This window comes from Luteimonas soli (genome assembly GCF_042648865.1).
Classification (GTDB): Bacteria; Pseudomonadota; Gammaproteobacteria; order Xanthomonadales; family Xanthomonadaceae; genus Luteimonas; species Luteimonas soli.
This window is the reverse complement of the sequence record NZ_JBHRYA010000009.1, coordinates 109,639-167,309: the sequence shown is the minus strand read 5'-3', so window position 1 is coordinate 167,309 and position 57,671 is coordinate 109,639. Positions and strand designations below refer to the sequence as shown.

General features: G+C 70.2%; 46 protein-coding genes (1 of these 46 running past the window's edge). 32 read left to right on the top strand and 14 right to left on the bottom strand.

From position 1 onward, the window contains the following. The 3 genes from ppx to ACFONC_RS13535 all read left to right on the top strand — a co-directional run. Nucleotides 1–1,507: the 3' portion of an exopolyphosphatase gene (gene ppx / locus ACFONC_RS13545; RefSeq protein ID WP_386744931.1), read on the top strand. Its footprint begins 32 nt before the window's first position; 1,507 of the gene's 1,539 nt are visible here — the last part of the coding sequence; its start codon lies off the left edge, out of view; it ends in the stop codon at nt 1,505–1,507. A 289-nt stretch (nt 1,508–1,796) separates the two neighbouring features. Further along, the gene (locus ACFONC_RS13540; RefSeq protein WP_386744929.1) at nt 1,797–2,942 is read left to right on the top strand and encodes a glycosyltransferase family 4 protein; all 1,146 of its coding nucleotides are present in this window, start codon (nt 1,797–1,799) and stop codon (nt 2,940–2,942) included. Nucleotides 2,943–2,946: 4 nt separating this feature from the next. Then, nucleotides 2,947–3,471 carry a phosphatase PAP2 family protein gene (locus tag ACFONC_RS13535; RefSeq protein ID WP_386745164.1) on the top strand — a complete coding sequence of 175 codons (525 nt, stop codon included), beginning with the start codon at nt 2,947–2,949 and terminating at the stop codon, nt 3,469–3,471. Nucleotides 3,472–3,688: 217 nt separating this feature from the next. Here ACFONC_RS13535 and creD read toward each other — a convergent pair whose 3' ends face one another. From creD to creB, 3 genes are all read right to left on the bottom strand, one after another. Next, entirely contained in the window at nt 3,689–5,014 is a 1,326-nt protein-coding gene (gene creD / locus ACFONC_RS13530; RefSeq protein WP_386744927.1) for a cell envelope integrity protein CreD, read from the bottom strand. Between the two features lie 521 nt (nt 5,015–5,535). Then, nucleotides 5,536–6,975: a two-component system sensor histidine kinase CreC gene (gene creC, locus ACFONC_RS13525; RefSeq protein ID WP_386744925.1), complete on the bottom strand. Its 1,440-nt coding sequence runs from the start codon at nt 6,973–6,975 to the stop codon at nt 5,536–5,538. A gap of 24 nt (nt 6,976–6,999) precedes the next feature. Next, nucleotides 7,000–7,686, bottom strand: a complete 687-nt coding sequence (gene creB / locus ACFONC_RS13520) for a two-component system response regulator CreB (protein WP_386744923.1) — start codon at nt 7,684–7,686, stop codon at nt 7,000–7,002. Nucleotides 7,687–7,953: 267 nt separating this feature from the next. Between creB and ACFONC_RS13515 the strand changes: the two genes are divergently transcribed. Next, nucleotides 7,954–8,811 carry a 23S rRNA (adenine(2030)-N(6))-methyltransferase RlmJ gene (locus tag ACFONC_RS13515; protein WP_386744922.1) on the top strand — a complete coding sequence of 286 codons (858 nt, stop codon included), beginning with the start codon at nt 7,954–7,956 and terminating at the stop codon, nt 8,809–8,811. 94 nt (nt 8,812–8,905) lie between these two features. Here the strand turns inward: ACFONC_RS13515 and ACFONC_RS13510 are convergent, their stop codons facing one another. Next, nucleotides 8,906–9,835 (bottom strand): cation diffusion facilitator family transporter, encoded by a 930-nt coding sequence (locus tag ACFONC_RS13510; protein ID WP_386744920.1) that lies wholly within the window; start codon nt 9,833–9,835, stop codon nt 8,906–8,908. 130 nt (nt 9,836–9,965) lie between these two features. Here ACFONC_RS13510 and ACFONC_RS13505 point away from each other — a divergent pair, with 130 nt between their 5' ends. The 15 genes from ACFONC_RS13505 (at nt 9,966) to ACFONC_RS13435 (ending at nt 28,243) form a co-directional block, all read left to right on the top strand. Further along, complete coding sequence (locus tag ACFONC_RS13505) at nt 9,966–10,544, top strand: GNAT family N-acetyltransferase (RefSeq protein ID WP_386744918.1); 579 nt, start codon at nt 9,966–9,968, stop codon at nt 10,542–10,544. 120 nt (nt 10,545–10,664) lie between these two features. Continuing rightward, the gene (gene mfd / locus ACFONC_RS13500) at nt 10,665–14,219 is read left to right on the top strand and encodes a transcription-repair coupling factor (protein ID WP_386744916.1); all 3,555 of its coding nucleotides are present in this window, start codon (nt 10,665–10,667) and stop codon (nt 14,217–14,219) included. Between the two features lie 300 nt (nt 14,220–14,519). Beyond that, nucleotides 14,520–15,236 (top strand): UMP kinase, encoded by a 717-nt coding sequence (pyrH, locus tag ACFONC_RS13495; protein WP_386744914.1) that lies wholly within the window; start codon nt 14,520–14,522, stop codon nt 15,234–15,236. A gap of 136 nt (nt 15,237–15,372) precedes the next feature. Further along, on the top strand, nt 15,373–16,278 hold the full coding sequence (locus tag ACFONC_RS13490; protein WP_386744912.1) for a cation diffusion facilitator family transporter: 906 nt from the start codon (nt 15,373–15,375) through the stop codon (nt 16,276–16,278). A gap of 183 nt (nt 16,279–16,461) precedes the next feature. Beyond that, nucleotides 16,462–17,019 carry a ribosome recycling factor gene (frr, locus tag ACFONC_RS13485; RefSeq protein WP_386744910.1) on the top strand — a complete coding sequence of 186 codons (558 nt, stop codon included), beginning with the start codon at nt 16,462–16,464 and terminating at the stop codon, nt 17,017–17,019. 136 nt (nt 17,020–17,155) lie between these two features. Then, nucleotides 17,156–17,887 carry a polyprenyl diphosphate synthase gene (uppS, locus tag ACFONC_RS13480; RefSeq protein ID WP_386744908.1) on the top strand — a complete coding sequence of 244 codons (732 nt, stop codon included), beginning with the start codon at nt 17,156–17,158 and terminating at the stop codon, nt 17,885–17,887. Next, nucleotides 17,884–18,741: a phosphatidate cytidylyltransferase gene (locus ACFONC_RS13475; protein WP_386744906.1), complete on the top strand. Its 858-nt coding sequence runs from the start codon at nt 17,884–17,886 to the stop codon at nt 18,739–18,741. The genes uppS and ACFONC_RS13475 overlap by 4 nt, the downstream gene beginning before the upstream one ends. 16 nt (nt 18,742–18,757) lie before the next feature. Beyond that, a complete protein-coding gene (locus ACFONC_RS13470; RefSeq protein WP_386744904.1) occupies nt 18,758–19,990 on the top strand; it encodes a 1-deoxy-D-xylulose-5-phosphate reductoisomerase in 1,233 nt (410 codons plus the stop codon). Nucleotides 19,991–20,015: 25 nt separating this feature from the next. Next, nucleotides 20,016–21,380, top strand: a complete 1,365-nt coding sequence (rseP, locus tag ACFONC_RS13465) for an RIP metalloprotease RseP (protein ID WP_386744902.1) — start codon at nt 20,016–20,018, stop codon at nt 21,378–21,380. A gap of 171 nt (nt 21,381–21,551) precedes the next feature. Next, complete coding sequence (bamA, locus tag ACFONC_RS13460) at nt 21,552–23,966, top strand: outer membrane protein assembly factor BamA (RefSeq protein ID WP_386745162.1); 2,415 nt, start codon at nt 21,552–21,554, stop codon at nt 23,964–23,966. A 23-nt stretch (nt 23,967–23,989) separates the two neighbouring features. Beyond that, nucleotides 23,990–25,024 (top strand): UDP-3-O-(3-hydroxymyristoyl)glucosamine N-acyltransferase, encoded by a 1,035-nt coding sequence (lpxD, locus tag ACFONC_RS13455; protein ID WP_386744900.1) that lies wholly within the window; start codon nt 23,990–23,992, stop codon nt 25,022–25,024. Then, nucleotides 25,024–25,479 (top strand): 3-hydroxyacyl-ACP dehydratase FabZ, encoded by a 456-nt coding sequence (gene fabZ / locus ACFONC_RS13450; RefSeq protein ID WP_386744898.1) that lies wholly within the window; start codon nt 25,024–25,026, stop codon nt 25,477–25,479. The genes lpxD and fabZ overlap by 1 nt, the downstream gene beginning before the upstream one ends. Before the next feature lies 1 nt (nt 25,480). Further along, a complete protein-coding gene (gene lpxA, locus ACFONC_RS13445; RefSeq protein ID WP_386744896.1) occupies nt 25,481–26,266 on the top strand; it encodes an acyl-ACP--UDP-N-acetylglucosamine O-acyltransferase in 786 nt (261 codons plus the stop codon). Between the two features lie 7 nt (nt 26,267–26,273). Next, on the top strand, nt 26,274–27,551 hold the full coding sequence (gene lpxB / locus ACFONC_RS13440; RefSeq protein WP_386745160.1) for a lipid-A-disaccharide synthase: 1,278 nt from the start codon (nt 26,274–26,276) through the stop codon (nt 27,549–27,551). 32 nt (nt 27,552–27,583) lie between these two features. Continuing rightward, nucleotides 27,584–28,243: a ribonuclease HII gene (locus ACFONC_RS13435; RefSeq protein ID WP_386744894.1), complete on the top strand. Its 660-nt coding sequence runs from the start codon at nt 27,584–27,586 to the stop codon at nt 28,241–28,243. Here the strand turns inward: ACFONC_RS13435 and ACFONC_RS13430 are convergent. Further along, nucleotides 28,230–28,643 (bottom strand): hypothetical protein, encoded by a 414-nt coding sequence (locus ACFONC_RS13430; protein ID WP_386744892.1) that lies wholly within the window; start codon nt 28,641–28,643, stop codon nt 28,230–28,232. The genes ACFONC_RS13435 and ACFONC_RS13430 overlap by 14 nt on opposite strands. A gap of 46 nt (nt 28,644–28,689) precedes the next feature. Then, nucleotides 28,690–30,981 (bottom strand): tetratricopeptide repeat protein, encoded by a 2,292-nt coding sequence (locus tag ACFONC_RS13425; protein ID WP_386744891.1) that lies wholly within the window; start codon nt 30,979–30,981, stop codon nt 28,690–28,692. Nucleotides 30,982–31,118: 137 nt separating this feature from the next. On the opposite strand from ACFONC_RS13425, the gene ACFONC_RS13420 reads away from it, so the two are divergent. The 4 genes from ACFONC_RS13420 to ACFONC_RS13405 all read left to right on the top strand — a co-directional run bounded on the left by ACFONC_RS13420 (nt 31,119) and on the right by ACFONC_RS13405 (nt 37,060). Then, nucleotides 31,119–31,763, top strand: coding sequence for a hypothetical protein (locus ACFONC_RS13420; protein ID WP_386744889.1), 645 nt, complete (start codon nt 31,119–31,121; stop codon nt 31,761–31,763). Between the two features lie 33 nt (nt 31,764–31,796). Next, nucleotides 31,797–32,033 (top strand): hypothetical protein, encoded by a 237-nt coding sequence (locus tag ACFONC_RS13415; protein WP_386744887.1) that lies wholly within the window; start codon nt 31,797–31,799, stop codon nt 32,031–32,033. Between the two features lie 318 nt (nt 32,034–32,351). Beyond that, complete coding sequence (gene dnaE / locus ACFONC_RS13410; protein ID WP_386744885.1) at nt 32,352–35,939, top strand: DNA polymerase III subunit alpha; 3,588 nt, start codon at nt 32,352–32,354, stop codon at nt 35,937–35,939. 161 nt (nt 35,940–36,100) lie between these two features. Continuing rightward, the gene (locus tag ACFONC_RS13405) at nt 36,101–37,060 is read left to right on the top strand and encodes an acetyl-CoA carboxylase carboxyltransferase subunit alpha (RefSeq protein ID WP_386744883.1); all 960 of its coding nucleotides are present in this window, start codon (nt 36,101–36,103) and stop codon (nt 37,058–37,060) included. A 186-nt stretch (nt 37,061–37,246) separates the two neighbouring features. Here ACFONC_RS13405 and ACFONC_RS13400 read toward each other — a convergent pair whose 3' ends face one another. Continuing rightward, a complete protein-coding gene (locus ACFONC_RS13400; protein ID WP_386744881.1) occupies nt 37,247–38,308 on the bottom strand; it encodes an NADH:flavin oxidoreductase/NADH oxidase in 1,062 nt (353 codons plus the stop codon). A gap of 151 nt (nt 38,309–38,459) precedes the next feature. Between ACFONC_RS13400 and tilS the strand changes: the two genes are divergently transcribed. The 5 genes from tilS to ACFONC_RS13375 all read left to right on the top strand — a co-directional run bounded on the left by tilS (nt 38,460) and on the right by ACFONC_RS13375 (nt 44,520). After that, on the top strand, nt 38,460–39,731 hold the full coding sequence (tilS, locus tag ACFONC_RS13395; protein WP_386745158.1) for a tRNA lysidine(34) synthetase TilS: 1,272 nt from the start codon (nt 38,460–38,462) through the stop codon (nt 39,729–39,731). Between the two features lie 96 nt (nt 39,732–39,827). Beyond that, nucleotides 39,828–40,097, top strand: coding sequence for an exodeoxyribonuclease VII small subunit (locus tag ACFONC_RS13390; protein ID WP_386744879.1), 270 nt, complete (start codon nt 39,828–39,830; stop codon nt 40,095–40,097). 19 nt (nt 40,098–40,116) lie between these two features. Beyond that, complete coding sequence (locus ACFONC_RS13385) at nt 40,117–41,061, top strand: polyprenyl synthetase family protein (protein WP_386745156.1); 945 nt, start codon at nt 40,117–40,119, stop codon at nt 41,059–41,061. 157 nt (nt 41,062–41,218) lie between these two features. Then, on the top strand, nt 41,219–43,156 hold the full coding sequence (locus ACFONC_RS13380; protein WP_386744877.1) for a CHASE2 domain-containing protein: 1,938 nt from the start codon (nt 41,219–41,221) through the stop codon (nt 43,154–43,156). After that, complete coding sequence (locus tag ACFONC_RS13375; protein ID WP_386744876.1) at nt 43,153–44,520, top strand: M48 family metalloprotease; 1,368 nt, start codon at nt 43,153–43,155, stop codon at nt 44,518–44,520. Before ACFONC_RS13380 ends, ACFONC_RS13375 begins: the two co-directional genes overlap by 4 nt. A gap of 13 nt (nt 44,521–44,533) precedes the next feature. On the opposite strand, the gene ACFONC_RS13370 is transcribed toward ACFONC_RS13375, so the two are convergent. The 3 genes from ACFONC_RS13370 to pmbA all read right to left on the bottom strand — a co-directional run bounded on the left by ACFONC_RS13370 (nt 44,534) and on the right by pmbA (nt 47,181). Then, nucleotides 44,534–44,986 (bottom strand): DUF4870 domain-containing protein, encoded by a 453-nt coding sequence (locus ACFONC_RS13370; protein ID WP_386744874.1) that lies wholly within the window; start codon nt 44,984–44,986, stop codon nt 44,534–44,536. Between the two features lie 162 nt (nt 44,987–45,148). Continuing rightward, nucleotides 45,149–45,496, bottom strand: a complete 348-nt coding sequence (locus tag ACFONC_RS13365) for a DUF4870 domain-containing protein (RefSeq protein WP_386745154.1) — start codon at nt 45,494–45,496, stop codon at nt 45,149–45,151. A 317-nt stretch (nt 45,497–45,813) separates the two neighbouring features. Further along, nucleotides 45,814–47,181 carry a metalloprotease PmbA gene (gene pmbA / locus ACFONC_RS13360; protein ID WP_386744872.1) on the bottom strand — a complete coding sequence of 456 codons (1,368 nt, stop codon included), beginning with the start codon at nt 47,179–47,181 and terminating at the stop codon, nt 45,814–45,816. Nucleotides 47,182–47,219: 38 nt separating this feature from the next. Here pmbA and yjgA point away from each other — a divergent pair, with 38 nt between their 5' ends. Beyond that, nucleotides 47,220–47,765, top strand: a complete 546-nt coding sequence (gene yjgA / locus ACFONC_RS13355; protein ID WP_386744871.1) for a ribosome biogenesis factor YjgA — start codon at nt 47,220–47,222, stop codon at nt 47,763–47,765. Between the two features lie 26 nt (nt 47,766–47,791). Here yjgA and tldD read toward each other — a convergent pair whose 3' ends face one another. The 4 genes from tldD to ACFONC_RS13335 form a co-directional block, all read right to left on the bottom strand. Next, nucleotides 47,792–49,261, bottom strand: coding sequence for a metalloprotease TldD (gene tldD / locus ACFONC_RS13350; RefSeq protein WP_386744869.1), 1,470 nt, complete (start codon nt 49,259–49,261; stop codon nt 47,792–47,794). Beyond that, nucleotides 49,258–53,229, bottom strand: coding sequence for a YhdP family protein (locus ACFONC_RS13345; RefSeq protein WP_386744867.1), 3,972 nt, complete (start codon nt 53,227–53,229; stop codon nt 49,258–49,260). The genes tldD and ACFONC_RS13345 overlap by 4 nt, the downstream gene beginning before the upstream one ends. Before the next feature lie 177 nt (nt 53,230–53,406). Then, the gene (rng, locus tag ACFONC_RS13340; RefSeq protein ID WP_386744865.1) at nt 53,407–54,900 is read right to left on the bottom strand and encodes a ribonuclease G; all 1,494 of its coding nucleotides are present in this window, start codon (nt 54,898–54,900) and stop codon (nt 53,407–53,409) included. Further along, the gene (locus tag ACFONC_RS13335; protein ID WP_386744863.1) at nt 54,897–55,511 is read right to left on the bottom strand and encodes a Maf family protein; all 615 of its coding nucleotides are present in this window, start codon (nt 55,509–55,511) and stop codon (nt 54,897–54,899) included. The genes rng and ACFONC_RS13335 overlap by 4 nt, the downstream gene beginning before the upstream one ends. 123 nt (nt 55,512–55,634) lie before the next feature. Here ACFONC_RS13335 and ACFONC_RS13330 point away from each other — a divergent pair, with 123 nt between their 5' ends. The 3 genes from ACFONC_RS13330 to ACFONC_RS13320 all read left to right on the top strand — a co-directional run. After that, a complete protein-coding gene (locus ACFONC_RS13330; RefSeq protein WP_386744861.1) occupies nt 55,635–56,375 on the top strand; it encodes an SIMPL domain-containing protein in 741 nt (246 codons plus the stop codon). A gap of 346 nt (nt 56,376–56,721) precedes the next feature. After that, nucleotides 56,722–57,399: an energy transducer TonB gene (locus tag ACFONC_RS13325; RefSeq protein WP_386744859.1), complete on the top strand. Its 678-nt coding sequence runs from the start codon at nt 56,722–56,724 to the stop codon at nt 57,397–57,399. Nucleotides 57,400–57,480: 81 nt separating this feature from the next. Beyond that, the coding region (locus ACFONC_RS13320; protein ID WP_386744857.1) for a hypothetical protein at nt 57,481–57,671 on the top strand (191 nt) is incomplete at its 3' end.

Below are 57,671 nucleotides of genomic sequence, written 5' to 3'. Positions count from 1 at the left end.
CGCGGCGCCGCTGAAGGACGGCGACATGCTCGCGGCCATCGACCTGGGCTCGAACAGCTTCCACATGGTCGTCGCGCGCTACACCCTGGGGCAGCTGCGTACCGTCGACCGCCTGCGCGAGACCGTGCGCCTGGCCGAAGGCCTCGATGGCAAGGGCGGGCTGACGCTTGAAGTGCGCCAGCGCGCGTTCGAATGCCTGGCGCGGTTCGGCCAGCGCATCCGCGACATCCCGCCGCAGCGCGTGCGTGCGGTGGCGACCAACACCGTGCGCGCGCTGTCCGCACCGCAGGCGTTCCTGGTCCCCGCGGAGACCGCGCTCGGCCACGGCATCGAGATCATCGCCGGCCGCGAGGAGGCACGCCTGGTCTACCTGGGCGTGGCCCACGCGCAGCCGCCGAAGAAGGGCAACCTGCGGCTGGTGATCGACATCGGCGGCGGCTCGACCGAATGCATCATCGGCTCGGGCTTCGACGCGATCGAGCGCGAAAGCCTGCAGGTGGGCTGCGTCGCCAGCACCCGTCGCTTCTTCGGCAACGGCAAGCTGACGCGGAAGAAGTGGAACGAGGCCCTGGTGGAAGTCACGGCGGAGTTCCAGCAGTTCGCGGCCACCTACCGTGCGCTGGGCTGGCAGGAGGCGCTGGGGTCGTCGGGCACCAACAAGGCGATCGGCGAGATCTGCGCGAAGATGGGCCTGACCAAGGGCGCGGTCACCGCGCAGGCGCTGCCGCAGGTGCGCGAACAGCTGCTGCGTGCCGGCCGCATCGAGGCCATCGACCTGCCCGGCCTGTCGGACGAGCGCCGCCCGATCATCGCTGGCGGCGTGCTGGTGCTGGAAGCGGCGTTCGCCGCGCTCGGACTCGAGCGCATGGCGGTGAGCAAGGCCGCGCTGCGCGAGGGCGTGCTGCACGACATGGTCGGCAGGAGCCGCGACGAGGACCCGCGCGACGCGTCGGTGGCGGCATTGATGCAGCGTTACGGCATCGATGTCGACCAGGCGCTGCGCGTGGAGCGCACTGCGCTGCACCTGTTCGACCAGGTCGCCACGGCCTGGCAGCTGGGCCCGGACGAACGGCTCATGCTCGGCTGGGCCGCGCGCCTGCACGAGGTGGGGCTGGTGATCGCGCACAGCCAGTACCACGTGCACGGCGCCTACGTGCTGGAAAACTCCGACATCGCCGGTTTCTCGCGCCAGGAGCAGCAGTACCTGGCCGCGCTGGTGCGAACCCATCGGCGCAAGATCCCCGGCAACGCGTTCGACGCGCTGCCCGACCGCCTGCTGGCTTCGGCGCAGCGCAGCGCGGCGCTGCTGCGCATTGCGGTACTGCTGCACCGCGGCTACGACGCGCGCGAAATCCCGCGGCTCGACGCCGCGGCCGAAGGCCGCTCGCTGGCGATCGCGCTGGCGCGCCGGTGGCTCGAACCGCGCGCGCTGCTGCGCGCCGACCTCGCCGGCGAACCTTCGCTGCTGGCGCCGCTGGGCATCAGGCTGGCGTTCGAGCAGGTCTAGGCCTGCCGCCTTCTGATCGTCGCTCCTGCGGAAGCGGAACGTTTCCGGGCCCGTATGCGAGCTCCGGAGCAAGCGGGACGCCCCGAACCGAAGATCAAAAGCCGTCGGGCTCGTAGGCCCGACCTGCGCAAATCGGCTCATCCTGACGTCGGGTCCTCAAGCGGCAGGTCGGGGTTACGCCCCCGACGCGCTTTCCACTCCGGCGTGTCACCCAACCGCCACCAAACTGCAATGCGGGTTTCATTGCCCGTTGCGACCATCTCCGCATCCGCCAACCCACGGGTCAACGATGCGCTACGCGATCGTCACCGAGACCTGGCCACCCGAGGTCAATGGGGTCGCGCTGACCGTGCAGGCACTCGGACAGGGACTGCGCGCACGCGGCCACGCAGTGTCGCTGGTACGGCCGCGGCAGGTGCCCGGGCAGCTGCCGGCGGCAGGCGAAACCCTGGTGCGCGGCGCCAACCTGCCGCGCTACCCGGGCCTGAAATTCGGCCTGCCCGCCACCGCGCAGCTGCAGCAGCTGTGGCGCGACGAGCGCCCCGACGCGGTCTACGTCGCCACCGAAGGGCCGCTCGGCTGGTCGGCGCTGCGCGCGGCGCGGCGGCTCGGGATTCCCGCCGCCAGCGGCTTCCATACGCGCTTCGACCGCTACATGCGCGATTACGGCGTGGCATTCCTGCAGCCGGTGGCGCTGCGCTGGATGCGCCACTTCCACAACCTCGCCGATGCCACCCTGGTGCCGACGCGCGAGCTGCGCGGCTTCCTCCGGCAGCGCGGCTTCGAGAACGTGACCCTGCTGCCACGCGCGGTCGACACGCGCCAGTTCCATCCGGCGTTCCGCGACGAAGCCCTGCGCCAGGCCTGGGGCGTGGCCGGGGACGCGCCGGTGGCGATCCACGTCGGCCGCATCGCCGCGGAGAAGAACCTGCCGCTGGCGGTGCGGGCGTTCCGCGAACTGCAGCGGGTGCGGCCGGACGCGCGCTTCGCCTGGGTCGGCGACGGGCCAGCGCGCGGGCAGCTGCAGCGCGAACACCCGGACTTCATCTTCTGCGGCGTGCAGCGCGGCCAAGCGCTGGCGCGCCACTTCGCCAGCGCCGACCTGTTCCTGTTCCCAAGCCTGTCGGAGACGTTCGGCAACGTCACCCTCGAGGCGATGGCCAGCGGCGTGCCGACGGTGGCGTTCGACTACGGCGCCACCCACGAGCACCTGCGCGACGGATCGCACGGCGCGGCGATCGCCCCGGGCGACGAAAACGGCTTCATCGCCGCGACGCGCCACATCGGCAGCGATGCCGACCTGCGCTTCGTCATGGGCATCGCCGCACGCGACGCGGTGGCGCGCCTGCGTCCGGAAGACGTGGCCGCCGCGTTCGACGACATCCTCGCCGGCCTCGCAAGGAGCCAAGCACATGCACGCCCTGCCCCCGCGTAACCGCATGCTGGCCAGCGACGCCGGCTGGTGCCTGAAGGTCAATCGCATCGGCGCGCGTTCCGGCGCGCGGCGCGTGTTCGCCATCGTCAGCCGGCTTGGCGATGGCGTGTTCTGGTACGTACTGATGGCGGCACTGATCGCGCTCGACGGCTACGCGGGGCTGCTCGCCTCACTGCACCTGGCCGCCACCGGCACCGTCGCGCTGCTGCTGTACAAGGCACTCAAGCGCTGGACCCGGCGCCCGCGGCCGTTCGCCGCGGACGTGCGCATCCGCGCCTGGGTCGCTCCGCTGGACGAGTTCAGCTTTCCGTCCGGGCATACGCTGCATGCGGTGGCTTTCAGCCTGGTGGCCGTCGCGCACTACCCGGCGCTGGCCTGGCTGGTGCTGTCGTTCGCCGCCAGCGTGGCCGCATCGCGCGTGGTGCTGGGTTTGCACTACCCGAGCGACGTGCTGGCCGCGACGGTGATCGGCTGCGTGCTGGCAGGGTTGTCGCTGTGGCTGGTGCCGGGCGTGGGGCTATTCGGCTGAACCGCCGGCCTGTCGCGCAGCCTGTCACGCCGTAGGTCGGGGCTACGCCCCCGACGACCTTTTTGCCGCGACAACGAAACACGGCACCGATCCCGATGCGGAAGATCAAGAGCCGTCGGGGGCGTAGCCCCGACCTACGGCGGCAACGAATTGCCTGGGCGGAGCCTCGGCCACCGTGCGGCGGAAGCCGTGGCTTCCGCCGCACCGCACGCTTCCCTCAGCCGGCCTGCAACCGGTACCAGTCCACCTTGCGCGTGAGCACCATGATCGCGGCGAGGATCACGAACAGCAGCCCCGCGCCGAGCACCAGCGCGTTGTCTTCCGACACCAGCAGCCCGTAGAGCGCGGCGTACAGCGTGGCCAGCATCGTCGCGAAGCCCAGCCCGCGCAGCACGCTGTGCAGCACGGCGCAGAGGTAGAAGCCCAGCAGCCCGATGCAGGCGACGCTCGCCGACAGGTACGCCCAGCCGAACTCGATGTGCTCAGACAGGCTGACCAGCAGCAGGAAGAAGATCGCCAGCGCCAGACCCACCAGGCCGTACTGGATCGGGTGGATGCGCAGCTGCTTGATCAGTTCGAACATGAAGAAGCCGACGAAGGTCAGCGCCACGAACAGCAATCCGTACTTGGTCGCGCGGTCTGCCTGGGTGTAGACGTCCACCGGTTCGATCAGCTGTAGCGAGATGCGATCGACATCGCCGCGCACCGCTCCGCCCTTGCCGCCTTCCCGGATCTGGCGCAGGTACTGCGCCTGGGTGTTCGCGGCCAGCGCCGGCAGTTCCCAGCGCGCGCTGAAGCCGTCGTCGCGAACGTCGAGCGTGCCCGGCGACAGCGTGCCGACGAAGCTCGGATGCGGCCACGGCGAGTCGAGCTCGATGTGGTTGCTGTCCCCCAGCGGGACCACGTCCAGCGCCTCGGTTCCGGCAAGGTCGAAGTCGAAGCGGCTCTTCAGTTCCAGCCGCGTGCCCGCGCGCGGCACCGGCAGCCGCGCGTGCACGCCGTCGCCGCCCTCCTCGTCCAACCCCTGCAGCACCGGCACGTCACGCCCGTCCACCCGCAGCCGCGGCTTGCCACGCAGGCCGCGCACGTCGCCGATCGCATAGCCCAGCCGCGGCGTGCCGATGCTGCGCCCGCGCGCAGGGTCTTCGTCGGCGGGAATACGCACATCGAACTCCGCCTGCGCGTGTCCCCGCCATTCGTACACGCGCACCTCGTACAGCCCGCTGCGCCGGACCCGCGGCTCGACCGTGCCACCGACGTCCAGCGTCTTCGGGAAGAACACCCATTGCCGCTGCTCGGTCCGCTGCACGGTGTGCTCGACGCCGTACTTGTCGCGCTCGACCACGTCGACCAGCTCGCGGTACGGCACCACCAGCACCGGCCCGGCGAACGACTGCCGCCCGGCGGTGCTGCGCGCCACATTGGCCACCGCCTCTGCCCGATAGCCTTCGCGCTCGTGGATGACGCCGCGGATCATCGTCAGCGGCACCAGGATGGCCAGGGTCAATGCCAGCACCATCACTATCTTGAAACCCAGTCGCATCGTCCTTCCCCTCGTCTTGGTGAGGGCGGCACGATGCCCCCCGCGCGAGGCGAGACGATGGCGCAATGGTGAAGTGGCGGTGAAGCCGCCGCTGCTGTTGCTGTTGCTGTTGATCTTGATCTTCGGGGCCCCTCCGTAGCGGCGGAGACGGCGGATCAGACCCGAAGGGCGCCGCACATGGATGTGCGGCGTTTTCCGCGCGGGCAGGATGCCCGCTCGGAAAATCCCGCCGGCTCCGCGAACCCGGTGCGCAGCACCGGGCGCGAAGGCGGGGTGTGCTTTCTTTGCGCCAGGTTTCTTTGCACAAGCAAAGAAAGGTGGTTCGCGCCGTCACGGCGCGAAAGCTTTTGATCTTGATTTCAGCGGAGCCGGAACAGCAGGCGGGTCAAGACCCGCCCTACGATGGCTACGCAGCAACGACGACAGGATCAAGAGCAGCTCGCTGCGCTCGCGCCCTCGTCCGCCCCTCGGGCACCTTCTCCCGCCGACGGGAGAAAGGCCAACGCCAAGGATCGCGGATCCTATGAGGCCGATCCAACCGACAGTTTGATGCTCGCCACGGCGCCACCACCATCGCGGTTTGCGAGCACCGCCTCGCCGCCATGCAACTGCGCCACCTGCGCGACAAAGCACAGCCCCAGCCCGCTGCTGCGACTGCCGCCCTCAGGCCGCGGCAGCGAGTAGAAGCGTTCAAACACGCGGCCGATGGCGTAGTCCGGCACCCCCGGCCCGCGATCCGCGACGCCGATGCGAACGCCGTCGACGCCCCGCTGCACGAAGATATCGACCACGCTGCCACGCGGCGCAAAGTCGATGGCGTTGTCGAGCAGGTTGGCAACCGCCTGCCGCAGCAGGAACGTATCGCCCTCCACCACCACCGCCGGATCGACGCCGTCGCGCGCCAGCGACACCCCGGCCGCCGCGGCCTCGGTCTCCACCTGCGCCACGGCCTCGTCGACCAGCGCGGCCAGCGCCACGGGTTCGGGCTGCTCGATGCGCTGGCGGTACTCGACCGCGGCCAGCGCCAGCAGTTTGTCGATCATCTGCGCCAGCCGATCGCCCTGCGCGCGGATGGTCGCGACGAAACGCGCGCGGTCGGCCTCGGGCAGCGGCGATTCAAGCAGCTCGGCACTGCCGCGGATCGCCGACAGCGGACTCTTCAGTTCATGCGTGAGCGCGTGCACGTACTGTTCGACGTACTGCTTGCCCTCGAGCCGCTCACGCATGGTGTCCAGCGCGCGGCCAAGGTCGCCGAATTCGCCGGCGGTGCGCGGCACCTCGACGCGCTCGCCCGCCGTCACCGCCTGTGCGTAGCGCTGCAGTCGCCCGACCTGCCGCGACAACCACCACGCGGCCAGCACGCCGACCAGCAGGGCCGTGCCCAGCAGCACCAGGCCCCAGCGCAGCACCGCCTGCTGGCTGCGCTCGATGAACGGCGCGATCGCCTGGTTCGGCTTGGCCACGGTGAGCACGCCGGCGATGCGGCCACCGGCGTCGCGGATCGGCGCCGCGACGTGCATGACGGTTGAATTTTCATCGTCCGGATCGCTGCGGGTCGAGCGCGCGCCGTACTGGCCGCGCAGGGTCAGGTAGACGTCGTTCCAGCGCGAATAGTCGCGGCCGACATCGCGGCCGGCCGAGTCGAACACCACGATGCCGCGCGCATCGGTGACGTACACGCGGTAGTCGGAAGAATGCTTGCGGAAGCCCCAGATGCGCGCGTCGATGTCACGCTCGGCCAGTCCGCGCACGCGTGCGGCGAAGCGGCCGTCGTCGATGCGGCCGGCGAGGAAATCGTCGGTGGCGAGTTCGGCCAGCACGTTGGCGGTATCGGCCAGCGTGTCCTCCATCGCCTGGCGCACGCCCGGCTTGACCTCCTGCACGAACACGTTGCCCAGCAGCCACGCGGCCAGCGCGACGATGACGAAGTAGCCCAGCAGGATCCGCAGGCCGATCTTCATGCGCGCACGCCCCCGTGCACGGCGTCAGCGCCCGGCCACGTCGAGCGAATAGCCCAGGCCGCGATGGGTGCGGATCGGGTCCTCGCCGGGCGCCAGCGCATGCAGCTTGGCGCGCAGGGTCTTGACGTGGGTGTCGACGGTGCGGTCGCCGCTTTCCAGCGCATCGCCCCAGACCCTGTCCATCAGCTGCGCACGCGACAGCACCGCGCCGGGACGGGCGAGCAGCGCGGCGAGCAGGCCGTACTCGTAGCGGGTCAGGTCGAGCGCATGGCCGTGGAAGCGCACGCGCCTGCCTTCGGCATCGTGTTCGAAGGCGCCGATAGCCGATGCCGCCAGCTGCCCGGCGCCCGCCTGCACGCGCCGCAGCAGCGCGCGCACTCGCGCCACCAGCTCGCGCGGCGAGAACGGCTTGACCACGTAGTCGTCGGCGCCCAGCTCCAGGCCGAGCACGCGATCGGCCTCGGCGTCGCGCGCGGTGAGGAAGATCACCGGCAGGTCGCGTCCGCTGCGCAGCTCGCGGCACAGCGCGAAACCGCCGATGTCGGGCAGGCCGACGTCGAGGATCGCCAGGTCGTGGCGTCCTTCGCGCGCGGCCCGCAGCGCGTCCTGCCCGGTCAGGCAGTGCTGCGCGTCGAAGCCCTCGCTCCGCAGCGCGTAGAGCACGGTGTCGGCGATGGCGGCTTCGTCTTCGACAAGGAGGATGGAGGGCATGGGGGTGAGGCAGGAATTCGGGATTCGGGATTCGGGATTCGGGATTCGGTAAAGCGTAGCGCGTCGGCCCCAGTCGCCGACGATGACGAACCCGGCCGAAGGCCGCAGGAATGTAGGATGGGTAGAGCGCAGCGAAACCCATCGTCCGCCGCGTGGCGATGGTCTGGCGATGATGGGTTTCGCTGCGCTCTACCCATCCTACGGGTTTTCCCCACCGCCCCGGCGACACGCTAGGCTCCCCAGTCCCCAGTCCCCAGTCCCGGATCCATGAACTATCGCCACGCCTTCCACGCCGGCAACCATGCCGACGTCCTCAAGCACGTCGTGCTCCTGGCTCTGTGCGATGCGCTGCTGGCCAAGCCGACGCCGTGCTTTGCGCTCGACACGCACGCCGGGCGCGGGCTGTACCGGCTGGAATCGTCCTCGGCGCGACGCACGGGCGAGGCGGACGACGGCATCGGCCGGCTGCTGGCCGAGCGGCCGCGGGAGCCCGCGATCACGCGCTACCTTTCCGCCGTGGAAGCCTGCCGCAAGGCGCACGGCCACGACGCCTATCCCGGTTCGCCCTGGCTGCTGGCACACGCGCTGCGCGAACACGACCGGATCGCCTGTTGCGAGCTGCAGCCGGTGGAGGCCGCGGCCCTGCGCGCGAACTTCGCGGGCGACCGGCGCGTCGTCGTGCACGAACGCGACGGCTATGCCGCGATCCGCGCGCTGCTGCCGCCGAAGCACGGCGCCGTGCGCTACGGCCGCGGGCTGGTGCTGGTCGACCCGCCGTACGAGGCGCAGCTGGACGAATTCGACGCCGCGCTGGCCGCGCTGAAAGAGGCGCTGGCGCGCTGGCCACAGGCGACCTGCGCGCTGTGGTACCCGGTCAAGCAGCGCCGCGCGCTGCAGCCGTTCCTGCGCAAGGCGGCGAAACTGCCCGCGAAATCCGCATTGATCGCGGAACTGCTGGTACGCCCGGACGACTCGCCGCTGCGCATGAACGGCAGCGGCCTGCTGGTGCTCAACGCGCCGTGGAAGCTCGACGCGGCCCTGCAGCCGGCACTGCAGGCGCTGGGCGAAGCGTTGGGCGAAGCGGGGGCATCAACGCGCCTGGAGTGGCTGCGCGCACCGGCGTAGGTCGGGGCTACTTCCCCGACGGCTTTTCGCCCGGCACTTCGATCCATGCGCGTTCGCGGCAAAGATCAAGGGCCGTCGGGGACGTAGCCCCGACCTATGGCAGGCCGTGCCGGTCGTCGTCGGCGACGTCGGGTTCGAAGAAACTCCAGCGCACTTCGGGGAACTCCGCCTGCAGCGCTGCCTCGACGGCATTGATCTGCGCCAGCAGCGCGCCGGTGTCCGCCGTCTCGCGCATCTGCGCCTTCACCGACATCATCACTTCGTTGCCCAGCTGCAGTGTGATCAGGTTGAACACGCGCGCGATCTCCGGGCGCGACTCCAGCCATGTCCGCATCTGCGCCTGCCGCACCGGATGCACGCCCTGCCCGATCAGCATCGCCTTGACCTCGATGGCCACGAACACCGCCACCACGATCAGCAGCGCGCCGATCCCGATCGTGCCGATCGCATCCCACACCGGGTTGCCGGTCACCACCGCCAGCAGCACCGCGACGAGCGCGAACACCAGGCCCAGCAGCGCGGCCAGGTCCTCGCCGAAGATCACCACCAGCTCGGCCTGGCGGCTGCCGCGGAACCACTGCCACAGGCTGCGGTCTCCGCGCGCCTTGTTCACTTCCTGCAGGCAGGCCCGCATCGAGACGCCCTCGACGATGATGCCGAATACCAGCACCCCGGCCGCCCACCACCATTGCCTGAGCGGCTCGGGGTGCTGCAGCTTGTGGATGCCTTCGTACAGCGAAAACATGCCACCGACGGTGAACAGCATCACCGCCACCAGGAACGACCAGAAATAGATCGCCTTGCCGTAGCCCAGCGGGTAGTCGGGGGACGGCGGCCGCTTGGCCTGCTTCATCCCCAGCAGCAGCAACAGCTGGTTGCCGCAGTCGGCCAGCGAGTGCACGGTTTCGGCCAGCATCGCGCTGGAGCCGGTGAAGAACGCCGCCACGCCCTTGGCGCAGGCGATCGCGAAATTGGCGCCGAGCGCGAAGAAGATCGCGCGGGTGGAATCGCCGCTGCCTGCCATCGAACCGGTCCTTGAATTCGTCGGAACCGTGATGTTGGGGGTTCGCCGGTTGATGCGCAACGCGCGCGCCCAACACCCGTTCTTCACGGCGTCTAGGGTTTTTTAACGTCATGGATGCGATCTTTCCCGCATGAGCGCCCGCAACCGCCTTCCCCCGTGGCACGAGCAGGTCCGCCTGGCCAACGGCCGCGAAGTCCTGATCCGTCCGATCCGTGCCGATGACGCCGGGCCGCTGCGCGCATCGTTCGCGCTGCTGCAGCCCGAAGAAGTGCGCCAGCGCTTCCTGCGCCCGGTCAAGGAACTGAGCGCCGAAACGGTGCAGCGCCTGACCCAGCCACAGCCCAGGACCGAGTTCGCGCTCGTGGCGGCCGAGCCGCTGCCACCAGGCGAGGCGCTGGTCGGCGCCGTCGCGCGCGTGGCGGCCACGCCGGGTACGCGCGATGCGGAGTTCGCGATCCTCGTCAGCCGCTACGTCGCCGGCATGGGCCTGGGCCGGCACCTGATGCGCCGCCTGGTGCGCTGGGCCAAGGGCAAGAAGCTCGAACGCCTGTACGGCGACGTGCTGGAGAGCAACCAGCCGATGCTGTCGCTGGCCGGATCGCTCGGGTTCCGCCGCGAAGCGTCGGACGCGCCGGGGCTGGTCCGCGTGGTGCTGGACCTGGACGCGGACGTCGGGCAACGGGCCGTCCGGACGCGTTCACCGGGCTAGGCAGGGGCGCAGGCGGCAGGGTCTCTGGCCCGCTCCCGGGGGCTGCCGCCGCGAGCGGCTAAAATGTGCATCCCCGCGCCGGGCGCATCGCGTCCGGCGCTGTCGTCGTTGCGTGCACAGATGCCCCAGACCCCGAAAACTTCCTTCTCCGCCCCTCCCCTGCCCCGTCCCGGCCAGCAGCGCGCGTACTGGCGCCAACCCGCCAGCGCCAGCGCGCTGGCGTGGTCGATCGCCGGCGCCGCGCGCGCCCACGACGGCCCGCTGCTGGCGATCGCCCGCGACAACCACGCCGCGCACCAGCTCGAATCCGACCTGCGCACGCTGCTGGGCGACGATGCCGCGCTGCCGGTGCTGAACTTCCCGGACTGGGAAACCCTGCCCTACGACCGCTTCAGCCCGCATCCGGAAATCGTTTCGCAGCGGCTGGCCACGCTGCACCGGTTGCCGACGCTCAAGCGCGGAGCAATCGTGATCGTGCCGGTGCAGACGCTGATGCAGCGGCTGGCGCCGCTGTCGTATGTGATCGGCAACACCTTCGACATGCGCGTCGGCCAGGTCCTGGACCTGGACGCCGAGAAGCGTCGGCTGGAAGCCGCCGGCTACCGTAACGTGCCGCAGGTGTTCGACCCGGGCGACTTCGCCGTGCGTGGCGCGCTGCTGGACGTGTACCCGATGGGCGCGGACATGCCGTTCCGGGTCGAGCTGTTCGACGACGTCATCGACACCATGCGCGGCTTCGATCCGGAGACGCAGCGATCGCTGGAGAAAGTCGAGGCGGTGCAGCTGCTGCCCGGCCGCGAGGTGCCGCTGGACGACGCTTCCGCCACCCGCGCGATGGACGCGCTGCGCGAACGCTTCGACATCGACACCCGCCGCAGCGCACTGTTCCAGGACCTGAAGTCCGGCCACGCACCGGCGGGCATCGAGTACTACCTGCCGCTGTTCTTCGACCGCACCGCGACCCTGTTCGACTACCTCGGCGACGACACCTTGCCGCTGGTGGCCGTCGGCGTGGCGGAGGCGGCCGACCAGTTCTGGAAGCAGACCGGCGAGCGCCACGAGCAGCGCCGCCACGACATCGAACGCCCGCTGCTGGCGCCCGATGCGCTGTACCTGCCGCCCGACGTGCTGCGCGAACGGCTCAACGCCGGCGAGCGCATCGAGGTCTGCGGCCCGCAACACCCGCGCCACGCGCAGGCCATGGCGCTGGGCGACCAGCCGGCACCCGAACTGCCGCTGGTGGTGAAGGACGCGCAGCCGGCGGCGGCGCTGAAATCGTTCCTGGCCAGCTACCCGGGCCAGGTGTTGATTGCCGCGGACACCGCCGGGCGCCGCGAGGCGCTGCTCGAGGTGTTGCACGCCGCCGGCATTCGACCGGATGTGCTGGCATCGTTCCAGGATTTCATTGCCGGCGTTGAGCGTCGCGACAGCGTCGCTCCAACGGCGGCAGTTGATCCGTCCGCGCAGCGGATGGATAACGCGCACATCGCGGTCGCGCCGTTCGACGACGGCTTCGCGCTCGACGCCGAGGCGGCCGGCGGCGTTCCGTTCGCCATCCTCACCGAGCGCCAGCTATTCCCCGAGCGCGCCTCGCAGCCAAGGCGCCGCAAGCGCGCGGGGCGCGAGCCCGAGGCGATCATCCGCGACCTGGGCGAACTCACCGAGGGCGCGCCGATCGTGCACGAGGACCACGGCGTCGGCCGCTATCGCGGACTGGTCACGCTGGAAGCCGGCGGTCAGGCAGCGGAATACCTGGAGATCGAATACGCCAAGGGCGACCGCCTGTACGTGCCGGTCGCGCAGTTGCACCTGGTCAGCCGCTACTCAGGCGCATCGCCGGAAACCGCGCCGCTGCATTCGCTCGGCGGCGAGCAGTGGACCAAGGCCAAGCGCAAGGCGGCGGAAAAAGTCCGCGACGTCGCCGCCGAGCTGCTCGACATCCAGGCCAGGCGCCAGGCCCGCGCGGGGCTGGCGATCGACGTCGACCGGGCGATGTACGAGCCGTTCGCGGCCACGTTCCCGTTCGAGGAAACGCCCGACCAGCACGCCGCGATCGAGGCCGTGATCCGCGACCTGTCCAGCTCGCAGCCGATGGACCGCGTGGTCTGCGGCGATGTCGGCTTCGGCAAGACCGAGGTCGCGGTACGTGCGGCGTTCGTCGCCGCCACCGCCGGCAGGCAGGTCGCGGTCCTCGTGCCGACCACGCTGCTGGCCGAACAGCACTACCGCAACTTCAGCGACCGTTTTGCCGACTGGCCGATCCGGGTCGAAGTGCTGTCGCGCTTCAAGAGCAGCAAGGAAAACAAGGCCGAACTCGACCGGCTGGCGGAAGGCAAGATCGACGTCATCGTCGGCACCCACCGGCTGCTGCAGAAGGACGTGCGCTTCAAGGACCTGGGACTGGTGATCGTCGACGAGGAGCAGCGCTTCGGCGTGCGCCAGAAGGAAGCGCTGAAGGCGCTGCGTGCGAACGTGCACCTGCTCACGCTGACGGCCACGCCGATCCCGCGCACGCTCAACATGGCGATGGCCGGCCTGCGCGACCTGGCGATCATCGCCACCCCGCCGGCGCACCGGCTCGCGGTGCAGACGTTCGTGGTGCCGTGGGACGACGCGCAGCTGCGCGAGGCCTTCGAGCGCGAGCTCGCGCGCGGCGGCCAGGTGTACTTCCTGCACAACGACGTCGAAAGCATCGGCCGCATGCAGCGCCAGCTGCAGGAACTGGTGCCCGAGGCGCGCATCGGCATCGCCCACGGCCAGATGCCCGAGCGCGAACTCGAAAGGGTGATGCTCGACTTCCACAAGCAGCGCTTCAACGTGCTGCTGTGCTCGACCATCATCGAGTCGGGCATCGACATCCCCAACGCCAACACCATCATCATCAACCGCGCCGACCGCTTCGGCCTGGCGCAGCTGCACCAGCTGCGCGGCCGTGTCGGGCGCTCGCACCATCGCGCGTACGCCTACCTCGTGATCCCCGACAAGCGCTCGATCACCGCCGACGCGCGCAAGCGGCTGGACGCGATCGCCTCGATGGACGAACTCGGCGCCGGCTTCACCCTGGCCACCCACGACCTGGAGATCCGCGGCGCCGGCGAGCTCCTCGGCGAGGACCAGAGCGGGCAGATGGCCGAGGTCGGCTTCAGCCTGTATACCGAGCTGCTCGAACGCGCGGTGCGCAGCATCAAGGCTGGCAAGCTGCCGGACGACGACGCCATCCACGACCGCGGCGCCGAGGTGCTGCTGAACGTGCCGGCGCTGATCCCCGACGACTACCTGCCCGACGTGCACGCGCGACTGACCCTGTACAAGCGCATCAGCTCGGCGCGCAACGCCGAAGATCTGCGCGAACTGCAGGTGGAGATGATCGACCGCTTCGGCCTGCTGCCGGACCCGGTCAAGTACCTGTTCGCCACCGCCGAGCTGAAGCTGCAGGCCGACACGCTGGGCATCCGCAAGCTCGACCTCGGCGAGACCGGCGGGCGGCTGCAGTTCGTCGAGAAGCCCGACGTCGACCCGATGGCGGTGATCCGCCTGATCCAGGGCCAGCCGAAGCACTACCGCATGGACGGACCGGACAAGCTGCGCATCACGCTGGACCTCCCCGATGCGGCCACCCGCTTCAACGCCGCACGCGGACTGCTGGCCGCGCTGCGACCGGACGGCGCCGCGTAGGGCGGGTCTCGACCCGCCTTTGCGTATTGCGAAGGCGGCAGGGGCGAGACCCGAAGAGCGGCGGGTCAAGACCCGCCCTACGGCTCCTGCGAAGGCAGAGGGAGGCTGGGAGGGGGTGCCCACGGTTCGAACTGATCCAAAAGGCACCCCTCCCCAACCCTCCCCTGCCTTCGCAGGGGAGGGAGCAAGAGCTCGCGGCTTCCGCCACTCCTGCGGGTATTCCATCCAACCCCGCAACCCCGAATCACCGATCCCGGGCCTTCGGCTAGAATTGCCGCGTTTGCCCGCCCGGAGCCCCCAATGTCGCAACCCCTCGCCTACCGCCGCATCCTGCTCAAGCTGTCCGGCGAGGCCCTGATGGGCGACGAGGACTACGGCATCGACCCCAAGGTCATCGGCCGCCTGGCGCGCGAGATCATCGAGGCGCAGCAGGCGGGGGCCGAGATCGGGGTGGTGATCGGCGGAGGCAACATCTTCCGCGGCGCGGGCCTGGCCGCAGGCGGGATGGACCGGGTCACCGGCGACCAGATGGGCATGCTGGCCACGGTCATCAACGCGCTGGCGATGCAGGACGCGCTGGAAAAACTCGGTGCGCGCGTGCGGGTGATGAGCGCGATCAAGATCAACGACGTGTGCGAGGACTACATCCGCCGCCGCGCCATCCGCCACCTCGAGAAGGGCCGGATCGCAATCTTCGCCGCCGGCACCGGCAACCCGTTCTTCACCACCGACTCGGGCGCCGCCCTGCGCGCGATCGAGATCGGCGCCGACCTGCTGCTCAAGGCCACCAAGGTCGACGGCGTCTACGACTCGGACCCGAAGAAGAACCCCGACGCCAAGCGCTTCGACACGCTGGGCTACGACGAGGTCATCGCCCGCAACCTCAACGTGATGGACACAGCCGCCTTCGCCCTGGCACGCGACAGCAACCTGCCGCTGAGGATCTTCGACATGAGCCAGCCCGGGGTGCTGTTGCAGATCCTGCGGGGCGAGGAAATCGGGACGCTGGTGAAGTAGAGCGGGGCCTGGGATCCAGGGACTGGGGGCTGGGATTGAATGACTGTCATCCCCGCCCCTAGCCCCTAGCCCCTAGCCCCTAGCCCCTAGCCCCTGAAATAGTGTCCGCCCGCGCCCGATGGCAGCATCGCGTTCCATGCACGGCCACTCGCACGCCCACCACCACGGCTCGTCGACGCGCGCATTCGCGGCGATCACGTTGATCAACCTCGCCTACACGTTGCTCGAGGCCGGCTACGGCTTCGCCATCGACTCTCTGGCGCTGCTTTCGGACGCGCTGCACAACCTGGGCGACGTGCTCGGGCTGGGCCTGGCCTGGGGCGCAGCGGTCCTCGCCAAGCGGCGGCCCACCGAGCGCCACACCTACGGCTGGCGCCGGGCGACGCTGTTGTCGCCGCTGGCCAATTCCACGCTGCTGATCGGCTTTTCCGGCGCACTGGCGTGGGAGGCCGTGCGTCGGCTGGATGCACCGCCGCAGATCCCGGCCACGCCGGTGATCGTGGTCGCGGCGATCGGAATCGTGGTCAACCTCGGCGCGGCGTGGTTCGTGCGCGACGGGCACGCCAACGACCTCAACCGCCGCGGCGCCTTCCTGCACCTGGTCGCGGACGCCGCGGTGTCGCTGGCCGCGGTGCTGGCCGGCATCGGCATGCTGGTGCTGGGCTGGGCGTGGCTCGACCCGGTGACCGCGCTGCTGGTCGGCGTGGTGGTCGCCGCCGGCGCCTTCGCCCTGCTGCGCGACAGCTTCAACGCGACCATGGACGCGGTGCCCGACAGCGTCGACCGGGCCGCGGTGCAGGCCTTCCTCGGCGCGCAGCAGGGCGTGTCGGCGGTCCACCACCTGCATATCTGGGCGCTGGGCTCGGACCAGGTGGCGATGACCGCGCACCTGGTCCGGGAAGACGCCGGTGACCACGATGCCTTCCTCGCCCGCGTCGCCCACGAGCTGGACGAGCGCTTCGGCATCCACCACCCGACGCTGCAGATCGAGCGCGGGGCCGCCTGCGGGCAGGATGCGCACGGGGCCGTGCACCATCCCTGATCCCGCGTCGCCCGTTCGGGGAAGAAGCTCTTGTGGGAGCGGCTTCAGCCGCGAGCTCTTCGCCGTGCAATCCAGGCAGGGCTCGCAACTGAAGCCGCTCCCACAAGTCCCCTGGGCGGTCGATTCGTGAATGCGCCGCTTCCCTCTATAATCCCGCGATTAAGCAATCGCCCGGAGCCGGCCATGATCGACGACATCAAGAAGGATGCGCAGACCCGCATGCAGAAAAGCGTGGAAGCGCTGCGCCACGACCTGACCAAGGTCCGCACCGGCCGCGCATCCACCGCCCTGGTCGACCACCTGAAGGTCAACTACTACGGCTCGGACATGCCCCTGACCCAGGTCGCCAGCGTCACCGTGGCCGATGCGCGCTCGCTGGTCATCACGCCCTGGGAGAAGCAGATGGTGCAGCCGGTGGAGAAGGCGATCCTGGCGTCCGACCTCGGCCTGAACCCGACCACGGCCGGCACCGTCATCCGCATCAACCTGCCCGCACTCACCGAAGAGCGCCGCAAGGAGCTGTCCAAGCTGGTCCACGGCGAAGGCGAGAACGCCAAGGTCGCGATCCGCAACATCCGCCGCGACGCCCTGCAGCAGGTCAAGGACTTGCTCAAGGAGAAGGAGATCTCCGAGGACGACGACCGCCGTGCAGCCGACGACATCCAGAAGCTCACCGACCAGGGCATCAAGGATGTCGACGAGGTGGTCAAGGCGAAGGAACAGGAACTGATGGCGGTATGAGGGGCAGCCGGGAATCGGGAATGGGGAATCGGGAATCGGAGGAGCGAGAGCATCCGGCTACCCGGTGCGGCGCTCGCGCCGGCATGTCCCTGCTCTTCCGAATCCCGACTCCCGACTCCCGAATCCCGGCTCGTTCATGACCCTCCCCCGCCACCTCGCCGTGATCATGGACGGCAACGGCCGATGGGCGGCGCGGCGGCGGCGGCCGCGGATGATCGGCCACCGGGCCGGCGCGCGCGCGGTCAACCTGTGCATCGACTTCTGCCTCGAACGCGGGATCTCCGCGCTCACCCTGTTCGCGTTCTCCAGCGAGAACTGGGGCCGGCCGGAGGAAGAGGTCGGCGCGCTGATGAAGCTGTTCCTCAATGCGCTCGAACGTGAAGTCGTGGAGCTGCACCGCCGCGGCGTGCGCGTGCGCTTCATCGGCGAGCGCGAGCGCTTCAGCGCGCAGATCCGCGAACGCATGCAGGCCGCCGAGGCGCAGACCGCCGGCAACACGCGCCTGGCGCTGAACATCGCCGCCAGCTACGGCGGCCGCCAGGACATCGCCATGGCGGCGCGTTCGCTCGCGCAGGATGTGGCCGAGGGACGGCTGGCGCCCGACGACATCGACGAGGCCGCCGTGGCCTCCCGCGTGGCGCTGGCCGACCTGCCGCCACCCGACCTGTTCATCCGCACCGGCGGCGACATGCGGATCAGCAACTTCCTGCTGTGGCAGCTCGCCTACACCGAGCTGTGGTTCACCGATACCCTGTGGCCCGAACTCGACGCCGCGACACTGTCGCGCGCGCTCGACGACTTCGCCCGGCGCGAACGCCGCTTCGGCCTGACCGGCGAGCAGGTCGCCACCCTGGAGACACCTGCATGACCCGTACCCGCGTGATCGCCGCCCTGCTGATGGCGCCGCTGGCGATCCTGGCGATCCTGTTCCTGCCCACGCCGTGGATGGCGGCGCTGGCGGCGGTGGTGTTCCTGGCCGGGTTGTGGGAATGGCTGAAGCTGGCCGAGGTCGACGACACCCTGCACCGCACCATCCTGCTGCTGCTCAACCTGCTGCTGATGGTGCTGATGGTGTGGGCGGCGCAGGGGTCGTTCGTGCTGCTGCAGATCGTCGCCGTGGCGGGCGTGGGCTGGTGGCTGCTGGCGCTGCTGTGGCTGCGCTTCTACGACTTCGCCTCCGACCACGACACGCATGCGCGCGCGTTCAAGCTGGCCGCCGGCACGCTGGCAACGCTGGCTGCGTGGTGCGCGCTGGTCCTGATCCACGGCGACCAGCCGGTGCAGGCCGACCCGCCGATGGGCCACCGCTGGCTGCTGACGGCGCTGGCGATCGTCTGGGCGGCCGATTCCGGCGCCTACTTCGCCGGACGCCACTTCGGCGGCAGGCTGTTCAAGGGCCGCAAGCTGGCGCCGCGGATCAGCCCCAACAAGACGGTCGAAGGTCTCATGGGCGGACTGCTGGCCGGCATCGCCACCGGGCTGGCCTTCGGCTGGCTGGCCGGCGCCACGCCCGCGCAGCTGCCGGCGCTGGCGCTGGTGGCGTTCGTGACGGTGCTGTTTTCGGTGGTCGGCGACCTGTTCGAGAGCCTGCTCAAGCGCCACGTCGGCGCCAAGGACTCGGGCAGCGTGATCCCGGGGCACGGCGGTATCCTCGACCGCCTCGACGGCGTGCTCGCCGCCCTGCCGGTGTTCCTGCTCGGCAAGGAACTGCTCGGCTTCTGACATGCCGGTTCCCGACATGCCTGCTTCCACCACCATGCAAACGGTCGCCGTCCTCGGAGCCACCGGCTCGATCGGTTCGTCCGCGCTGGACGTGATCGCGCGCCACCCCGGCCGCCTGCGCGCATCGGTGCTGGCCGCCGGCAGCAACGTCGACGCGCTGCTTGGCCTGTGCCGCCGCCATCGCCCGGACCACGCCGCGATCGCCGACCCGGACCTGCATGCAGCCCTGCGCGACGGCCTGGCGGCGGCAAGGCTGCCGACGCAGGCCCACGCCGGCATGGACGCGATCGCCGAACTCGCATCCGGCGACGCCTGCCAGACCGTGGTCGCCGCCATCGTCGGCGCCGCGGGGCTGGATTCGACCCTGGCCGCGGCGCGCGCCGGCAAGCGCCTGCTGCTGGCCAACAAGGAGTCGCTGGTGCTGGCCGGCGAGCTGCTGATGGCCGCCGCGCGCGAGGGCGGCGCGTGCATCGTGCCGATCGACAGCGAGCACAACGCGATCTTCCAGTGCCTGCCTGAAGCGGGGGCTGGGGACTGGGGGCCGGGGACCGGGGAAAGCAGTTGCCCGCGGCATGACGGGCTGCGGCGGATAGTGCTGACTGCCTCGGGCGGGCCGTTCCGGGGGCGCAGCCGCGAACAGCTGGCCGACGTGACCCCGGCGCAGGCGATCGCCCACCCGAAGTGGTCGATGGGGCCGAAGATCTCGGTCGATTCGGCCACGCTGATGAACAAGGGCCTGGAGGTGATCGAGGCCCACCACCTGTTCGGCCTGCCGGGCGACCGCATCGACGTGCTGGTGCACCCACAGAGCCTGGTGCACTCGCTGGTGGAGTTCATCGACGGCTCCACGCTGGCGCAGCTGGGCCTGCCCGACATGCGCACCGCGCTGGCGGTGGGCTTCGGCTGGCCGCGGCGCATCGAATCCGGGGTCGCCGGCCTGGACCTGCTGGCCCATGGACGGCTGGACTTCGAAGCCCCGGATACCGACGCCTTCCCCTGCCTGCGCCTGGCCTACGCCGCGCTCGAGGCGGGCGGCACCGCGCCGGCGACCCTCAATGCAGCCAACGAAGTGGCGGTTTCATCGTTTCTTCAGGGGCGGATCGGTTTCCTGTCGATTCCCGCCCTTGTCGAGGAGACACTGGCGGCGCTGCCCGCCGCGCCCGCCGCTTCGCTGGACGCGCTGCGCGACGCCGACGTGCGCGCGCGCAGCCATGCCATGAAGCTGTCCACCCGCATGACCGCCACTTGAGCCCGCCTGCCATGAACGCGCCCTCATGAGCACCCTCGTTGGATCCCTGTGGTGGTTCGTCATCAGCCTCGGGCTGCTGGTGACCTTCCACGAGTTCGGCCATTACTGGGTCGCGCGCCGCAACGGGGTCAAGGTGCTGCGCTTCTCGGTCGGCTTCGGCAAGCCGTTGTGGTCGCGCCGCGGCCGCGACGGCACCGAATACGTGATCGCGGCGATCCCGCTGGGCGGCTACGTCAAGATGCTCGACGAGCGCGAGGCCGACGTCGACCCGGCGGAAGTCGACCAGGCCTTCAACCGCAAGTCGGTCTGGCGCCGGATCGCGATCGTCGCCGCGGGCCCAGCGGCCAACCTGCTGCTGTGCGTGCTGCTGCTGTGGGCGATGTTCGTCGTCGGCCGCCCCGGCTACGCGCCGGTGGTCGGGCACGTGGAAGGCATCGCCGCCGAATCCGGCCTGCGCCGCGGCGACACCGTGCTTGCCGTCGGCGACCGCGTCTTCCAGACCTGGGACGGCATGCAGATGGCGCTGCTGCCGCACGCGCTCGACCGCGAGGACGTGGGCCTGCGCGTGCGGGACGCCGGCGGCGTTGAGCGCGTGCGCGAACTGGAGCTTTCCGCCCTGCCCGAGGGCCTGGACGAGCGCAGCGTGCTGTCCGGCATCGGCCTGACCGCGCGCCAGGCGCTGCTGCCGCCGGTGGTGGGCAAGGTCCGGCCCGACACCCCGGCCTGGGGCGTGCTGGCAGAGAACGACCGCATCACCGCCATCGACGGCCAGCCGGTCGAATACTTCGACGACATCGGCCCGATGATCCAGGACCTCGGCGGACAGGGCGGCGAGGTGATGGTGGAAGTCGAGCGCGAGGGCGAGCGCCTGGCCCTCCCGGTCACGCCGAAGCTGGCCTCGCAGGCCGGCCGCGGCGATTTCTGGATGCTCGGCATCGAGCCGGCCCGGCGCAGCGAACTGCCGCCCAAGGACGCGGTCGAGCATTACGGCCCGCTGGCAGCGGTTCCGGCCGCGCTGCGCGAGATGCGCTACCAGACCGTGCAACTGTTCGAAATGGTGGGCCGCGTGTTCTCCGGCCGCGTCTCCGTGCAGAATTCGGTGGCCGGGCCGATCACCATCGCCCGCGCCGCGAACGCCTACGCCCAGCAGGGCGTGGCCTGGTACCTGACCATCCTCGCGCTGCTGTCGCTGAGCCTGGGCATCCTCAACCTGCTGCCCATCCCGCTCTTGGACGGGGGTCACCTGTTGTATTACCTTATCGAGTTGGTCAAGGGCAGCCCGTTAAGCGAGCGTGCGATGGCCGCAGGGCAGTATGTCGGCCTGGCCCTGCTGGCGGGACTCATGGGTCTGGCGTTCTACAACGACATCCTGAACAACTTCGTGCGGTAGCTGTCCAAACCCGGCCCCGACCGCCCAGCGGCGTGGCCACGACTCCCACCTGGATTTGATTTGATGACGCGTACCCCCACCCGCCGCCTGCTTGTCCTTGCCCTCGCCACGGCCATCACGGCCCCCGCCGCCTGGGCCCAGGAAACAGTCGATCCGCAGGCCGCGTTCGGCATCGCGCCTCCCCAGCCCGCCGCGAACGAACTGGCGCCAGCCGCCAGGCGCGACAGCAGCTTCACCGTCAGCGACATCCGCGTCGACGGCCTGCAGCGCATCGGCGCGGGCACCGTGTTCACCTACCTGCCGATCGAGCGCGGCGACAGCGTCAACCAGTCCGACATCGGGCAGGCGATCCGCGCGCTGTACAAGACCGGCTTCTTCGAGGACGTGTCCATGGGCCGCCAGGGCGACATCCTGGTGGTGAACGTGGTCGAGCGCCCGGCGATCAACAAGCTGACGGTCACCGGCAACAAGGATATCCAGGAAGAGGAACTGCTCAAGGGCCTGTCCGACATCGGCCTGTCCGAGGGCGAGACCTTCAACCGCCTCAGCCTCGACCGCGTCACCCAGGAACTCACCCGCCAGTACAACAACCGCGGCAAATACAACGTCGAGATCTCCCCCTCGGTGACCAAGCTCGACCGCAACCGCGTCGACGTGACCCTGGCGATCAAGGAAGGCAAGGCGGCGAAGATCCGCCACATCAACCTGGTCGGCAACGAGAAATTCGAACAGGAAGACCTCACCGATTCGTGGGAGTCGGCAGAGAGCAACTGGCTCAGCTGGTACCGCCGCGACGACCAGTACTCGCGCGAAAAGCTCTCCGGCGACCTGGAAAAGCTCAACAACTACTACCTCGACCGCGGCTACGTCGATTTCAGCGTCGACAACACCCAGGTCGCGATCAGCGCCGACAAGCGCGACATGTTCCTGACCATGGGCGTGACCGAGGGCGAGATCTACAAGGTGTCCTCGGTGGAACTCACCGGCGACACGGTCCTGCCGAAGGAGAGCGTGGAGAAGATGGTACTGGTCAAGCCGGACCAGACCTTCTCGCGCGCGCTGCTGGAGCTGACCTCCAACTCGATCGTCGCCACCCTGGGCAACATCGGCTACGCGTTCGCGCAGGTGAACCCGATCCCCGAGATCGACCGCGAGAACCGCACCGTGGCGATCAAACTGCAGGTGGTGCCGGGCCCGCGCGTCAACGTGCGCCGCATCGTGTTCAAGGGCAACACGCGCACCTCCGACGAGGTGATGCGCCGCGAGATGCGCCAGTTCGAGGGCGCGTGGTACTCGCAGGTCGCGATCGACCGTTCGAAGGTCCGCCTGCAGCGCCTGGGCTTCTTCGAACCGGGCAGCGTCGACGTGCAGACCGAGCCGGTCCCGGGCACCGCCGACCAGGTCGACGTGGTCTTCAACGTCAAGGAAACCACCTCGGGCAGCTTCGTGTTCGGCCTTGGCTATTCCCAGCTGTCGGGCGTCACCACCTCGGTGCAGCTGTCGCAGAACAACTTCCTGGGCAGCGGCAACCGCGTGTCGGTCGAGGCGCAGCGCAACGTCTACCTGCAACGCTACTCGTTCTCGTTCCTCAATCCGTACTTCACCGATGGCGGCCTGTCGCTGGGCTACAACGTGTGGTGGCGCGAGTTCGACAACTCCGAGTTCAACACCGCGCAGTACTCGTCGACCAGCGCCGCCGGGCAGATGGTGCTGGGCGTGCCGATCACCGAGTCGGATTCGGTCAGCGTGCTGTTCGGCATCGACCGCAACGAGATCAACACCTTCCGCGGCTACACGCCAGACAGCATCGTCGACTACATCGACGCGTTGGACACCAGGACGTTCCATTCCTGGCGCAGCGAACTTGCCTGGGCGCGCGACACCCGCAACGACTACCTGCAGCCGACCCGCGGCACCCTGCAGCGCGTCTCGCTGGAAACCACCCTGCCCGGCTCGACCGTGCAGTTCTACAAGCTCAACTACGAGTTCTCCAAGTACTGGCCGATCTCGCGCGCACTGGTACTCAACACGCGCTTCGACCTGGGCTACGGCGACAGCTACGGCTCGGACGCCGTGCGCGTGTTCTGCCAGACCAACCCTGGCCAGCCGCCGACGGCGCCTTCTGGGATGGAGATGGCCGCGGCGCCCGCGGACTGCGCGCCGGGCTCGACCTACGACAAGACCCTGGTCGCGACCGGCCTGCCGTTCTTCGAGAACTTCTACGCAGGTGGCGCGCGCTCGGTGCGCGGCTTCCGCGACAACACCCTGGGCCCGCGCGAAGCGGCTTCGCTGAGCACGTACAGGCAGCCTCTGGGCGGCTCGCTGAAGACAGTGGGCTCGCTGGAGATGTTCTTCCCCACGCTGTTCGACAGCCCGGCCGCGCGCATCTCCGCGTTCGTGGATTTCGGCAACGTGTTCAAGGACGTCGACGCCTTCGACGCCAATGAGCTGCGCGTGTCCACCGGCATCGCGCTGATGTGGCGCGCGCCGGTCGGCCCGATCTCGATCAGCTATGCGTTCCCGCTGCGCAAGGGCGACGACGACGAGCTCGAGCGCCTGCAGTTCACCTTCGGCGGCGCGTTCTAGCGCCGCGCGGGGCAGCAGCCCAAATGACCGGGCCCTCCTACTCCGTCGCCGAGATCGCCAAGCGCTTCGGGCTCGAACTTCGCGGCGACGGCGATACCGTGATTTCCTCCGTGGCGACGCTGGCCCGCGCCGGCGCCGGCCAGCTCGCGTTCCTGGCCAACCCGCGTTACCGCAGCCAGCTGGCCGAATCGGCGGCTTCGGCCGTGGTCATGCGCGCCGATGACGCGCAGGGCCATTCCGGCACGGCACTGGTTGCCGCCGATCCCTACGTCGCGTTCGCGAAGGTGGCCGCGCTGTTCGACCCGCCGCCGCCGCTGCAGCCGGGCATCCATGCCAGCGCCGTGGTCGATCCTTCCGCGCGGATCGATCCGCAGGCGCAGGTCGGCCCGTTCGCCAGCATCGGCGCGCGCTCGCGCATCGCGGCCGGCGTCGTGGTCGGCCCAGGCTGCGTAATCGGCGAGGACTGCGAAATCGGCGAAGGCAGCGTACTGGTCGCGCGCGTGACCCTGGTGCGCCGCGTGCGCCTGGGCAAGCGCGTACTCATCCATCCCGGCGCCGTGCTCGGCGCCGACGGCTTCGGCCTGGCGATGGACGCGGGGCGCTGGATCAAGGTGCCGCAGCAGGGCGGCGTGGTGGTCGGCGACGACTGCGAGATCGGCGCGAACACCACCATCGACCGCGGCGCGATCGAGGACACCGTGCTCGGCGAGGACGTGCGCCTGGACAACCAGATCCAGATCGGCCACAACGTGCGCATCGGCGCGCACACCGCGATGGCCGGCTGCGCGGCGGTGGCCGGCAGCGCGACCATCGGCAGCCATTGCCTGGTCGGCGGCGCGGCGGGCATCCTCGGCCACCTGGAGATCTGCGACCGGGTGATGATCACCGCGATGAGCCTGGTCACCCACTCGATCCGCGAACCGGGGGAGTATTCTTCCGGGATTCCGCTCATGCCCAACCGCGAGTGGCGCAGGAACGCCGCGCGCTTCAGGCAACTCGATACACTGGCGCGCCGGGTCAACGCCCGCGAGAAGACGCCGCGCGACAAGGAGGATTGATGTCCGCACCCGTGACCATGCCGATCGACATCGCCGAAATCTGGCGCATGTTGCCGCACCGCTACCCGTTCCTGCTGATCGACCGCGTCATCGAGTTCGAGTCGGGCAAGCGCGTGCTCGGCTACAAGAACGTCAGCGCCAACGAGGCGTTCTTCCAGGGCCACTTCCCGGACAAGCCGGTGATGCCGGGCGTGCTGGTGATCGAGGCGCTGGCCCAGGCCGGCGGCATCCTCACCCAGCTCACCAGCGGCCGCAGCGCGGCGGGCCGCCTGTCGTACCTGGTCAAGATCGACAACGCCAAGTTCTCGCGCATGGTGGTGCCGGGCGACCGCCTCGACCTGGAGGTCACGATCAAGCGCGAGATCCGCAACATGACCCAGTACTGCGGCACGGCCAGCGTCGACGGCCAGCAGGTCGCCAGCGCCGACATCCTCTGCGCCGAGGTCAAGGTCTGACGTGGCGCAGGCATCCATCCACGCCAGCGCGGTAGTCGATCCGTCGGCGCAGCTCGGCAGCGGCGTGGAGGTCGGCGCGTTCACCGTCATCGGCGCGGACGTCGAGATCGGCGACGGTACCCGCGTCGGCCCGCACTGCAGTATCCACGGCCCGACCCGCATCGGCCGCGACAACCGCGTCCACGGCCACGCCGCGATCGGCGGCGACCCGCAGGACAAGAAGTACGGTGGCGAACGCGTCGCGCTGGAGATCGGCGACGGCAACGTGATCCGCGAGTTCGTCACCATCAACCGCGGCACCGGCGGTGGCGGCGGCACGACCCGCATCGGCGACGACAACTGGCTGCTGGCCTATACCCACGTCGCCCACGACTGCCAGGTCGGCAGCCACTGCGTGTTCTCCAACAATTCCACCCTCGCCGGGCACGTGGAGATCGGCGACTGGGTGATCATGGGCGGCTTCGCCGGCGTGCACCAGTTCTGCCGCATCGGCGCGCACGCCTTCATCGGCATGGGCGCGCTGGTCAATGGCGACGTGCCGCCCTACCTGCTGGTCGCCTCCGACGACTACGGCCGCCCGCGCGGGATCAACAGCGAGGGACTCAAGCGCCGCGGCTTCGACGGCGACCGCATCGCCGCGATCAAGCGCGCCTACCGCGCCGTGTACGTCGCCGACGGCAGCCTGGCCGACGCCAGGCAGAAGCTCGCCGGCATGGCCAGCGACAGCGCCGACGTGCGCGACTTCCTCGACTTCATCGAGCGCGGCGAGCGGCCGTTGGCGCGTTAGGGCCGTGATTCGGGATTCGGGATTCGGGATTCGGGAAAAGCAGGCTGACGACGCCCGCGCGGCCGCTTCGCCGAATCCCGGTTTTCAACAGCCGAACGGCTGGTCATCCCGAATCCCGAATCCCGCGCCAAAGCGCATCGCGCTTTGCGCCGGCGAAGCCTCCGGCGACCTGCTCGGCGCGGGCTTGATCGAACAGCTGCGCACGCGCTTCCCGGATGCGCAGTTCGCCGGCATTGGCGGCGACGCGATGCGCACGGCCGGCTTCGAGGCCTGGCACGGCGCGCAGGAACTGGCGGTGATGGGCTTCGCCGAAGTGCTCGCGCACCTGCCGCGGCTGCTGAAGCTGCGCCGCCGTTTCCGCCAGCGGGTGCTGGACTGGAAGCCGGATGCCTTCATCGGCATCGACGCGCCGGACTTCAACCTGGGCGTGGAGAAATGGCTCAAGCAGCGCGGCGTGCGCACGGTGCACTACGTCAGCCCGTCGGTGTGGGCGTGGCGGGAGAAGCGCGCGGAAAAGATCGGCCAGAGCGCCGACCGGGTGCTGTGCCTGTTCCCGATGGAGCCGGCGATCTACGCGCGGCACGACGTCGACGCACGCTTCGTCGGCCATCCGCTGGCCGACGCGATGCCGCTGGAACCGGACCGCGCCGCCGCACGCGCGCAGCTCGGCCTCGATGCCGACGCTCCCGTGCTCGCGCTGCTGCCCGGCTCGCGACTGGGCGAGATTTCACGACTGGGTGCGCCTTTCCTCGCCGCCGCCGCGAAGGTCGCGGGCGAAATCCCCGGCCTGCAAGTCGTCATCCCCGCCGCCAACGCGGCGTGCCGGCAGGCGCTCGAAGCATTGCTTTCCGGATTCCCGGCACTCGATCCCCGGCCCCTGCTCCTCGACGGGCAGGCCCGAACCGCGATGGTCGCCGCCGACGTGGTCCTGCTCGCCTCCGGCACCGCGACGCTCGAAGCGATGCTGGCGAAGCGGCCGATGGTGGTCGGCTACCGCATCGCACCGCTCACACACGCGATCGTCAAAGGCATGGGCATGTTGAAGGTCGACCGCTACGCACTGCCGAACGTGCTCGCCGGCGCAGACCTGGCGCCGGAGCTGATGCAGCACGACTGCACGCCCGGGAAGCTCGCCGAAGCGGTGCTGGGCTGGTTCCGCAATCCCGGCTCGGTGGCATCGCTGCAAGCGCGTTATCTAGAGATCCACGAGGAGCTCCGCCAGGATGCGTCATCCCGCGCCGCGGACGCGGTTGCGGAACTCGTCGGGGACGTCCCTCGCGGCTGAAAGCGTTGCCGCGGCCGCGGCATAATCACGCCATGCCCGCGATGCCCGCCGAGTTGCCTCTCCCCGTTCCCGATGCCCCGCCCTTCGTCGCCGGCATCGACGAGGCCGGCCGCGGCCCGCTCGCCGGGCCGGTCGTCGTGGCGGCGGTGGTGTTCGCGCCCGGGCGCACGCCGGTCAACGGCCTGGACGACTCCAAGCAGCTCACCGCAGCGCGCCGCGAAGCACTGTACGCCCGCATCGTCGAGCGCGCGCTGGCGTGGAAGGTCGTGTTCGTCGAAGTCGAAGAGATCGACCGCGTCAATATCTTCCAGGCCACGATGCTCGGCATGCGTCGCGCATTGGAGGGCGTGCTGCCGGCGCTCGAAGGCGGCGGTTGTCTCGCCCGCATCGACGGCAACCACCTGCCGCGGCCGCTGCCATGCCCTGCCGAAGCATGGGTCGGCGGCGACGCGCGCGACCGCTCGATCATGGCCGCCTCGATCCTCGCCAAGGTCGCGCGCGACCGCTTCATGCGCGAGCTGCACGACGCCTGGCCGCAGTACGGCTTCGACCTGCACAAGGGTTATTCGACGCCCGCGCACCTGGCGTCGCTGCGCGCGCACGGCCCGTGCCCGCAGCACCGGCGCAGCTTCGCCCCGGTGCGCGAGGCGCTGGCAATGCCCGAAGCGGAGCCCGCGCTTATTTCTCGATGATGATGTGCGGGTCGAGGACGTGGCCGTTGGCTTCCACGTCGTATTTGTAGTCGCCCGTGTTTTCCGCGGTGATCGCGACTTCCTGGTGCAGCCCCGGTTCCGACTCGACTTCAAGCGACGACGTCGAAATCATGCTGCGGCGATCGCGGGGCGGCGTCCCCTTTTCCACCGAGCCGGGATCGCCGTCGAACCTGAGCGTGAACGGTGTCTGGTCGGACGCCGGGCCGCGCCAGGTGACGGTGGCGCCGACCTTGACCTTGCACGAATCCGGGGCGACCACCGGCGTCCCGTCCGCGGCGTAAGCCACCTCGATGTAGTCCGGGCAGGTAGCACAGGCGGACAGCAGCACGGGCAGGGACAGGCCGAGGAACAGGGCGGGCAGCAGCGGAACCTGGCGCATGGCGACCTCCGGGGGATCCGGCGCAGGGGCGCCGGTTGTTCTCGCCCTAGTGCCTACGCGCTTCGGCCCGCCCGGCGGCCAGCGGTGTATCCGCCAGCCCGCGCAGGATGGGCGAGGCGCGGATGCGGCCGGGATCGACGCCCTCCTTCCGGGCCGTGTCCAGCCGCCGGCGCGCCTGGTCGATATCGCCCAGCCTGGCCAGTGCCTGCGCCGCCCACAGCGATACTTCGCCGCGTTCGGTGCCCAGCGCCTCGGCGCGCATGAGCAGTTCGCGCGCCGCGTCGGCCTGGCCGAGATTGGCCAGGTACCAGGCGGACGAGGCGAGCGCCTGGGCGTCGTCCGACTTGATGTCGACGTAGGGCTGCGCCAACTCGACCGCGCGGCGATACATCGCCTGCGCCTCGTCGTCATTCCCGCCCTGGGCCACCAACGCGTCGCCGAGGTTGCCCCAGCCGCGGTAGTCCTCGGGCCTCAGGTCCGCCGCCTGTCGATACATCCGCGCGGCCTCGGCGTAGTGGCCCGCTTCGTACTGGATGGTGCCCAGGTTGCTCAGCACGCCATAGCTCGGTGCGATCAGCAACGCATGCCGGAAGGCCTCGACGGCCTCGTCCTTGCGGCCCGCGGCCAGGTACATGCCGCCCAGCCCGCTCCAGGCCTTGACCTCCCGGGGCTGCAGCTGCGTCGCCTTGCGATAGGCCTCGATCGCACCATCGATGTTGCCGTCGGCGTACTGCAGGTAGCCGATCCCGCGCCAGGTCTCGCCGTCGCCGGGCCGCAGCGACAGCGCGCGGTGCAGGTATTCCAGCGCCAGTTCGGTGCGGCCATTCGCGCCGTGGACATTGGCGATGCCGATGTTGGCGTCGGCGGCGAATGCGGGGTCCTCGAGCGCACGGGTGTACTGCTCGATCGCCTTGGCCGACTCGCCGCGCACGCGGTACAGGTCGCCGAAGGCGAGGCTGAGTTCGTGCAACCCGGGATCCATCTGCGCCGCGCGCTGGCAGGCTTCGAGGGCGCGGGCATAGGCGTCGGCTTCGCGCGCGGACTCGAAGTTCCCGATTTCCGCGCGACAGATGCCGGCCTGGGCCCGCGCGAACCCGGAATCGGCGCTGAGCGCCTGGTTGAAGTAGCCGACCGCACTGGCCAGGTGGTCTGCTTCCCCGCGCGCCTGCAGGCGGTCCAGCCCCTTGAGATAGGCGTCGTAGGCAGCGATGTTGCGGGTCGGTGCCAGTCGCCTGGCAAGCGTGCCGGATTGCCCGGGGATGACGCCCAGCAGCGCGCGCACCACCTCGTCGGCGATCTCGCTCTGCACGTCGAACACGTCCGACAGCTCGCGGTCGTAGCTGTGCGTCCACAGGGTATAGCCGGTATGCGTGTCGGACAGGCGCGCGTTGACGCGCACGCGCTTGCCCTCGCGGCGGATGCTGGCGTCGAGCACGGTCGCCACGCCGAGCTTCCTGCCCAGCGCCCTGACGTCGGGCGCTTCGTCGCCGGCGATGGCGCCCGGCGCGGCACGCGCGGCCACCTTGATGCCCGGCACGCCGGCAAGCGCGGCGTGCATCTCCACCGCCAGCCCTTCGGCGAAATAGCGGTCGCCGTGGTTGTTGCTGAGCGTGGTGAACGGCAGCACGGCGATCGATGCCTCTGCGGGACGCGGGATGGCCGGCGCGCGGCCCTGCAGCCACCACGCTGCAGCCAGCGCCAGTACGAGGACGACTGCCATCGCCAGCCACGCCCGGGTGCGCCGGCGTCGGCGCGGCGATGCGGAAGGCGACGGGCCGGCAGCGGGCGCGGATTCGTCGCCCGGCGCTGCGGCAAGCGCGCCTTCTTCGGGCATGGCGTCGAGCGCACCTGCGGGCTCGTGTTCGAGCGCCTGTGCCGGCTGCGCTTCCTGTTCCAGGTCGCGCGCCTGCGCCGGGCCCGGCGCGGGGGATGCCGGCAGTGGCCGGGCTTCGCGGCCAGTGGCCGGCTCGGCGGCAACATCCGCCGGATCGTCGCCGGTTTCCAGCACGCCGATGAAGCGATATCCCATTGCGTGCTGGGTCTGGATGTAGCGCGGATGGTGGGAGTCGTCGTCCAGCGCGTGGCGCAGCTGCGCGATGGCGCGGGTGAGCACGCCGGGGGTGACGTGGCGGTGGCCCCAGACCAGGTCAAGCAGTTCGTCGCGCTCGAGCAGTTCGCCCGGGCGCCGCAACAGCGCCAGCAGCACGGCGAAGGTCTTGGGTTCGATTTGTTGCAGCGCACCAGCGCGAACGAGGGTATGCGCCGGCGCATCGACCACGATATCGCCGAAGCGATAGTGCCCCGTGCCTCCCTCCCGGTCCGGTGCTGCCAGCTTCATCGCCAGCTCCTCACGCAATCACGGAAACATCCGCGTTCGCTCACACAAACCTTGCATGCCCATCATGACCCAAACCGGATCCAGGCGGAATCTGGACATGCGCCGCAAGCCCGTGGCGCCACATCGAGGATCACGCCATGAATGCCCAGGTTTCCAACTTCAACGCCCTCCCCAACGCCCTGTTCCCGCAGTCCATCCCGCATCCGTCACGCCGGCACCTGGTCGACGACTTCCCGCTGGACGCAGGCGCGGTCAAGCGTTTCAACCAGCTTCTGGCCCGCTTCCAGCACGCGCCGCTGGACCTGGACCAGATCGCCACGGCCGCCCGCGAACTGCCCTGGCCCAAGGCCGACGGTCGCGCCCCGGGCTGCATCGAGCAACAGCTCAAGCGCGCCACCTCGATCGGCCTGATGATCGATGATCCGGGCTGGGAGCCGGCCAACGACGCCGCTGCCCCCGCCGGGCTGGTGATGGACTACGTACGCAGCCGCCGCGACCTGATCCCGGACGACCTGCCCCGGGTCGGGCGCCTGGACGACGCCATCGTCATCGACGCCGCATGGCCACGGCTGGCCGACGAGGTGGCCTGCTACCTCGACTACTGCCGGATCCGCCGGATCGAGGCCGAACTGCGCGATTGCGAGGTCTCGCAGTTCACGTTCGGACGTGCCGACTGGGAGCAGGCGCGGCGTGCCGAATCGGCATGGACCGAGCACTGCCGGGCGGCCGGCCAGCGCAGCTACCTGCCGGCACCGGCGCCCCGCCACTTCCGCGTATGCTGACGCCGCGTGGCCGGCTCCAGCGAGGACACAGCCATGAACATCGCACGCACGCAGGTCCGCAACATCCTGCTCACCGTGGTGGTCGTCTGCGCCTTCATCATCGACGCGCGCACGGCGCGGGCGACCACTTCCCCATGGCCCGGATGCATGCCGGCGGCGTTCGACGGTGCCGTCGCCGCCGGCATCCGCGACAACTTCCCCCGGTCCCGGGCGCCACGCCCGGGGCCGTCCGCGGACGGCGTCGCACCCGGATGCCCGGCGCGCACCTGAGCCGCCTCGATCCGGCGTCATCCCTTCCGGGCCGTCCACGTGGCGGCCCTTGTTTTTGGCTCTTCACCTGTCCACAGGGGTGGGCGACCAAGTCGACCGTGCGGGCTCCGGTGGGTCGTCACTCCCGGAGACGGGACGCGCGGCAGGCACGATCCCATGTCGCAACCCTGTCAAGTCCTTGTCCGTGCCGGCCCCCCGGCCTAACCTGCAGGCATCCGTTTTTTCTCCTCGATGTCCTCCATGGCGCAATCCCATCGGTCCCGGACCGCCCGGCCCGCGATCCGCCCGGGCGGCCCGTGCAGGACGCGCCCCTGAGTCATGCCAGCCCGCTTCGCCCACCTGCACCTGCACAGCGAGTACTCGCTCTCCGACTCGACGATCCGGATCCCGGAACTCGTCGCGCGTTGCGTGGAACTCGGGCAGCCGGCGGTGGCAATCACCGATCGCAACAACCTGTTCGCACTGGTCAAGTTCTACCGCGCGGCCGAGGCGAAGGGCATCAAGCCGATCGCCGGCGCCGACGTATTCGTCGCCGAAGGCGACGAAGCCCCGACCCGGCTGACCCTGCTGTGCCGCGACCACGCCGGCTACCTGACCCTGTCGCGGCTGCTCACGCAGGCATGGATGGAAGGCCAGCGCCATGATGGCGTCGTCCTGCGCCCGCAGTGGCTGGCGGCGAACAACGGTGGCCTGTTCGCACTCGCAGGCCGCCACGCGCAGGTCGGGCAGCTGGCCGGCAGCGGCCGCCACGACCTTGCCGAACAGGCCCTGGCCGACCTGCAGCGACACTTCGGCGACCGCCTGCACCTGGAGCTGACCCGCTGCGGCCTCGACGGCGAGCAGGCGTTCAACGACTTCGCCCTGCACGCCTCTGGAAAGCTCGGCATCCCGGTGGTGGCCAGCAACGACGTGCGCTTCCTCGCGCCCGAGGGCTTCGACGCGCACGAGGCGCGCGTGTGCATCGCCTCCGGGCGCGTGCTCGACGACCCGCGCCGGCCGCATGACTACGGCAGGCAGCAATACCTGAAGTCCAGCGACGAAATGGTGGCGCTGTTCGACGACGTCCCCGATGCGATCGACAACGCGCTGGCGTTGGCGCAGCGCTGCAACCTCGAGCTGCGGCTGGGCACGTACTACCTGCCGGCGTTCCCGGTGCCGTCGGACCACACGCTCGATTCATGGATCCGCAGCGAGGCGCGTGACGGCCTGGCCAGGCGCCTGGAAACGCAGCCCCTGGCCGAAGGCCACGACCGCGACAGCTACGCCGCGCGCCTGGAAACCGAGCTCGGCGTCATCATCAAGATGGGGTTCCCCGGCTACTTCCTGATCGTCGCGGACTTCATCAACTGGGCCAAGGACCATGGCATCCCGGTCGGCCCCGGCCGCGGCTCCGGCGCCGGCTCCCTGGTCGCCTGGGCGCTGGGCATCACCGACCTCGACCCCCTGCCCTACGACCTGCTGTTCGAGCGCTTCCTCAACCCCGAACGCGTGTCGATGCCCGACTTCGACATCGACTTCTGCATGGATCGCCGCGACGAGGTGATCGACTACGTCGCCGCGAAATACGGCCGCGACCGCGTCAGCCAGATCATCACCTACGGCACGATGGCGGCGAAGGCCGTGGTGCGCGACACCGGCCGCGTGCTGGGCTTCCCGTACGGCTTCGTCGACGGCATCGCCAAGCTGGTGCCGATGACGCTGGGCATTTCGCTCGACGACGCGCTCGGCCGCACCGAAAAATCACGCAGCGACGAGAACTGGCGCTCGGACGAACTGATCGCGCGCTACAACGACGAGGACGACGTCCGCGACCTGCTCGACCTCGCCCTGCAGCTCGAGGATCTCACCCGCAACGCCGGCAAGCACGCCGGCGGCGTCGTGATCGCACCGACGCCGCTGTCGGATTTCTGCCCGCTGTTCGCCGAACACGACGGCGACGGACATGGCCGCAACCCGGTCACGCAGTTCGACAAGGACGACGTCGAGGCGGTGGGCCTGGTGAAGTTCGACTTCCTCGGGCTGCGGACGCTGACGATCATCGATTGGGCGGTGAAGGCGATCAACAAGGGGCTGGGGGCTGGGGATTGGGGGCTGGGGACAGCCAAAGACAAAAGCCAGCCCCCAGCCCCCAGATCCCAGCCCCTTGATATTTCGACCATCCCGCTCGACGACGCGAAGACGTACGAACTGTTCGCGCGTGGCGAAACCGTCGCGGTCTTCCAGTTCGAATCGCGCGGCATGCGCGAGTTGCTCAAGCGCGCGCAGCCGGACCGGTTCGAGGACCTGATCGCCTTGAACTCGCTGTTCCGTCCGGGACCGATGGACCTGATCCCGGACTTCATCGAGCGCAAGCACGGGCGCGCGCAAGTGGAGTACCCGCACCCGCTGCTGGAGTCGGTGCTGGCGCCGACCTACGGCGTGGTGGTGTACCAGGAACAGGTGATGCAGACCGCGCAGATCCTGGCCGGCTACTCGCTCGGCGGCGCCGACCTGCTGCGTCGCGCGATGGGCAAGAAGAAGGTCGAGGAGATGGCCAAGGAGCGCGCCAAGTTCGAGGCCGGCGCGCTCGAGCACCACGGCATCGAGCCGCGCGTGTCCGGGCCGGTCTTCGACCTGCTGGAGAAGTTCGCCGGCTACGGCTTCAACAAGTCGCACGCCGCCGCCTATTCGCTGGTCGCCTACCAGACCGCGTGGCTGAAGGTGCACTACCCGGCGCCGTTCATGGCCGCAGTGCTGTCGTCGGACATGGACAGCACCGACAAGGTGGTGATGTTCCTCGACGAGGCGCGCGCGCTCGGCCTGACCGTGCTGCCGCCCGACGTGAACGCGTCGAACTTCATGTTCGAGGCAATCGATGAGGCGACGATCCGCTATGGCCTGGGCGCGGTGAAGGGCGTGGGCCGCGGCGCCTGCGAGGCGATCGCCGACGAACGCTACCGCAACGGCGCGTTCGACGACCTGCTCGATTTCTGCCGCCGCATCGAATCGTCGAAGTTGAACCGGCGCACGCTGGAAGCGCTGGTCAACGCCGGCGCGCTCGATGCGCTCGGCAGCAACCGCGCCACGCTGATGCTGCAGCTGCCCGAGGTACTCAAGGCCACCGAGCAGATGGTGCGCGAACGAGAGGCCGGGCAGGAGTCGCTGTTCGGCGGCTTCGCCGAGCCCGCCTCGCCCGCGCGCATCGAATTGCCGGAAGCCGCCGAATGGCCGCTGGCGCAGAAGCTTGCCGGCGAGCGCGACACGCTCGGCCACTACCTGAGCGGCCACCCGCTCGACCCCTACCGCGACGAACTGGCCGCGCTGGTCGGCAGCGACCTCGGCCAGCTCGACGCGCTGTGGGCCGCCGGCCAGAACAACGGCCCGCAGAAGGAAGGCCGCAGCTGGCGGCCGGAAACCACCGTGATCATCGCCGGCCAGGTGGGCGGCATCCGCAAGCGCGGCGAGTCGCAGGCGTTCGTGCCACTGGAAGACGGCCGCGGCCGCATTGAGTGCGCGTTCTTCGCCGAGGCGTATTTCGAGTACGCGCAGCTGCTCACACGCGACCGCATCCTGATCGTCGAGGGCGGGCTGCGCGAGGACGAATTCAGCGGCGGTTTCTCGCTGCGCGCGCGGCGTTGCTGGGATTTCCACCAGGTCTGCCCGCAGAGCGCGAAGCGCCTCAACCTGCGCCTGGACCTGCGCGTGGCCGGCGTGCTCGACCGCATCGAAGCGCTGCTCGCCCAGCACCGTCCCGGCGGCACCCCGCTGCGCTACGACCTGCTGCTGCCCGACGGCGCCGCCGGCACGCTCGATCTCAACGGCGGCCACTCGGTGCGCGCCGACGCCGACCTGATCGGCAGCCTGCGCGCACAGCCGGGCGTCCGCGCGGTGAAGCTGGCGATGGGCAGCCGGCCCTGGGCAAACTAGGCCCGTGGGGTGTGTCAGCCCCTGCCTTTGCCCCCTTTGGGAAAGGGGGTATGGGGGATTTGCTCCTGCCGTGGTCCCAAAAGCTCGCGGCTGAAGCCGCTCCCACAGCCCCAACAACGACCATCCGCTAGACTGTTGCCTTTCCGCGTCCCGGCCCGTCGATGAACCCGAACTACCTCGACTTCGAACAGCCCATCGCCGACCTCGAGGCGAAGATCCAGGACCTGCGCCAGGCAAGCCACGGCCCGGCGGTCAACATCGACGCCGAGCTGCACGGGCTGCAGGACAAGCTGCGCCTGCGCACCGCGCAGATCTTCCGCGACCTGTCGCCGTGGCAGGTGTCGCAGCTGGCCCGCCACCCGGCGCGGCCGTACACCAATGACTACATCCGGGTGATCTGCGACGAGTTCCAGGAGCTGGCCGGCGACCGCGCCTATTCCGACGACGCCGCCATCGTCGGCGGCCTGGGCCGCATCAACGGCCGCAGCGTGATGATCCTCGGCCACCAGAAGGGCCGCGACACCAAGGCCAAGGTGCGCCGCAACTTCGGCATGCCGCGCCCGGAGGGCTACCGCAAGGCGCTGCGGCTGATGAAGATGGCCGAGCGCTTCAAGCTGCCGCTGCTGACTTTCATCGACACGCCCGGCGCGTACCCCGGCATCGGCGCCGAGGAGCGCGGCCAGTCCGAGGCGATCGCGCGCAACCTGCTGGAGATGTCGGAGCTGAAGATCCCGATCGTCTGCACGGTGATCGGCGAAGGCGGCTCCGGCGGCGCGCTGGCGATCGGCGTGGGCGACCGCACGGTGATGCTCGAATACAGCACCTACTCGGTGATCTCGCCCGAAGGCTGTGCCTCGATCCTGTGGAAGGACGCAGCAAAAGCACGAGACGCCGCCGAACAGCTCGGCCTCACCGCGAAGCGCCTGCTGGAGCTGGGCCTGATCGACAAGCTGGTGCGCGAGCCGATCGGCGGCGCCCACCGCAACCCGAAGCAGACCGCCACGCGCCTGAAGGCGGTGCTGCTCAACGAACTCGACGCGCTCGAAGCGCTGCCGATGGACGAACTGCTGGAGAAGCGCTACCGCCGCCTGCGCGGGTACGGGGCGTACGAGGCGGCTTGAGGCTCGGGATTCGGGATTCGGGATTCGGGATTCGGGATTCGGGATTCGGGATTCGGGATTCGGGATTCGGGAAAAGCTTTTCGCCTTTGCCCCCTTTGGAAAAGGGGGTATGGGGGATTTGCTTTTCCTACCGCCCTCAAAAGCTTGCGCCTGAAGCCGCTCTGCCGCGGAGCGAACGCGCAAACATCACCAAGCGCGCAAGTATTGCTCCGGTGGTTGCGGTTCGACGCCCAGCGCCCGCGCCGCGCGGCGCGGGAAGTACGGGTCGCGCAGAAACTCGCGTGCCAGCAGCACCATGTCCGCGTCGCCCTGCGCGACGATCGATTCGGCCTGCGCGGGTTCGGTGATCAACCCCACCGCGCCCGTGGCCACGCCCGCCTCGCGGCGGATGCGCGCGGCGAAGGGCACCTGGTAGCCCGGTCCGACGGAAATCTCCTGCCGCGGGTCGAGCCCGCCGCTGGACACGTCGACCAGGTCCACGCCGAGCGACGCCGCGATGCGCGACACTTCGACGCTCTGCTCGACGTCCCAGCCGCCGTCCACCCAGTCGGTCGCGGAGATGCGCAGCCACAGCGGCAGCGATTCCGGCCAGACCTCGCGCACGGCCGCGATCGTTTCACGCAGCAGGCGCGTGCGTCCGTCGAAACCGCCGCCGTAGGCGTCTTCGCGCCGGTTCGACAGCGGCGACAGGAACTCGTGCAGCAGGTAGCCGTGCGCGGCATGGATTTCGACGATCCGGAACCCCGCCTCGTGCGCGCGCACCGCGGCGGCGCGGTAATCGGCCACGACCCCGGCGATGCCGTCCGCATCCAGCGCGACCGGCAGCGGATAGCCCGCGTCGAAGCGCAGCGCCGACGGTGCGACCGTCTGCCAGCCGCCCTCGCCCAGCGGCACCTCGCCCGTCCCGCGCCAGGGCGCGAACGTGCTGGCCTTGCGTCCGGCGTGCGCGAGCTGCATCGCCGGCACCGCGCCCTGTCCGTCGATGAAGTGCACGATGCGCGACCACGCCTGTGCCTGTGCATCGTTCCAGAGGCCCGCATCCTGCGGCGAAATCCGCCCTTCCGGCGACACCGCGCTGGCCTCGGTGAACACCACCGCCGCACCGCCGACCGCGCGGCTGCCCAGGTGCACCAGGTGCCAGTCGTCCGGCATGCCTTCGATCGACGAGTACTGGCACATCGGGGAAACCGCGATGCGGTTGCGCAGCGCGAGACTGCGTTGCTGCAGGGGCTGGAAGAGTCGGTGCATGGTCGGGGGACGCTCGAAGGATGGAGGAGAGGCCCGGCTACTCTAGCGAACTACCTCCCGGTCGCCGTGCCTGCCTGCGGATCACTGCGTCGCGGCGACGTGGCACCATCGCCGCATGAGCGACGCCCTGCTGCCCCCCGGCTTCATCGCGATGCCAGGCATCGAAGGCCACGCGCGGGCGGTGCTGGTCGGCCTCAGCGGCGGGCTGGATTCGGTCGTCCTGCTGCACCTGCTCGCGACGCAACCGCACGTCCGCGACGCCGGGCTGCGCGCGATCCACGTGCACCACGGCCTGCAACCGGCCGCGGACGACTGGGCGGCGCACTGCCGCGTCGTTTGCGAAGCGCTGGACGTCCCGCTCCGGGTGGTGCGCGTCGACGTCGCGCGCGACGCCGGCAACGGCCTGGAAGCCGCCGCCCGCAATGCGCGTCGCGCGGCCTTCGCCGATGCATTGCGCGAGGGCGAGGCGCTGGCCCTCGCCCACCACCGTGACGACCAGGCCGAAACCTTCCTCCTGCGCGCGCTGCGCGCCTCCGGCCCGGACGGCCTGGCGGCGATGCAGCCATGGCAGCGCTTCGCAAAGGGCTGGCTGTGGCGGCCGCTGCTCGGCCTGCCGCGCGCTCGGCTGCTGGCGCATGCGCATGCCCACGGCCTGCGCTGGATCGACGACCCGAGCAACGACGACACCGCGCACGATCGCAACTTCCTGCGCCACCGCATCCTGCCACTGCTGCGCGAACGCTGGCCGGAAGCCGATGCCGCGCTCGCACGCAGCGCAGCGCTCGCGTCCGAGTCGCGCGAACTGCTGCTCGAAGGCGACGACGCTGCCCTCGTGACGGCACGCACGGCCGACCCGCAGGTACTGTCGACCACCGCGCTCGATACGCTGCCACGCGCGCGCCGTGCGCGCGTGCTGCGGCGCTGGATCGAAACGCTCGGCCTGCCGTCCCTGCCGGCGCAGGGGATCGCACGGATCGAGGCGGACCTGCTGGCCGCCGGAACCGACACCGATGCCGCATTCGAATGGCACGGCGCGCGCGTGCGCCGCTGGCGCGACCTGCTGCACGCGGGCATGTGCCGCAAGCCCCTCGCACCGGACTGGTCGGTGCACTGGGATGGCCGGGAACCGCTCGCACTGCCGACCGGCGGCGAACTTCGGCTCGATGGCGCCGCTGCCTTCGACGCACCGCTGCGCGCACACGCGCGCCAGGGCGGCGAACGCATCCACCTGCCCGGCCGCGGCCACTCGCACGCGCTCAAGCACGTGCTGCAGGATCTCGGCGTCCCGCCATGGCAGCGCGAACGCCTGCCGCTGCTGTCCGACGCCGACGGCGAAGTACAGGCCGCCGGCGACCTCGCCGTGTCGGCAAGCCTCGATGCCTGGCTGCGCGCGCACCGCGCCCGACTGCGCTGGCTACCGTAGGTGGGGGCTACGCCCCCGACGCCCCGCGTGAATCGCTCCCCGTTCCGGCACATGGCCGCCATGACCCGCCACCAACCTTGACGTAAACTTCCCTCCATGCCGCGCAAATCCCCCGCCCCCGAAACCGCCGAAACCTCGCCCGTCGCAGATTTCGAGGCCTCGCTCGATGCACTCGAGCAACTGGTCGAAAAGATGGAGCACGGCGAGCTGAGCCTCGAACAGTCGCTCGCCGCCTACGAGCGCGGCGTCGGCCTGTATCGCCGCTGCCAGCAGGCGCTGGAGCAGGCCGAACTGCGGGTGAAGCTGCTCAGCGACCCGGACAATCCGGCATCGGCCGAACCGTTCGGCTCCGCGCCCGACGCCTGAGCGCATGGACGCCGCCTCCATGCAGGCGCAGGCGACCACGCAATGGCGCCTGCGCATCGACGCCGCACTCGAACGCACCCTGCCCGCTGCAGACGAACCACCGCAGCGCCTGCACGCCGCCATGCGCCACGCCGCCCTGCTCGGCGGCAAGCGCATGCGCCCGCTGCTGGTCTACGCCACCGGCACCGCCTTCGGCGCGAAACTAGAAGCGCTCGATGCGCCCGCATTGGCAGTCGAACTGATCCACGCCTACTCGCTGGTGCACGACGACCTGCCGGCGATGGACGACGACGCCCTGCGCCGCGGCCAGCCGACCGTACACGTCGCCTTCGACGAAGCCACCGCGATCCTCGCCGGCGACGCGCTGCAGTCGCTGGCCTTCGCCACGCTCGCGCAGGCGCCCTGCGACGCGGCTGCGGGCATCGCCATGCTGCGCGAACTCGCCGTCGCCGCCGGCTCGCGCGGCATGTGCGGCGGGCAGGCGCTGGACATCGACGCCACGGGGAAGAAATGGGGTCAGAGTGAATTTCGCGCCGAGCAACCGCATGGGCCTGAGATCGCCGGCGCGAACGTCCACCCTGACCCCATTTCCGAACTCGAACACCTGCACGCGCTGAAGACCGGCGCGCTGCTGCGCGCCTCGGTCCGGCTCGGCGCGATTGCCGCCGGCGTCGACACCGCCACGCGCGCGCAACTCGACCGCTACGCCGACGCGCTCGGCCTGGCGTTCCAGGTCCGCGACGACCTGCTCGATGTCGAAGGCGACAGCGCCACCCTCGGCAAGACCGCCGGCAAGGACGCGGCGCAGGACAAGGCCACGTTCCCCGCGCTGATTGGCGTGGAGGCCTCGCACGAACGCCTGCGCGCCCTCAGCCACGCGATGGAGCTGGCGCTGTCCGGTTTCGGCGACAGCGCCGGGCCGCTGCGCGCGCTGGCCAGGCTGGCCGTCGAGCGCGATCGCTGAGACGGCTGCGCGGCTCGTCGCAGTACCTGCCTACCGCGCTGGCACCCGACATACCCGGCCCCTGCAAGCGCGCTGCACGCTCGACCGATCGCGTAGCATCCTCGCCACGGCGGCGATCAAGATCCGTTGATCGCCCGCCCCTGGGGAGGAGGACGCGGTGGCGAGCAGCGACAAGCGCTGGCACGAGCGGGTGGCACAACGGTTCGAGGCCGCGATGGCCTGGGCCAGCTTCACCTTCATCACCCGCTGGGGTGCACTGGAGCGCGGCTATCGCCGGCCCTATGCCAAGCTCGCGCTGCGGCTGAAATTCGCCTTCTACCCGTTGCTCGCGATTGTCGCGCTGGGCTGGCTGGGCTGGGACTGGAACCATTCGCGCAGCCTGGCCGCGGCCGAGGATGCGATCTTCGACACCGTGATCGGCCTGCGCCCGAGCGAGCCGCTGCCGTCGGGCCGGGTGGCGGTGGTCGAGATCGACGACTGCTCGATCGAGTACTACCGCGGCAAGGGTGAAGGCGGCTGGCCCTGGAGCCGGCAGCGCCATGCGGAGCTGCTTGATGCACTCGACCGCGGCGGCGTGCGTGCGGTCGGCTACGACATCCAGTTCATCGAGCGCTCGCGTGCCGACCCGCTCGGCGATCTGACGCTCGACGCGATGGCCGCGGGCGGAAAAGGTCGCTTCGTCTTCGGTTCGGCCAGCGTCCCGGACGACTTTGCCAACGCGGGCAACACGATCCCCGCCGCGAACGCGCCCAACGCATTCGCGCTGGTGCCGGACCCGGCGGCGCCCGGGCCGGGCGTGGTGCTGATGCTTCCCTACGGTGAAGCCATGCGCGCGCACAGCGCGCTGCTGGACGTGGATCGCGGCACCGACGGCATCCTGCGCGACATCACGCTGCGGCGCGAAGCCGGCGACTGGGCGCTGCCGTCGCTGGCACTGAAGGTCGCCAGCGTCGCCAGCGGCCGGCCGGCAAGCGCGTTCCCGGCGTCGATCCGGGTCAACTGGCGCGAACACAGCAAGCTCCCCTACGCCAGCGCCGCCGACCTGATCGAGGGCGAACCGGTGTGCGGTGACGTCCTGCCCGACCTCGCCGGCGTCACCGCGCTGGTCGGCTACACCGCGTCCGGCCTCAACGACGCCAAGCCGACGCCGGTCGACGCGGCCATGCCGGGCGTCGAGATCCACGCCGAAGCGGTCGAGGCGTTGCTCGCCGGCAGCGCGGTGCGGATGCCGCCGGCGTGGTTCAAGTACGTGTTCGCGGCGCTGCTGCTGGTGTTCACCTGCTTCGTGTTCTGGCGCGGCGAGCCGTCGTGGGACATGGATGCGATCTTCGTGGCCTGCAACCTGCTGCTGGTCATCGCCGCCTTCATCGGCCTCAGCAGCTTCGGCGTGTTCTTCGACATCTTCGCCGCGATCGGCTTCGTCAGCCTGGTGTTCGGCCTGTGCCGCAGCTACGCGGCCACGCAGCGCGGGCGCGCGGTCGGCAACGACGACTACCGCCCGCAGTTCGATCCCGACAACGACCACTGGCTGGCGCTGGTACGCCTGCGCTTCGACCCGCACGAAAAGGACCTGGGCCGGCGCGAGACGAAGCGCCGCGTCCGCGAGTACCGCCGGCGCATGCGCGGCTGGCTGTACCGCGGCGCCGAGGCGGTGGCGATCGAGGGCATCGTCGAGTACAAGCACTTCCTCTACGAGTCGCTGATGGACATCAACGTGCTGATGTGGCGCGGCCATGATCGCGCCGAAGTCGCGGCGCTGGCACGGCGCGAACTGCGCTCGCTGCGCGACTACCTGGCGGCGAAGGACCACATCCTCTCCGACCACGGCGAGGTCCTCGTCGCCAGCCAGGTCAGCGTCGCCGTGGCGGCGGACGAATCGGCCGAACAGACGCGGATCCGCGTGTGCCGCGTGCTCGGCCGCCTGCTCGCGGCCGAGGAGGAGCGTCCGCTGTCGGCGATCGACGCGTTCGCCGCCGATGAATCGCCGCATCCGGCTGAATGTGCGGATGCTGAGCGGGTGTCACCTCCAGCCCCCGAATTTCGTAATCCTCAGGAACCCGTCGAACCATCTCCTCGACCAGGAACCCCGCCATGAAGCCGGTACGCAGCAGCCGACACGGCCTGTCCATCCTCCTCGCCTGCCTCGCACTGCTGTGCGCGGGCGCTCTGCCCGCGTCCGCCGCGGAGATGGACGCGACCGTGCACAAGTCGAAGGCCGAGGTCCACCAGGCGCCGGACTTCGGCTCGCCCGAGGTGGCGAAGCTGCGTCGCGGCGACAGCGTCACGGTCGCCGGCCAGCAGGGCCTGTGGTTCCAGGTGAAGCTCGCCGACGGCGCCAGCGGCTACCTGCGCGTCACCGACGTGCGCATGGACTACGCCGCGCAGGAAGGTGGCGACGCCAACGTGCGCGCGCTGTTCACCGGCCAGGCCGGCAAGGGCCGCGTCACCGAGACCGCGGGCGTGCGCGGGCTGGACGAAAGCACGCTGAAGTCGGCGTCCTTCGACGCTGGCGAACTCAGGGCGATGGAAGGCAACCGCGTCTCCCCGGAAAGCGCCGCGTCGCACGCCCGCGCACAGGGCTGGGACGCCACCCGCTTCGCCTACGCGGCCGAGGCGGAAACCGGGAAGCGCGGCGGCGCCAAACAGTCCGAGAAGCGCCGCGGCTTCGGCCTCGCCCGCAGCCTGCTCGGCAACCTCACCGGAGGCGCGGTCGGCGGCTCCGGGGATGCCGTGCTGGACGTGGCCGACAGCGCGATCGGCAAGTCCGAGGACGAGATCCTGGCCGAGGAACTGGCGCTGGGCCCGGAACTGGCCGGGCGCGTGCTCGGCGCCGCCCCTCTGTGGCCGGACGCGCAGGCGCAGCGGCGCGTGAACCTGATCGGCCGCTGGATGGCCTCGCAGACCACCCGCCCCGACCTGCCGTGGACCTTCGGCGTGATCGATTCGCCCGAGATCAACGCGTTCGCCGCGCCCGGCGGCTACGTGCTGGTGACCCGCGGCATGTACGAACTGCTGGCCAACGACGCGGAAGTCGCCGCGGTGCTCGGCCACGAGATCAGCCACGTGGTGCAGCGCGACCACTACAACGTCATCCACAAGCAGCAGGTCACGCGCAGCGGGATCCGCGCCGCGGCGGGCCAGGTCAGCACCGGCAACATCGCCGAAAGCTATGCGAAGGACTACGCCGAGAAGTTCGGCGCCGGGGCGCTGCTGTCCGGGCTGGACCGCGATGCGGAATACCGCTCCGACCAGGCGGCCGAGGTCTACCTGGTGCGCTCCGGCTTCAACCCGCTGGCGCTGTACGCGGTGCTGCAGAAGATGACCGCGTTCGGCACGCAGTCGGCGAGCCTCACGCAGCTGCACCGCACCCACCCGCCGCTGGACGACCGCCTCGACCGCATGGACCGCGGCGGCGTCCCCGGGCTCGAGCGCTACAGCACGCGCGAAGCCGGGATCTGAAAGCCGGAACGGACTAGAGCAGGCGGATCGTGAACGGGTAGCGGTATTCCTCGCCGTTCCAGGCCTTGATCGTGGCGACGATGCTGCACACCAGCCACGCCACCGCGATCGCGGCGATCGCCAGCACCAGCACCAGCCCGGCGGGAAGGGTGACGAGCAATCCCAGGCCCAGCGTCAGCACGGTGGCGCCGACCAGCGCGATGCCGATCGCGGTCGCCACGCAGGCGTAGATGAACATGCTGAGGTTGAAGTTGATCGCCTCGCGCGCGTGGGCGCTGGCGAACGGGGAGTCGTCGCGCTTGATCATGTAGACCACGACCGCGGCGAGCACGCCGGCGGCACCGGCGATCCAGCTGGTCATCAGCGCCAGCACAAGGGCGGACAGGTGCGCGAGCGCCGCCCACTGGCGTTCGCTGGCGGTCGGGGTCAGGGGCTGCGGCAGGCTGCCGTCGGCGGTGTGTTCCATCGTGTGCTCCCGGCCGGACGACAGGTCCGGCACGGGACTCAGGATGGGGCCTGCCGCGGCGCAAGCAACCCGACCAGCGACCAACGCGTGGAGGAGCCGACGAAACGGGCGAAAAGGACGCCCAGCGTCCCCGGCGCCGGGGACACGCCAAGAGCTGGCGGTCTATTTCACCAACCGGAGCGTGAACGGATAGCGGTAGGCGACGCCTTCGTTGGCCTTGATCGCCGCGATGATGGTGAACACCAGCCACGCGATGCCGATGATGATCCACAGCGGGATAGCGATCACCAGGCCGAGGCCGAGGGTCAGGAACGCCAGCAGGAACAGGGCGAAGAACACGATGCCCACGGTGATGTTGAAGTTGAGCGCTTCCTTGGCCTGGTCGTCGACGAAGGGCATGGTGTCCTTCTTGACCAGCCAGATGATCAGCGGGCCGATGAAGCAGCCGATGCTGCCGGCCCAGCCGGAGGTCAGGATGCCGCCGACCAGCGCCGACAGGTGGGCGAACATCGCCCACTGCCGTTCTTCCGCGCCAGGGCCTTCCGACTGCGGCGGTGGCGGTGGGGGCGTTACGGTATCGTTGAAATCGGTCATCTGTCGTACCCCGCTGACGTGATGGAGGGAGCCGGCGGTGCCGGCCCTTCCACAGGATACGTCAGACGGCGCCCATGCCTGCCACGCAACCGGTGGACGCGCGCAGGCCCGCTGCTGCCCGTCGGCCACGGTCCTCTTCCCGATCGTGCCGCGCTGGACCCGACCCGCCCGCCGTGGCGAACGCGCCGCAGCGTGCGCGATGGCGAACGGCCGGCGCCCTGGCTACCTTCCGACTACCCGCCAGCGACGGTCATCTTCCCGATCAGGATCGAACCCGTGCAAATATGCGAGCGCGGGTCGACGTCGCTGCCCACCGCCTCGATGTCGCGGAACATCGCCTTGAGGTTGCCGGCGATGGTGATGCCGTCGACGGCGTGCGAGATCGCGCCGTCCTCGACCCAGAACCCCGCCGCGCCGCGCGAATAGTCGCCGGTGATGTTGTTCACCCCCTGCCCCATCAGCTCGGTGACGAGCAGGCCGCGGCCCATGCCGCGCAGCATCGCGTCGAAGTCGCCGGCGTTGGCTGCGACCTCGAGATTGTGCACGCCGCCGGCATTGGCCGTGGTCGCAAGGCCGAGCCTGCGTGCCGAGTAACTGCCAAGCACGTAGCGCTGCAGCACGCCGTCTTCCACCAGCGCCGATTCGCGCGTGGCCACGCCCTCGGCATCGAAGGCGGCCGAACGCAGGCCGCGCGGCAGGAACGGGCACTCGTGGATCGAGAACCAGTCCGGGAACAGCTGCGTGCCGGCGCTGTCGACCAGGAAACTCGCGCGCCGGTACAGCGCGCCGCCCGACACCGCGCCAAGCAGGTGGCCGATGAGCGAGCGTGCCATCTCGTTCGAGAACAGCACCGGATACTCACCGGTGGCGACCTGCCGCGGCGCCAGCCGCGCCAGCGCGCGCTGCGCGGCGTGGCGGCCGATCGCGGCCGGGGATTCGAGGTCGGACTCGGCCAGCCCCACGCTGTACCAGCCATCGCGCTGCATCGACTCGCCCTGCCCGGCGATCAGCGCGCAGCCGATGCTGTGCAGGGTGTCGCGGTCGCGGCCAACGAAGCCGTGCGAGTTGGCGTAGACGCTCAGCGACTGCCCGCTGCCGATCGAGGCGCCGTCGGAGTTGCCGATCCGCGCGTCGCAATCGCGGCCGGCGGTTTCGCAGGCCAGCGCGAGGTCGATCGCGCGGTCCGCGTCCAGCGCCCACGGGTGCCAGCTGTCGAACTCGCGCAGGTCGGTGGCCATCAGCGCGGCGTCGGCCAGGCCCGCGGCCGGATCGTCCTCGGTGAACCCGGCGATCGCGCAGGCCTGGGCCACGGTCGCCTCCAGGCTTTCCTCGCGCAGGTCCGCGGTGCTGGCGCTGCCCTTGCGCTGGCCAAAGTACACGGTGACGCCGATGCCGCGGTCGCGGGTCGACTCGACCGTTTCCACGCTGCCCATGCGCACGCCGACGTGGAGGCCGCGCTCCTCCGTGCACGACACCTCGGCCTGGGTCGCACCGCTGGCGCGGCAGCGCTCGAGCAGGCGCGCGGCGATGGCTTCGAGGTGGTCCAGGCGCGCCTGGCTGTCATCGGCGGCGGGAACGTCTGGGGTAAGGGCTGTGTTCAATGGACTATCCTTGCGACTTGATCCGAGTGGCGGACGGCATGCGCGGCAGAGACGAAGAAACCGGTGAATTCCTCGGCGCCAGCCGCAGCCAGCAGCGGCGCGACGCGCTGGACGTGCTGGAACTCGCGCAGCGCCTGGTCGCGCTGCCGCCGGCGCAGCTGGCGAAGCTGCCGGTGCCCGAGGACCTGCACCCGCACATCGCAGACACGCGGCGCATCACCTCGCACATCGCGCGCAAGCGGCAGATGGCGTTCCTGGCCAAGCAGATGCGGCGCGAGGACGACGAGGCGCTGGACGCGATCCGCGACGCGCTCGACGCCGGCGGCGAATCCGCGCGCCAGGAAACCGCCCTGCTGCACCGCGCCGAACGCTGGCGCGAGCGCCTGCTCGAGGAAGGCGACGCCGCGCTGGCGGAACTGATCGAAACGCACCCGGCGGCCGACCGCCAGCAGCTGCGCCAGCTGGTGCGCAACACGCTCGACGAGCGCAGGCGCAACAAGCCGCCGCACGCGTTCCGCGAGCTGTTCCGGGCGGTGAAGGATCTGCTGGAAGCCGGTGAAACCGACGCGGACGAACCCGTCTAGCGACAATTTTGTGGGAGCGGCAACCGTCACGCCTGCGTGCCACCAACGGTCAGCCCGTCGATCAGCAGCGACGGCTGGCCCACGCCCACCGGCACGCTCTGGCCATCCTTGCCGCACACGCCGACGCCATCGTCGAGCGCGAGGTCGTGGCCGACCATCTTCACCTTCTGCATCGTCTCCGGGCCGTTGCCGATCAGCGTGGCGCCCTTCACGGGCGCCGTGACCTTGCCGTCCTCGATCAGGTAGGCCTCGGTGGCCGAGAACACGTACTTGCCGTTGGTAATGTCGACCTGGCCGCCGCCGAAGTTGACCGCGTACAGGCCGCGCTTGACCGAACGGATCATCTCCTCCGGGTCGTGCGTGCCGGCGAGCATGTAGGTGTTGGTCATGCGCGGCATCACCAGGTGCGCGAAGGATTCGCGGCGGCCGTTGCCGGTCGGCTTCGCACCCATCAGGCGCGCGTTGAGCGTGTCCTGCATGTAGCCGGTGAGCACGCCGTCCTCGATCAGCGTGGTGCACTGCGTGGGCGTGCCTTCGTCGTCGATGTTGAGCGAGCCGCGGCGGCCGTCGAGGGTGCCGTCGTCGACGATGGTCACGCCGGGCGACGCCACGCGCTGGCCCATGCGGCCGGCATAGGTGGACGTGCCCTTGCGGTTGAAGTCGCCCTCCAGCCCGTGCCCGACCGCCTCGTGCAGCAGCACGCCCGGCCAGCCCGCACCGAGCACCACCGGCATCACTCCTGCCGGCGCGGCGATCGCCTCCAGGTTCACCAGCGCCTGGCGCAGCGCTTCGCGCGCGAATTTCTCCGGCTTGCCGTCGGCAAGCAGTTCCTCGTACGAGTAGCGGCCGCCGAAACCCGCGAAGCCCGACTCGCGGCGCCTGTCCTGCTCGACGATCACCTGGATGTTCATCCGCACCAGCGGGCGCACGTCGCCGGCGAGCACGCCGTCGCTGCGCGCCACCAGGATCGTGTCGACGCCGCCGGTCAGGCCCACCATCACCTGCTTCACGCGCGGGTCCGCTGCGCGCAGCAGCCTGTCGACGCGGCGCAGCGCCTCGACCTTGGCCGCATTGCCGAGCGCATCGATCGGGTCGTGCGGCGCATACAGCTGCCGGCCCTGTCCCGCGGTGAGCGCGCGCGCGACGTGGCCATCGCCCTCGCGCGCGATCGCGCGCGCGGCGTTGGCCGAAGCCAGCAGCGCCTGCGCGTTGATGTCGTCGGAATAGGCGAAGCCGGTCTTCTCGCCGGACATCGCGCGCACGCCCACGCCCTGCTCGATCGAATGCGCGCCGTCCCTGACGATGCCGTCCTCGACCGTCCAGGCCTCGCGCCGCGCGTGCTGGAAATACAGGTCACCGAAGTCGATGCCGGGGCCGAGCAGCGCGCCGAAGGCGCGTTCCAGCCCGGTCGGGTCGAGGCCTGCAGGCGTCAGCAGGCGGGACTGGGCAAGCGCGAGCGGTGAACTCTCTGGATTTGAACCGGAAGTCGTCGTCATGGCGTCGAGTTTGGGGCGCTGGCCGGATTTGGCAAGCCGGCGCCGGCCGGCACCGGCGCGGGCGCAGGTTCTTCGGCGCCACTCGCCTCATCGGCCGGCCGCGGCGGCGCGGGCGGTGGCTGCGCGGGCGCCTCCGGCGCACCGCGGTCCACCACTTCCACCTTCGGGTCCTTCCACGGCCCGGTGACGCGATAGCTCTTGGCACCCATCTCGCCCAGCGGCTTGCGCAGCACCGCATTGGTCAGCGCGCCGACCGCCGCGCCGACCGGACCGCCCGCGAGCGCGCCGGCGACGGTCAGCAGGTTGCCCGACTTGGGCAGCACCTCGATGTGCTGGTCGAAGGTTTCCGCGCGCAGGTCGGCGCTGCCGTGGATGCGGATCTCGGCGGCGGGGCCGTCGATGTTCATGTCGTCGCTGCGCGCCTGACCGCCGGCGAACGTGACCGTGCCGCCGATGCGGTTGAAGGCGAACCCCTTGGAGAACAGGTCGCGGAAATCCAGCAGCAGCCGGCGCGGCAGCTCGGCGACGCTGAGCAGGCCCAGCACGCGGCCGGCGCCGGGTTCGACGTCGACCAGCTGTCCGTCCCTGGCGGCGAGCGTGAACCTGCCCTGCAGGTGGGCCAGGCGGAACCCGGCCGGGCTGCCGGGCCAGGTCGCGTCGAGATGCGCCTCGCCGTCACCACCGGCCATGCGCCCGCCGTAGCCGAGGCCGGCGAGCAGCGCGCCGAAATCTTCACTGTCCACGTCGACCTTCAGGTGCGTGCGTGCGGACGCGCCGCGCCCCAGCCAGTCGCCACCGACGTCGATGCGCTGTTCCGGCGCCCGCGTCTGCAGGCGTTCGATGCGAAGGCCGCCAGCGACCGGCCGCGTGTGCACCTCGGCCTTGCCGAGCATCGCGTCACCGAAGCGCAATTCGTCGATGACGATATCCAGCGGCGGCACGCCTGCGGGGTCGATGTCGTCGTCGGCGGCCTCGCGCGGATCCGACGTCGCCGCGTCCGTCTCGCTCTTCTTCGGTGGCGCACTCCAGAACACGCGCGAAAACCTGCCGGTGACCGGCGCGTGGTCTACGCGCGGGATCGACAGGCTGCCGGCGAGCCGCGGACTGTCGACGCGGACATCGGTGCCGGCGGTCGACGGCTGCGCGCGCAGGCGCGCACCGTCGAAGCTGCCGCCGAGCAGCAACAGGCGGTCGGCGACGACGTCGATGCTGCGCAGCGGAAGCGCGTCCCCGCTGCCGCCGGTCGCCAGGCCCATCCACTCGATGGCGTCGAGCGTCGGCGTGCGTCCGCTGGCGACCAGCCCCGACGCGGGCGGCGGTTCGGCGACGCGGTCGCTGCCCAGCACCACGCGCACGCCGGTGCGGCCGCCCGTGCCACGCGCGCGCAGCGCCAGGCGCTGGCCGAACGCGACGCTGATGTCGCCCGCGCCCAGCGGCAGCGTGGTCTCGACCGTCGTCGGCAGCGCGGCGGCCGCAGGCTTGTCGAGCGGCTCGGGCAGCGCCAGCCGCGTGCCCACCAGGTCCGAGCGCAGGCGCAGCCTGGTCGGCGGCTGCACATGCGTGCCCGCAGCGCCTGCGTTCGCGGCGCCCGGGCCAGCGGCGATCGACAGCGCCACCGTCCACGGCGAACGACCGCTGACGCGGGGCTCCAGCCACGCCATTTCAGGCGCGTAGCCGAGCAGCTCGTGGGCATCGAGCGTTGCCGCGACTTCGGCCTCGAACGCGTTGCCGCGATCGCGTACGTGGCCCTCGCCCGCGCGCAGTGCCAGCCGGCCGGGCTGGCCTTCGTGCACGGCCTGCAAGTCGGCGGCGGTAAACCCCTCGTGGTCGTACGTCGCCTCGCCGCGCACTTCGTCGAAGGCCAGTTTCCAGCGCTTCTCGCCCAGGCTGACACCGGCGAGCGCGATGCGGCCGCCGATCCTCGGCGCAGGGGCGTCGTGGTGCAGCGGCAGGTCGAGCGTGAAGCTGGCCGTGGCCGGGCCGCTGGCGGTGAGGTTGTCGAGCGTCTCGGCGCGAGTCTCGTGCAGCGGACTGTGCTGGAGCAGCGCGAGCAGCTTCGCGGCGTCGGTCTTCGCATCGGCATCGACCCGGAGATCGGCTTCGCGGAAATCGACGATGCCTGCTTCCAGCCGCGGGATCGCCACGCCCGCTATCGCGCCGCGCCCGTCCACCGTGAAGCCGTTGCCGACGAAGCTCACGTCGCCGTCGAGATGGTCGGCCGCCGGCCAGTCGGGCTGGAACTTCACCACCGCCCCATCCAGGCGTCCGTTCGCCTCGAACAGGCCCTTCGCCGCCTGGCCGCGTTCGCCGGCGCGGAACGGCCAGTCGTCGAGGTCGCCGGAGACCACGGCATGGCCGTCGAGCACGCGGCCGTCGACCAGCGCGGTATCGAGCCAGTGCAACGTCGCCTCCGACATCTGGCTGCGCACCCAGAAGCGCTTGGCGACCGGGACCTGCGTGTCATCCAGCCGCGCGGCGATGTCGATGCGCGGGCGCGTGCCGTCGCCTTCGAACGTCAGCCCGCCGCGCACGTCGGCGCCGTAGCCGGTGCCGTCGATGCGCAATGCCGGCGTTGCGATCCGCCAGCCCGCGTCCTCGCGCCAGCCGCCGACGCGGCCGGCCAGGTGCACGTCGTGGGGCGCGCCGAAGCCGCTGGGCCAGTCGAAGCGCAGCGTCGCCTGCGGATCGAACTCGAACGACAAGCCCTTCGCGTCGCCATCGAGGATGCCGGACAAACCGCTGATCCCGGGCGCGTCGCCGTGCGCGGCAAAGCCCAGGCCTTCGATGCGCGCATGCGCGGCCAGCGCGCCGCCACGGACGCCGGCAACCGAGACATCGTGCAGGACCGCATCCGGCCTGGCGTCGAGCAGCCATCGCCGCGCACCGGGCTCGATGCGGTCGCTGAGCGCGACCAGCGCGAGCAGCGGCCCGGCGTCGATGCGCTGGGCCAGCAACGCCTGCCGGCGTCCGGCGGCCACGACCAGCCCGTCCAGCGACTGCGCGTCGTCGCCCTCGCCGATGCGCAGTCGCGGCGCGTCGAGGCGCCAGCCACCATCGATCTGCTGCCAGCGCGCCTGCAGCTGCACGCCGCCGACATCGATCCGCGGCGGCGCCTCGCCCTTCGCCAACTGCGCGCCCTGCAGCCACAGCCCCTGCAGCTGCGCGTCGGCGGTGACGGCGGCCACCCGGTGCCCGCGCAGCTGTGTCCAAGCCTCGATCCGCCCGCTGCCATCGGCGACCGTGACGCCGGCGGCGTGCAGTAGCGGCGACCACGCCGAAAGGTCGACCCGGTTCGCGGCGAAGTAGCCGCGGCCATTGCCGTCCTTGCGCCCGAAAGCCACGCGCGCTTCCACCGGCTCGGCGTCGGTTCGCATCCAGGCACGCATCCCGATGCGGACGCGCTCGCCGTCGACGCGCAGGCGCATGTCGATCCGCGGCAGTTGCGCCAGGATTCCGAGCGCCGGCGCCTCGATGCGCAGCTTGCCGCCGATCACCTGCAGTTCGCCAAGGCCTTCGAGCGCGGAGAACGGGTCGTCGCTCGACTTGCCGTCACCGGGCAGGCCGCGCACCTGCCAGCGGCCGTCATCGTCACGCTGCAGCGTCAGCTCCAGTCCGCGCAGGCGCAGCTCGGTGAACGAACTGCCCGGAAGCAGCCCCGCGTACTGCGAGACCAGCACTTCCGCCTCGCCGATCGGCACCGCGTCCGCACCGTCGCCGATGCGCATGCCGTCCAGGCGCAGCAAGGGTCCGCGGCGCGTCCATTGCGTTTCGACATGATCGAAACGCACGCTGCGCTCGGCGCGCGCGCTGAGCCAGGCCTCGATCCGCTCGGGATGCCGCTCCGCCCACGGCAACAGCACCTGGCTCACGATGCCCGCCACCAGCGCCATCACCACCAGCACGATGGCGACGGCGTACCAGGCACCGCGCCGCACGCGGCGCAGGCTGCGTTGCAGGGTTGGGGACATCAGCAGTTGGCTCCGCGTACGCGGAGCCGGGGCTGGGAGCTGGGGGCTGGGGGCTGGGGGAAGGCCAGAGCCCCGAGCTCGTATCGGTTCTCTCGCTGTCGTCGCGGTTGCGGAGCGCCGCCAGCTTTTTGCTCCTGACTTCCCCCAGCCCCCAGCCCCCAGCTCCCAGCCCCGGCTTCAAAGCAGCACGACATCGAACTGCTCCTGCAGGTACTGCTCGTCGGCCTGGAAACGGATCGACTTGCCGAGGAACTCCTCCAGCTCCGCCACCGCCGCCGACTCCTCGTCGGTGATGCGGCCGACCACCTTCGGCGAGGCGATCACCAGCAGCCGCTCGGCCTCGAACTGGCGCACGGCGCGGACGATCTCGCGGAAGATCTCGTAGGTCACCGTCTCGGCGGTCTTGAGCATGCCGCGGCCGCCGCACTCGTGGCACAGCTCGCTGAGCTGGCGCTGCAGGCTTTCGACCGTGCGCTTGCGCGTCATCTCCACCAGGCCCAGCGGCGAGAAGTCGTACACGGTGGTCTTGGCGTGGTCGCGGACCAGCGACTTCTCCAGCGTGCGCAGCACCTGGCGGCGGTGCTCGGCATCGGTCATATCGATGAAGTCGATGATGATGATGCCGCCCAGGTTGCGCAGGCGCAGCTGGCGCGCGACCGCCTGCGCGGCTTCCAGGTTGGTGCGGTAGACGGTTTCCTCGAGGTTGCGCTGGCCGAGGAACGAGCCGGTGTTGACGTCGACCGTGGTCATCGCCTCGGTCTGGTCGATGACCAGGTAGCCGCCGGACTTGAGCGGGACTTCCTTCTCCAGCGCGCGCTGGATCTCGTCCTCGACGCCGTACAGGTCGAACACCGGGCGCGCGCCCGAGTAGTGCTCGATCTTTTCCGCCAGCCCCGGCATGTACTGGGCGGCGAAGGTGCGCAGGCGATCGCAGGTCTCGCGCGAGTCCACCTTCACCTTTTCCACGTCGCGCCGCATCAGGTCGCGCACCGCGCGCATCGGCAGCGTGAGGTCTTCATAGATGCGGCTGCCGACCTTCGCTTCGCGCACCTGCTGCTCGATCAGCGCCCAGGCGCGTCCCAGGTAGGCGATGTCCTCGGCCAGCGCCTCCGACGGCTGGCCCTCGGCGTTGGTGCGCACGATGTAACCATGCTGGCGGCCACCGGCGGCCAGTTCGCCGACCAGCGACTTCAGGCGGGTGCGCTCGGCTTCGTCCTCGATCCGCGCGGACACGCCGATCGTGCGCGACTGCGGCAGTAGGACCAGGTAGCGCGAGGGGATACTGATCTGCGTGGTCAGGCGCGCACCCTTGCTGCCGATCGGATCCTTGACCACCTGCACCACGATGTCCTGGCCGTCGCGCAGCAGTTCGCCGATCGGTGGCACCAGCTGCGGCTGCGACGGCGGCGCTTCCTCGTCGCCGGCGATCTCGGGCGTCGGCAGCGAGCGCATCACGTCGCTGGCGTGCAGGAACGCCGCGCGCTCCAGGCCGATCTCGACGAACGCCGCCTGCATGCCCGGCATCACCCGCTGCACACGACCCTTGTAGATGTTGCCGACCACGCCGCGCGACCAGCCGCGCTCGATGTGCAACTCCTGCAGCATGCCGTTCTCGACCACCGCCACGCGGGTTTCGCGCGGGGTGACGTTGACCAGGATTTCCTCGCTCATCGCGCGGCCTCCGGGGTCCCGACGGCCGGCTGTTCCAGGCCCGGCAGGGCGATCCCGAACTGGCGCAGCAGCGCCACGGTCTCGTACAGCGGCAACCCCATGACCCCCGAATAGCTCCCGGAAAGCTTGCGGACAAACATCTCGCCGCCTCCCTGGATGGCGTATGCGCCGGCCTTGCCCATCGGCTCGCCGGTCGCCACGTAGGCGGCGATCTGCGCTTCGGACAACTCGCCGAATGTCACCTGCGACACCGACACCGCCTGTGCCTCGCGCTCCGCGGACACGACCGACACTGCCGAAACCACCTCGTGCGTGCGACCGGACAGCCTGCGCAGCATGCCGGCCGCATCTTCCGCGTCGCGTGGCTTGCCGAACACCTCGTCCCCGAGGATGACCTCGGTATCGGCGCCCAGCACCGCCACCCCCGGCACGCCGGCCACCTTCAGCAGGCCCGCGCCGGCCTTCTCCCGGGCCACGCGACGCACGTACTCGGCCGGCGCTTCGCCGGGCGCGCGTCGCTCCGGCACGTCGAGGTCGAGCACGCCGAATTCGAGGCCGAGACGGCCCAGGAGTTCGCGGCGGCGGGGGGATTTCGAGGCGAGATGCAACATCGTGGAAGGATACCCTGCAGGCCGCGACCAGCCCCGGTCCAGCGCGCGCCAACCCCATTCAGGCTCACGACCCGTTCACTGGATGGTACCGACCCTGACCCGCATCCCACGATGGAGACCCCCATGATCCAGAATCCCTTCCGCCCACTCGCGCTCGCCAGCGCCCTTGCCCTGAGCTGCATGACCATGACCGCCAACGCCCAGACCCCGCCCCCCGCCGTTTCCGCCAGCGAGGGCACCCTGCTTTCGGTCTCGGCCCAGGCCGAAGCCAGCCGCGTGCCGGACGTGGCCTCGCTGTCGACCGGCGTGGTGACCCAGGCAGCCGACGCCAATGCCGCGCTGGCCGCCAATGCGACGCAGATGAACAAAGTGATGGCCGCCATCAAGGCCGCCGGCATCGCCGAGAAGGACATCCAGACCAGCGGCATCAGCGTCAGCCCGCAGTACAAGTACGGCGACAACCAGCCACCGACGATCACCGGCTACCAGGCCAGCAACACGGTCAGCATCAAGGTGCGCGAGATCGACAAGCTCGGCGAGGTCCTCGACGCACTGGTCGCCAGCGGCGCCAACCAGGTCAACGGTCCCAGCTTCGAGATCGACCACCCCGAGGCGGTCTACGACGAAGCCCGCCGCGGTGCACTCGAGAAAGCGCAGCAGCGCGCGCAGATGTACGCCAAGTCGCTGGGCATGCAGGTGCGCCGCATCGTCAGCATCAGCGAAGGCGGCGGATTCCAGCCCCCGCGCCCGATGATGATGGCCAAGGCCAGCTTCGACCGCGCCGGCGCCGAATCCTCGCCGGTGTCGCCCGGCGAGACCACGCTGACGGCGAACCTGGACGTGGTGTTCGAACTGGGCCGCTGAGCCGGATGTTCGACCGCAAGCATGTGGAAAGGCGGGCACTGGCCCGTCCTTTCCCGTTTCTTGGTCGCGACTCCGGTTGCGGTGCGAAAAGCACGCCGGGGGCGTAACCCCGGCCTACGGCCAACCGCGCAGGTCGGGCTTGCGCGTGCGACGGCCCCTGATCTTCGATCCCCGAAAAACCGGTGACGGCGAATCGACGAAGCGTCGCCACGGCATCACCTCCCCTGCACGCGCATCGTGCGCAAGTTGAAGTCGCGGCCGGTGCGGCACGACTTCCCGACAACCCAACCCCGCTCCCGCCGCCCACGCGTTATCGATCGTGTCACGCAAACTATGGAGGTGGGTCATGGTCCTGCAACACGCTCATTCGTTCTCCGCTGCTTCGTCCCCGCGGCTTGACGTCGCCCGCATCGCCGCCGGGGCCGGGGCGATCGCGCTCAACGTCGCTGCCTTGCTGCTGCTGTTGATCCCGGCGGGCCTGCCGGATCTCGCCGCGCCGTCCGACCGTGGAATGGTGGTGGTGCCGATCATCGACAGGATCATTCCGCCGACGCCGCCGGTTCCAGTGCCCGTCACCAGGCCCGTCACGCCCGTTGCACCGACCACGCCGGCACCCGTGCGACCGGACGTCGTGCAGCCGGTGATCGAGCAGGTCGTCGTCGACCAGGGCACGCTGCAGGCCGAAGAAACCGTGGTGCCGGCGACCGATGCCGGAACGGGCGACATCGCACCGCCGGCCGGGCCGATCGCCGGCGTGCGCCTGGAGTACGCGGACGCACCGTCGCCACCGTACCCGCGCGACGCGCTGCGCGCCGGCCTGCAGGGCACGGTGATGCTGCAGGTGCTGGTCGACGTCGACGGCCGCCCGCTGCAGGTCGACGTCGAGCGCAGCAGCGGCCACCGCATACTCGACAACGCCGCGCGCAGGTACGTGCTGCAGCACTGGACGTTCCGGCCGGCGATGAGGAACGGGCAGCCGGTGCAGGCGATCGGACTGGTGCCGATTGCGTACAGCCTCGATTGAAGTCGTCGCTGTTGCAGATGGACGAAGCCCGCGTCGGGAGGCGCGGGCTTTGTTTCTGGCGTGCGTAAACGTGTTCTGGCCGTGAGGCAAAAGCTCGCGGCTTCCGCCTCTCCTACAGGGGCCACGACGATCGGTGCCTTTGCTTTTGCCTTTGCCTTTGCCTTTGCTGTTGATCTTGACCTTCGGGGCCCCTCCGCAGCGGCGGAGCCGGCGGACAAGACCCAAAGGGCGCCGCACATGGATGTGCGGCGTTTTTCGCAGGGGCAGGATGC

What these genes read in the sequence shown, in the direction of transcription:
- ACFONC_RS13540 (WP_386744929.1), top strand. Translation starts at nt 1,797, where the DNA reads ATGCGCTACGCGATCGTCACCGAGACCTGGCCACCCGAGGTCAATGGG.
- ACFONC_RS13535 (WP_386745164.1), top strand. Translation starts at nt 2,947, where the DNA reads ATGCTGGCCAGCGACGCCGGCTGGTGCCTGAAGGTCAATCGCATCGGC.
- creD (WP_386744927.1), bottom strand. Translation starts at nt 5,014, where the DNA reads ATGCGACTGGGTTTCAAGATAGTGATGGTGCTGGCATTGACCCTGGCC.
- creC (WP_386744925.1), bottom strand. Translation starts at nt 6,975, where the DNA reads ATGAAGATCGGCCTGCGGATCCTGCTGGGCTACTTCGTCATCGTCGCG.
- creB (WP_386744923.1), bottom strand. Translation starts at nt 7,686, where the DNA reads ATGCCCTCCATCCTCCTTGTCGAAGACGAAGCCGCCATCGCCGACACC.
- ACFONC_RS13515 (WP_386744922.1), top strand. Translation starts at nt 7,954, where the DNA reads ATGAACTATCGCCACGCCTTCCACGCCGGCAACCATGCCGACGTCCTC.
- ACFONC_RS13510 (WP_386744920.1), bottom strand. Translation starts at nt 9,835, where the DNA reads ATGGCAGGCAGCGGCGATTCCACCCGCGCGATCTTCTTCGCGCTCGGC.
- ACFONC_RS13505 (WP_386744918.1), top strand. Translation starts at nt 9,966, where the DNA reads ATGAGCGCCCGCAACCGCCTTCCCCCGTGGCACGAGCAGGTCCGCCTG.
- mfd (WP_386744916.1), top strand. Translation starts at nt 10,665, where the DNA reads ATGCCCCAGACCCCGAAAACTTCCTTCTCCGCCCCTCCCCTGCCCCGT.
- pyrH (WP_386744914.1), top strand. Translation starts at nt 14,520, where the DNA reads ATGTCGCAACCCCTCGCCTACCGCCGCATCCTGCTCAAGCTGTCCGGC.
- ACFONC_RS13490 (WP_386744912.1), top strand. Translation starts at nt 15,373, where the DNA reads ATGCACGGCCACTCGCACGCCCACCACCACGGCTCGTCGACGCGCGCA.
- frr (WP_386744910.1), top strand. Translation starts at nt 16,462, where the DNA reads ATGATCGACGACATCAAGAAGGATGCGCAGACCCGCATGCAGAAAAGC.
- uppS (WP_386744908.1), top strand. Translation starts at nt 17,156, where the DNA reads ATGACCCTCCCCCGCCACCTCGCCGTGATCATGGACGGCAACGGCCGA.
- ACFONC_RS13475 (WP_386744906.1), top strand. Translation starts at nt 17,884, where the DNA reads ATGACCCGTACCCGCGTGATCGCCGCCCTGCTGATGGCGCCGCTGGCG.
- ACFONC_RS13470 (WP_386744904.1), top strand. Translation starts at nt 18,758, where the DNA reads ATGCCTGCTTCCACCACCATGCAAACGGTCGCCGTCCTCGGAGCCACC.
- rseP (WP_386744902.1), top strand. Translation starts at nt 20,016, where the DNA reads ATGAGCACCCTCGTTGGATCCCTGTGGTGGTTCGTCATCAGCCTCGGG.
- lpxD (WP_386744900.1), top strand. Translation starts at nt 23,990, where the DNA reads ATGACCGGGCCCTCCTACTCCGTCGCCGAGATCGCCAAGCGCTTCGGG.
- fabZ (WP_386744898.1), top strand. Translation starts at nt 25,024, where the DNA reads ATGTCCGCACCCGTGACCATGCCGATCGACATCGCCGAAATCTGGCGC.
- ACFONC_RS13435 (WP_386744894.1), top strand. Translation starts at nt 27,584, where the DNA reads ATGCCCGCGATGCCCGCCGAGTTGCCTCTCCCCGTTCCCGATGCCCCG.
- ACFONC_RS13430 (WP_386744892.1), bottom strand. Translation starts at nt 28,643, where the DNA reads ATGCGCCAGGTTCCGCTGCTGCCCGCCCTGTTCCTCGGCCTGTCCCTG.
- ACFONC_RS13425 (WP_386744891.1), bottom strand. Translation starts at nt 30,981, where the DNA reads ATGAAGCTGGCAGCACCGGACCGGGAGGGAGGCACGGGGCACTATCGC.
- ACFONC_RS13420 (WP_386744889.1), top strand. Translation starts at nt 31,119, where the DNA reads ATGAATGCCCAGGTTTCCAACTTCAACGCCCTCCCCAACGCCCTGTTC.
- ACFONC_RS13415 (WP_386744887.1), top strand. Translation starts at nt 31,797, where the DNA reads ATGAACATCGCACGCACGCAGGTCCGCAACATCCTGCTCACCGTGGTG.
- dnaE (WP_386744885.1), top strand. Translation starts at nt 32,352, where the DNA reads ATGCCAGCCCGCTTCGCCCACCTGCACCTGCACAGCGAGTACTCGCTC.
- ACFONC_RS13405 (WP_386744883.1), top strand. Translation starts at nt 36,101, where the DNA reads ATGAACCCGAACTACCTCGACTTCGAACAGCCCATCGCCGACCTCGAG.
- ACFONC_RS13400 (WP_386744881.1), bottom strand. Translation starts at nt 38,308, where the DNA reads ATGCACCGACTCTTCCAGCCCCTGCAGCAACGCAGTCTCGCGCTGCGC.
- tilS (WP_386745158.1), top strand. Translation starts at nt 38,460, where the DNA reads ATGCCAGGCATCGAAGGCCACGCGCGGGCGGTGCTGGTCGGCCTCAGC.
- ACFONC_RS13390 (WP_386744879.1), top strand. Translation starts at nt 39,828, where the DNA reads ATGCCGCGCAAATCCCCCGCCCCCGAAACCGCCGAAACCTCGCCCGTC.
- ACFONC_RS13385 (WP_386745156.1), top strand. Translation starts at nt 40,117, where the DNA reads ATGCAGGCGCAGGCGACCACGCAATGGCGCCTGCGCATCGACGCCGCA.
- ACFONC_RS13375 (WP_386744876.1), top strand. Translation starts at nt 43,153, where the DNA reads ATGAAGCCGGTACGCAGCAGCCGACACGGCCTGTCCATCCTCCTCGCC.
- ACFONC_RS13370 (WP_386744874.1), bottom strand. Translation starts at nt 44,986, where the DNA reads ATGGAACACACCGCCGACGGCAGCCTGCCGCAGCCCCTGACCCCGACC.
- ACFONC_RS13365 (WP_386745154.1), bottom strand. Translation starts at nt 45,496, where the DNA reads ATGTTCGCCCACCTGTCGGCGCTGGTCGGCGGCATCCTGACCTCCGGC.
- yjgA (WP_386744871.1), top strand. Translation starts at nt 47,220, where the DNA reads ATGCGCGGCAGAGACGAAGAAACCGGTGAATTCCTCGGCGCCAGCCGC.
- tldD (WP_386744869.1), bottom strand. Translation starts at nt 49,261, where the DNA reads ATGACGACGACTTCCGGTTCAAATCCAGAGAGTTCACCGCTCGCGCTT.
- ACFONC_RS13345 (WP_386744867.1), bottom strand. Translation starts at nt 53,229, where the DNA reads ATGTCCCCAACCCTGCAACGCAGCCTGCGCCGCGTGCGGCGCGGTGCC.
- rng (WP_386744865.1), bottom strand. Translation starts at nt 54,900, where the DNA reads ATGAGCGAGGAAATCCTGGTCAACGTCACCCCGCGCGAAACCCGCGTG.
- ACFONC_RS13335 (WP_386744863.1), bottom strand. Translation starts at nt 55,511, where the DNA reads ATGTTGCATCTCGCCTCGAAATCCCCCCGCCGCCGCGAACTCCTGGGC.
- ACFONC_RS13330 (WP_386744861.1), top strand. Translation starts at nt 55,635, where the DNA reads ATGATCCAGAATCCCTTCCGCCCACTCGCGCTCGCCAGCGCCCTTGCC.
- ACFONC_RS13325 (WP_386744859.1), top strand. Translation starts at nt 56,722, where the DNA reads ATGGTCCTGCAACACGCTCATTCGTTCTCCGCTGCTTCGTCCCCGCGG.